The sequence below is a fragment of the Mesorhizobium sp. WSM4837 genome (assembly GCF_055811435.1).
Genome location: NZ_JBVVQE010000030.1, coordinates 1 through 53,478, shown reverse-complemented (window position 1 = coordinate 53,478; position 53,478 = coordinate 1). Strand labels below are relative to the sequence as shown.

General features: G+C 62.7%; 60 protein-coding genes and 1 pseudogene (1 of these 61 only partly in view). 33 read left to right on the top strand and 28 right to left on the bottom strand.

What is annotated here, in order from left to right:
- Both AC0L3D_RS18860 and AC0L3D_RS18855 read left to right on the top strand, forming a co-directional pair.
- Positions 1–490: the 3' portion of a L,D-transpeptidase gene (locus AC0L3D_RS18860; RefSeq protein ID WP_077380658.1), read on the top strand. It extends 170 nt beyond the left edge of the window; 490 of the gene's 660 nt are visible here — the last part of the coding sequence; its start codon lies beyond the left edge, outside the window; the stop codon is at positions 488–490.
- 10 nt (positions 491–500) lie between these two features.
- Complete coding sequence (locus tag AC0L3D_RS18855) at positions 501–1,013, top strand: OmpA family protein (protein WP_027155108.1); 513 nt, start codon at positions 501–503, stop codon at positions 1,011–1,013.
- A gap of 192 nt (positions 1,014–1,205) precedes the next feature.
- Here the strand turns inward: AC0L3D_RS18855 and AC0L3D_RS18850 are convergent, their stop codons facing one another.
- The 6 genes from AC0L3D_RS18850 to AC0L3D_RS18825 all read right to left on the bottom strand — a co-directional run bounded on the left by AC0L3D_RS18850 (position 1,206) and on the right by AC0L3D_RS18825 (position 5,841).
- On the bottom strand, positions 1,206–1,862 hold the full coding sequence (locus AC0L3D_RS18850) for a DUF1579 family protein (protein ID WP_473645401.1): 657 nt from the start codon (positions 1,860–1,862) through the stop codon (positions 1,206–1,208).
- 121 nt (positions 1,863–1,983) lie between these two features.
- Entirely contained in the window at positions 1,984–2,727 is a 744-nt protein-coding gene (locus AC0L3D_RS18845; RefSeq protein WP_473645400.1) for an SDR family oxidoreductase, read from the bottom strand.
- Positions 2,724–3,089: a putative quinol monooxygenase gene (locus AC0L3D_RS18840; RefSeq protein WP_473645398.1), complete on the bottom strand. Its 366-nt coding sequence runs from the start codon at positions 3,087–3,089 to the stop codon at positions 2,724–2,726. Before AC0L3D_RS18840 ends, AC0L3D_RS18845 begins: the two co-directional genes overlap by 4 nt.
- Before the next feature lie 288 nt (positions 3,090–3,377).
- Entirely contained in the window at positions 3,378–3,602 is a 225-nt protein-coding gene (locus tag AC0L3D_RS18835) for a helix-turn-helix domain-containing protein (RefSeq protein WP_473645397.1), read from the bottom strand.
- Complete coding sequence (locus AC0L3D_RS18830) at positions 3,599–4,369, bottom strand: cupin domain-containing protein (RefSeq protein ID WP_473645395.1); 771 nt, start codon at positions 4,367–4,369, stop codon at positions 3,599–3,601. Before AC0L3D_RS18830 ends, AC0L3D_RS18835 begins: the two co-directional genes overlap by 4 nt.
- Positions 4,370–4,938: 569 nt before the next feature.
- The gene (locus AC0L3D_RS18825) at positions 4,939–5,841 is read right to left on the bottom strand and encodes a LysR family transcriptional regulator (RefSeq protein ID WP_473628489.1); all 903 of its coding nucleotides are present in this window, start codon (positions 5,839–5,841) and stop codon (positions 4,939–4,941) included.
- 131 nt (positions 5,842–5,972) lie between these two features.
- On the opposite strand from AC0L3D_RS18825, the gene AC0L3D_RS18820 reads away from it, so the two are divergent.
- The 4 genes from AC0L3D_RS18820 to AC0L3D_RS18805 all read left to right on the top strand — a co-directional run bounded on the left by AC0L3D_RS18820 (position 5,973) and on the right by AC0L3D_RS18805 (position 8,313).
- The gene (locus tag AC0L3D_RS18820) at positions 5,973–6,395 is read left to right on the top strand and encodes a RidA family protein (protein WP_128176280.1); all 423 of its coding nucleotides are present in this window, start codon (positions 5,973–5,975) and stop codon (positions 6,393–6,395) included.
- Between the two features lie 194 nt (positions 6,396–6,589).
- The gene (locus AC0L3D_RS18815; protein WP_473587291.1) at positions 6,590–7,405 is read left to right on the top strand and encodes an oxidoreductase; all 816 of its coding nucleotides are present in this window, start codon (positions 6,590–6,592) and stop codon (positions 7,403–7,405) included.
- Between the two features lie 125 nt (positions 7,406–7,530).
- Positions 7,531–7,677 carry a hypothetical protein gene (locus AC0L3D_RS18810; protein ID WP_473628487.1) on the top strand — a complete coding sequence of 49 codons (147 nt, stop codon included), beginning with the start codon at positions 7,531–7,533 and terminating at the stop codon, positions 7,675–7,677.
- A gap of 258 nt (positions 7,678–7,935) precedes the next feature.
- Complete coding sequence (locus tag AC0L3D_RS18805; protein ID WP_473508358.1) at positions 7,936–8,313, top strand: VOC family protein; 378 nt, start codon at positions 7,936–7,938, stop codon at positions 8,311–8,313.
- A 117-nt stretch (positions 8,314–8,430) separates the two neighbouring features.
- On the opposite strand, the gene AC0L3D_RS18800 is transcribed toward AC0L3D_RS18805, so the two are convergent.
- The gene (locus AC0L3D_RS18800; protein ID WP_473645422.1) at positions 8,431–9,363 is read right to left on the bottom strand and encodes a LysR family transcriptional regulator; all 933 of its coding nucleotides are present in this window, start codon (positions 9,361–9,363) and stop codon (positions 8,431–8,433) included.
- Positions 9,364–9,446: 83 nt separating this feature from the next.
- Between AC0L3D_RS18800 and AC0L3D_RS18795 the strand changes: the two genes are divergently transcribed.
- The 3 genes from AC0L3D_RS18795 (at position 9,447) to AC0L3D_RS18785 (ending at position 12,255) form a co-directional block, all read left to right on the top strand.
- A complete protein-coding gene (locus tag AC0L3D_RS18795) occupies positions 9,447–10,319 on the top strand; it encodes an NmrA family NAD(P)-binding protein (protein WP_473628485.1) in 873 nt (290 codons plus the stop codon).
- A 140-nt stretch (positions 10,320–10,459) separates the two neighbouring features.
- Entirely contained in the window at positions 10,460–11,368 is a 909-nt protein-coding gene (locus AC0L3D_RS18790) for an alpha/beta fold hydrolase (protein ID WP_473645393.1), read from the top strand.
- Positions 11,365–12,255, top strand: coding sequence for an alpha/beta fold hydrolase (locus AC0L3D_RS18785; protein ID WP_473628482.1), 891 nt, complete (start codon positions 11,365–11,367; stop codon positions 12,253–12,255). The genes AC0L3D_RS18790 and AC0L3D_RS18785 overlap by 4 nt, the downstream gene beginning before the upstream one ends.
- Here AC0L3D_RS18785 and AC0L3D_RS18780 read toward each other — a convergent pair.
- The 6 genes from AC0L3D_RS18780 to AC0L3D_RS18755 form a co-directional block, all read right to left on the bottom strand.
- Positions 12,245–13,180, bottom strand: coding sequence for a methyltransferase (locus tag AC0L3D_RS18780; RefSeq protein ID WP_473628480.1), 936 nt, complete (start codon positions 13,178–13,180; stop codon positions 12,245–12,247). The two genes, AC0L3D_RS18785 and AC0L3D_RS18780, sit on opposite strands and share 11 nt — an antisense overlap.
- A gap of 98 nt (positions 13,181–13,278) precedes the next feature.
- Positions 13,279–14,589 carry a hemolysin family protein gene (locus tag AC0L3D_RS18775; RefSeq protein WP_473495489.1) on the bottom strand — a complete coding sequence of 437 codons (1,311 nt, stop codon included), beginning with the start codon at positions 14,587–14,589 and terminating at the stop codon, positions 13,279–13,281.
- A 155-nt stretch (positions 14,590–14,744) separates the two neighbouring features.
- On the bottom strand, positions 14,745–15,452 hold the full coding sequence (locus AC0L3D_RS18770; protein ID WP_128169589.1) for an LssY C-terminal domain-containing protein: 708 nt from the start codon (positions 15,450–15,452) through the stop codon (positions 14,745–14,747).
- A gap of 89 nt (positions 15,453–15,541) precedes the next feature.
- A complete protein-coding gene (locus AC0L3D_RS18765) occupies positions 15,542–16,357 on the bottom strand; it encodes an extensin-like domain-containing protein (protein ID WP_473628479.1) in 816 nt (271 codons plus the stop codon).
- Between the two features lie 192 nt (positions 16,358–16,549).
- On the bottom strand, positions 16,550–17,533 hold the full coding sequence (locus tag AC0L3D_RS18760) for an extensin-like domain-containing protein (protein WP_473628477.1): 984 nt from the start codon (positions 17,531–17,533) through the stop codon (positions 16,550–16,552).
- 75 nt (positions 17,534–17,608) lie between these two features.
- Complete coding sequence (locus AC0L3D_RS18755) at positions 17,609–18,034, bottom strand: DUF3775 domain-containing protein (protein ID WP_473628476.1); 426 nt, start codon at positions 18,032–18,034, stop codon at positions 17,609–17,611.
- A gap of 197 nt (positions 18,035–18,231) precedes the next feature.
- Between AC0L3D_RS18755 and AC0L3D_RS18750 the strand changes: the two genes are divergently transcribed.
- Both AC0L3D_RS18750 and greA read left to right on the top strand, forming a co-directional pair.
- Complete coding sequence (locus AC0L3D_RS18750) at positions 18,232–18,771, top strand: tetratricopeptide repeat protein (RefSeq protein WP_091594986.1); 540 nt, start codon at positions 18,232–18,234, stop codon at positions 18,769–18,771.
- Between the two features lie 284 nt (positions 18,772–19,055).
- The gene (gene greA / locus AC0L3D_RS18745; RefSeq protein ID WP_023799806.1) at positions 19,056–19,529 is read left to right on the top strand and encodes a transcription elongation factor GreA; all 474 of its coding nucleotides are present in this window, start codon (positions 19,056–19,058) and stop codon (positions 19,527–19,529) included.
- A gap of 208 nt (positions 19,530–19,737) precedes the next feature.
- Here the strand turns inward: greA and waaC are convergent, their stop codons facing one another.
- From waaC to rfaD, 3 genes are read right to left on the bottom strand one after another with little or no spacing between them, the layout of a single operon-like run.
- Positions 19,738–20,727: a lipopolysaccharide heptosyltransferase I gene (gene waaC, locus AC0L3D_RS18740; RefSeq protein ID WP_473628474.1), complete on the bottom strand. Its 990-nt coding sequence runs from the start codon at positions 20,725–20,727 to the stop codon at positions 19,738–19,740.
- The gene (waaF, locus tag AC0L3D_RS18735; RefSeq protein WP_473645391.1) at positions 20,724–21,731 is read right to left on the bottom strand and encodes a lipopolysaccharide heptosyltransferase II; all 1,008 of its coding nucleotides are present in this window, start codon (positions 21,729–21,731) and stop codon (positions 20,724–20,726) included. Before waaF ends, waaC begins: the two co-directional genes overlap by 4 nt.
- Positions 21,704–22,654 (bottom strand): ADP-glyceromanno-heptose 6-epimerase, encoded by a 951-nt coding sequence (gene rfaD / locus AC0L3D_RS18730; RefSeq protein WP_473628471.1) that lies wholly within the window; start codon positions 22,652–22,654, stop codon positions 21,704–21,706. Before rfaD ends, waaF begins: the two co-directional genes overlap by 28 nt.
- 96 nt (positions 22,655–22,750) lie before the next feature.
- Here rfaD and AC0L3D_RS18725 point away from each other — a divergent pair.
- The 4 genes and pseudogenes from AC0L3D_RS18725 to AC0L3D_RS18710 form a co-directional block, all read left to right on the top strand.
- Positions 22,751–22,837 (top strand): annotated as a pseudogene (locus AC0L3D_RS18725) (LysE family translocator); the annotation flags it as partial.
- Between the two features lie 151 nt (positions 22,838–22,988).
- The gene (rfaE1, locus tag AC0L3D_RS18720) at positions 22,989–24,479 is read left to right on the top strand and encodes a D-glycero-beta-D-manno-heptose-7-phosphate kinase (protein WP_473628470.1); all 1,491 of its coding nucleotides are present in this window, start codon (positions 22,989–22,991) and stop codon (positions 24,477–24,479) included.
- A 7-nt stretch (positions 24,480–24,486) separates the two neighbouring features.
- Positions 24,487–25,059 carry a D-sedoheptulose-7-phosphate isomerase gene (locus AC0L3D_RS18715; RefSeq protein WP_473628469.1) on the top strand — a complete coding sequence of 191 codons (573 nt, stop codon included), beginning with the start codon at positions 24,487–24,489 and terminating at the stop codon, positions 25,057–25,059.
- Positions 25,052–25,717 (top strand): D-glycero-alpha-D-manno-heptose-1,7-bisphosphate 7-phosphatase, encoded by a 666-nt coding sequence (locus AC0L3D_RS18710; RefSeq protein ID WP_473645390.1) that lies wholly within the window; start codon positions 25,052–25,054, stop codon positions 25,715–25,717. The genes AC0L3D_RS18715 and AC0L3D_RS18710 overlap by 8 nt, the downstream gene beginning before the upstream one ends.
- Here the strand turns inward: AC0L3D_RS18710 and AC0L3D_RS18705 are convergent.
- A complete protein-coding gene (locus AC0L3D_RS18705) occupies positions 25,714–26,199 on the bottom strand; it encodes an Lrp/AsnC family transcriptional regulator (protein ID WP_077379873.1) in 486 nt (161 codons plus the stop codon). The two genes, AC0L3D_RS18710 and AC0L3D_RS18705, sit on opposite strands and share 4 nt — an antisense overlap.
- Before the next feature lie 257 nt (positions 26,200–26,456).
- Between AC0L3D_RS18705 and trxB the strand changes: the two genes are divergently transcribed.
- A complete protein-coding gene (gene trxB / locus AC0L3D_RS18700; protein WP_473628465.1) occupies positions 26,457–27,431 on the top strand; it encodes a thioredoxin-disulfide reductase in 975 nt (324 codons plus the stop codon).
- Positions 27,432–27,503: 72 nt separating this feature from the next.
- Positions 27,504–28,400: a LysR family transcriptional regulator gene (locus AC0L3D_RS18695; RefSeq protein ID WP_023799796.1), complete on the top strand. Its 897-nt coding sequence runs from the start codon at positions 27,504–27,506 to the stop codon at positions 28,398–28,400.
- Between the two features lie 24 nt (positions 28,401–28,424).
- On the opposite strand, the gene AC0L3D_RS18690 is transcribed toward AC0L3D_RS18695, so the two are convergent.
- A complete protein-coding gene (locus AC0L3D_RS18690) occupies positions 28,425–28,943 on the bottom strand; it encodes a methyltransferase family protein (protein WP_473628463.1) in 519 nt (172 codons plus the stop codon).
- Between the two features lie 742 nt (positions 28,944–29,685).
- On the bottom strand, positions 29,686–31,737 hold the full coding sequence (locus tag AC0L3D_RS18685) for an elongation factor G (RefSeq protein WP_473628461.1): 2,052 nt from the start codon (positions 31,735–31,737) through the stop codon (positions 29,686–29,688).
- Between the two features lie 343 nt (positions 31,738–32,080).
- Here AC0L3D_RS18685 and AC0L3D_RS18680 point away from each other — a divergent pair, with 343 nt between their 5' ends.
- Together AC0L3D_RS18680 and AC0L3D_RS18675 are read left to right on the top strand one after the other, a co-directional pair.
- Positions 32,081–32,488: a (R)-mandelonitrile lyase gene (locus AC0L3D_RS18680; RefSeq protein WP_027151128.1), complete on the top strand. Its 408-nt coding sequence runs from the start codon at positions 32,081–32,083 to the stop codon at positions 32,486–32,488.
- Between the two features lie 70 nt (positions 32,489–32,558).
- A complete protein-coding gene (locus AC0L3D_RS18675; RefSeq protein WP_473628460.1) occupies positions 32,559–34,082 on the top strand; it encodes an MFS transporter in 1,524 nt (507 codons plus the stop codon).
- Between the two features lie 62 nt (positions 34,083–34,144).
- Here the strand turns inward: AC0L3D_RS18675 and AC0L3D_RS18670 are convergent, their stop codons facing one another.
- The gene (locus tag AC0L3D_RS18670; protein WP_023799790.1) at positions 34,145–35,347 is read right to left on the bottom strand and encodes a pyridoxal phosphate-dependent aminotransferase; all 1,203 of its coding nucleotides are present in this window, start codon (positions 35,345–35,347) and stop codon (positions 34,145–34,147) included.
- Positions 35,348–35,552: 205 nt separating this feature from the next.
- Between AC0L3D_RS18670 and AC0L3D_RS18665 the strand changes: the two genes are divergently transcribed.
- The 3 genes from AC0L3D_RS18665 to AC0L3D_RS18655 all read left to right on the top strand — a co-directional run bounded on the left by AC0L3D_RS18665 (position 35,553) and on the right by AC0L3D_RS18655 (position 38,044).
- Positions 35,553–36,467 (top strand): EAL domain-containing protein, encoded by a 915-nt coding sequence (locus AC0L3D_RS18665; protein WP_473511241.1) that lies wholly within the window; start codon positions 35,553–35,555, stop codon positions 36,465–36,467.
- Positions 36,464–37,318 carry an EAL domain-containing protein gene (locus tag AC0L3D_RS18660; RefSeq protein ID WP_023799788.1) on the top strand — a complete coding sequence of 285 codons (855 nt, stop codon included), beginning with the start codon at positions 36,464–36,466 and terminating at the stop codon, positions 37,316–37,318. Before AC0L3D_RS18665 ends, AC0L3D_RS18660 begins: the two co-directional genes overlap by 4 nt.
- A 114-nt stretch (positions 37,319–37,432) precedes the next feature.
- The gene (locus AC0L3D_RS18655) at positions 37,433–38,044 is read left to right on the top strand and encodes a glutathione S-transferase family protein (RefSeq protein WP_473628458.1); all 612 of its coding nucleotides are present in this window, start codon (positions 37,433–37,435) and stop codon (positions 38,042–38,044) included.
- Between the two features lie 14 nt (positions 38,045–38,058).
- Here the strand turns inward: AC0L3D_RS18655 and AC0L3D_RS18650 are convergent, their stop codons facing one another.
- The 3 genes from AC0L3D_RS18650 to AC0L3D_RS18640 all read right to left on the bottom strand — a co-directional run bounded on the left by AC0L3D_RS18650 (position 38,059) and on the right by AC0L3D_RS18640 (position 38,983).
- Entirely contained in the window at positions 38,059–38,313 is a 255-nt protein-coding gene (locus AC0L3D_RS18650; protein ID WP_023799786.1) for a type II toxin-antitoxin system RelE family toxin, read from the bottom strand.
- Positions 38,310–38,510 carry a hypothetical protein gene (locus tag AC0L3D_RS18645; protein ID WP_023799785.1) on the bottom strand — a complete coding sequence of 67 codons (201 nt, stop codon included), beginning with the start codon at positions 38,508–38,510 and terminating at the stop codon, positions 38,310–38,312. The genes AC0L3D_RS18650 and AC0L3D_RS18645 overlap by 4 nt, the downstream gene beginning before the upstream one ends.
- Positions 38,511–38,770: 260 nt before the next feature.
- Positions 38,771–38,983, bottom strand: a complete 213-nt coding sequence (locus tag AC0L3D_RS18640) for a cold-shock protein (protein WP_023678332.1) — start codon at positions 38,981–38,983, stop codon at positions 38,771–38,773.
- Positions 38,984–39,313: 330 nt separating this feature from the next.
- Between AC0L3D_RS18640 and AC0L3D_RS18635 the strand changes: the two genes are divergently transcribed.
- Entirely contained in the window at positions 39,314–39,640 is a 327-nt protein-coding gene (locus AC0L3D_RS18635; RefSeq protein ID WP_473628456.1) for a hypothetical protein, read from the top strand.
- Positions 39,641–39,651: 11 nt separating this feature from the next.
- On the opposite strand, the gene AC0L3D_RS18630 is transcribed toward AC0L3D_RS18635, so the two are convergent.
- A complete protein-coding gene (locus AC0L3D_RS18630) occupies positions 39,652–40,221 on the bottom strand; it encodes a methylated-DNA--[protein]-cysteine S-methyltransferase (protein WP_473628455.1) in 570 nt (189 codons plus the stop codon).
- 179 nt (positions 40,222–40,400) lie between these two features.
- Here AC0L3D_RS18630 and AC0L3D_RS18625 point away from each other — a divergent pair, with 179 nt between their 5' ends.
- From AC0L3D_RS18625 to AC0L3D_RS18605, 5 genes are all read left to right on the top strand, one after another.
- Entirely contained in the window at positions 40,401–41,264 is an 864-nt protein-coding gene (locus tag AC0L3D_RS18625) for a transglycosylase SLT domain-containing protein (protein WP_473628454.1), read from the top strand.
- A 5-nt stretch (positions 41,265–41,269) separates the two neighbouring features.
- Positions 41,270–41,758 (top strand): GNAT family N-acetyltransferase, encoded by a 489-nt coding sequence (locus tag AC0L3D_RS18620; protein ID WP_287185738.1) that lies wholly within the window; start codon positions 41,270–41,272, stop codon positions 41,756–41,758.
- A gap of 159 nt (positions 41,759–41,917) precedes the next feature.
- Complete coding sequence (locus AC0L3D_RS18615) at positions 41,918–42,349, top strand: lysozyme inhibitor LprI family protein (RefSeq protein WP_473628452.1); 432 nt, start codon at positions 41,918–41,920, stop codon at positions 42,347–42,349.
- A 154-nt stretch (positions 42,350–42,503) separates the two neighbouring features.
- Complete coding sequence (locus AC0L3D_RS18610) at positions 42,504–43,247, top strand: DUF899 family protein (protein WP_473628451.1); 744 nt, start codon at positions 42,504–42,506, stop codon at positions 43,245–43,247.
- 271 nt (positions 43,248–43,518) lie between these two features.
- Positions 43,519–44,070 (top strand): DUF4142 domain-containing protein, encoded by a 552-nt coding sequence (locus tag AC0L3D_RS18605; RefSeq protein ID WP_473628449.1) that lies wholly within the window; start codon positions 43,519–43,521, stop codon positions 44,068–44,070.
- Between the two features lie 126 nt (positions 44,071–44,196).
- On the opposite strand, the gene AC0L3D_RS18600 is transcribed toward AC0L3D_RS18605, so the two are convergent.
- Positions 44,197–44,517 carry a DUF1476 domain-containing protein gene (locus AC0L3D_RS18600; RefSeq protein ID WP_128176348.1) on the bottom strand — a complete coding sequence of 107 codons (321 nt, stop codon included), beginning with the start codon at positions 44,515–44,517 and terminating at the stop codon, positions 44,197–44,199.
- 372 nt (positions 44,518–44,889) lie between these two features.
- Between AC0L3D_RS18600 and AC0L3D_RS18595 the strand changes: the two genes are divergently transcribed.
- From AC0L3D_RS18595 to AC0L3D_RS18575, 5 genes are all read left to right on the top strand, one after another.
- Positions 44,890–45,279: a DUF6152 family protein gene (locus tag AC0L3D_RS18595; RefSeq protein ID WP_023799775.1), complete on the top strand. Its 390-nt coding sequence runs from the start codon at positions 44,890–44,892 to the stop codon at positions 45,277–45,279.
- Positions 45,280–45,744: a DUF6644 family protein gene (locus tag AC0L3D_RS18590; RefSeq protein ID WP_473628448.1), complete on the top strand. Its 465-nt coding sequence runs from the start codon at positions 45,280–45,282 to the stop codon at positions 45,742–45,744. It abuts the gene before it with no gap.
- A 35-nt stretch (positions 45,745–45,779) separates the two neighbouring features.
- Positions 45,780–46,004, top strand: a complete 225-nt coding sequence (locus tag AC0L3D_RS18585) for a hypothetical protein (RefSeq protein ID WP_473645388.1) — start codon at positions 45,780–45,782, stop codon at positions 46,002–46,004.
- 408 nt (positions 46,005–46,412) lie between these two features.
- Positions 46,413–46,832: a hypothetical protein gene (locus tag AC0L3D_RS18580; RefSeq protein WP_473645386.1), complete on the top strand. Its 420-nt coding sequence runs from the start codon at positions 46,413–46,415 to the stop codon at positions 46,830–46,832.
- Positions 46,833–46,873: 41 nt separating this feature from the next.
- Positions 46,874–47,374, top strand: a complete 501-nt coding sequence (locus AC0L3D_RS18575; RefSeq protein ID WP_473645384.1) for a hypothetical protein — start codon at positions 46,874–46,876, stop codon at positions 47,372–47,374.
- Positions 47,375–47,456: 82 nt separating this feature from the next.
- Here AC0L3D_RS18575 and carB read toward each other — a convergent pair whose 3' ends face one another.
- The 3 genes from carB to AC0L3D_RS18560 all read right to left on the bottom strand — a co-directional run bounded on the left by carB (position 47,457) and on the right by AC0L3D_RS18560 (position 53,168).
- Positions 47,457–50,954 carry a carbamoyl-phosphate synthase large subunit gene (carB, locus tag AC0L3D_RS18570; RefSeq protein ID WP_023799773.1) on the bottom strand — a complete coding sequence of 1,166 codons (3,498 nt, stop codon included), beginning with the start codon at positions 50,952–50,954 and terminating at the stop codon, positions 47,457–47,459.
- Between the two features lie 259 nt (positions 50,955–51,213).
- Positions 51,214–52,170 (bottom strand): SH3 domain-containing protein, encoded by a 957-nt coding sequence (locus tag AC0L3D_RS18565; RefSeq protein ID WP_473645382.1) that lies wholly within the window; start codon positions 52,168–52,170, stop codon positions 51,214–51,216.
- A gap of 239 nt (positions 52,171–52,409) precedes the next feature.
- Positions 52,410–53,168 (bottom strand): metallophosphoesterase family protein, encoded by a 759-nt coding sequence (locus AC0L3D_RS18560; protein ID WP_473628443.1) that lies wholly within the window; start codon positions 53,166–53,168, stop codon positions 52,410–52,412.
- Between the last annotated feature and the right edge of the window lie 310 nt (positions 53,169–53,478).

Sequence of the window (53,478 nt, the reverse complement as noted above, 5' to 3'; positions counted from 1 at the left end):
GCATCGCCAGATCGTCAAGTATTTCAGCAGCGAGCCGGTCGGCACCGTCGTGGTCGATACCCGCCACCACTTCCTCTACGTCATCATGGAAAACAAGACCGCCATCCGCTACGGCGTCGGCGTCGGCAAGGACGGCTTCAAATGGTACGGCCGCGCGACGATCGACCGCCGCGCGCTGTGGCCGCAATGGGTCCCGCCCCCCGAAATGCGTAAGCGCAAGCCGGACCTACCGCACATGGTCGCAGGCGGCGCGTCCAACAATCCGCTCGGGCCGCGCGCGCTCTATCTGCACCGCAACGGCGCCGACACCGGCTACCGCCTGCATGGCACGCTGGAGCCATGGAGCATCGGCACCGACGCTTCCAGCGGCTGCATCCGCATGTTCCCGGAAGACATCATCGACCTCTACCAGCGCTGCCCGATCGGCACCGCGGTGCAGGTCCTGCCGCACATCGCCGACCAGGCGCCCGCTTCCACCACTGTCGAATGATTGGCGCCTCATGAACCGCATGATTGAGAACACGCGCCGGCTGCTCGCCGCCGGCCTGCTGGTGCTGGCCGCATCCTGCTCGACCAGCAACACGCTGGCCCCTTCCACGCCCGACATCACCAACACCGAGGTTGCCGGCTTCCAGAACGTGCAGCCGGGCAGCGAGGAGGATTTTATCCTCAATGTCGGCCGCCGCACCTATTTCACGCAAGGTTCGGCCGCGCTCGATTCTGTCGCCAAGGCCACCCTCGACACCCAGATCGCCTGGTTAGCAAAGCATCCGCGCTGGCTGCTCAAGCTGCAGGGTTTCGCCGACGATCCCGGCGCAAGTGAAACGGCGCTGTCGCAGCAGCGCGCCGATGCGGTGATGGACTACCTCGCCGCCGGCGGCATAGACCGCAACCGCATGTGGGCCAAGGGCTACGGCAAGGACAGGCTCGTCCGCGACTGCCCCGACACCGCCTGCAGGTCGCAGAACCGCCGCGTTGTGTCTAATTTGCGCGATGAGAGGGACGAGCCGTAGGGGGCTGCTGTTCTGCTTGTGACCCGAAGCAGAGTCTCACACGCGACGGCGGCATGGTTGCTTTTGCCTCATGTCGGCCGTAAAGATCAGCTTTGCGGCTTTCTGAAAGTAGACAGCGCTGGAGGTCGCGGTTGCGCCATTGCCAAGCACCGAGCGAGCTAATGAGACGCCGGGCCGTCCTCGAACGGACGCTCACTCTTTCAGCCGTGTATAGAGGCCGCGTGTGGCCAACGTCTCTTGCTGTCCGGGACGCGTGAAATAGAGCTCAAAGACATGGCGATCGTTGTTCTCGATTTTGATTACTGTGCGCATGCCGATCGACTTGCCGACCGCGTCTTCGCCAGCCACACCCTGGTCGGTGAAGGCCCCGGACATGCTGATGGGCCTTTGATTTCCGGATCCAGGGGTGCCTTCGTAGTACATCATGGTTGTGTTGACAGGATCGATCGTAATCCACTCGTATCGGTCGTCCATGATACTGTAGCCGAGCCAGCCTTTGCGCCAGATTGGCGCTCCATCCAGCGTCCCCTCCATCGTGTCTTCGATGTAACGGCCGCCTGCCAACCACTGCCGACGGCTAATGAGGTAGTCCGTCACGAGCGGCGGCTGATCGGGGCTGCGGCCGAGCGTGCCGTAGAAGCTCAACTGGACCCGCCAGGTGCCAACTAATGGCGCCAGAACCTCATGCGCCTGACCCGGCAATCCGCGACTAAGCCATTTGGGTAACTCGGACTGCGTCGGGGGCGCGGCCGCGGCCGAGCCATCTTGAGCCAATGCGCCGGAAGGAACGGGGAGGGCGAACGCAACGACAATTAGGGCAACGTGTAGTGTCTCAATGGTTCTTTTCATCTGCGGTCCATTGTTTATTGGAAATTGCTGTAACGCGTTTGGTTGAGGCTCACCGTTGTGAACTTTCCGCGTGAACCGGATGGATACTGATCTCTTAACCCTTGAGGCTCTATCTGTTAGATCATTCGATGCTGACCAGCGTTTCACCTCCTGAAACTTCTAGAATAGCGCCGGTCACGAAATCATTAGTCATCAGGAAAAGTGCGGCCTTGCCGATATCGTCGACTTTTCCAACGCGACCTGCTGGGAAGCTCTCGCGCACCAGCGCGAAAAACGCCTCCCGCTTGGTTTGCGGCATGCCGGCCCACATTTCGCTGTCTATGACGCCTGGACGGATTGTGTTGACGCGGATCGGACCGAGTTCGAGCGCAAGGGCTCGTGTCAGCGCCTCCAGACCAGCGAACGCGACCATCATCATCGAAGCGCCCATGCGAGGCTTGGTCACCAAGCCACCAGTAGTGAATGTGATCGAACCGCCTTTCCGCATCTTGGGCGCCGCGTGCCGCGCGCAAGACCAACTGCCCAGGAGCTTGCCATACAGAACGGTCTGCGCGTCGGCCAGCGTTTGGGAGAGGAAGGTTCCTCCAGGACTTGGTGGAGTTGCGGTGATGACAAGATGGTCGAGCGCCCCCAGCGTTTCGAATACTTGCTCGACCGCCGCATCGTCGGTCATATCCAGCGACTGGAAGGTGATTGAACCGTGGGCGCTTTGTTCTGCAGCCAATTTCGCCGGTGGCCGCCGCCCGAGCGCGATGACCTCGGCGCCTGCGCGCGAGGCCGCAAGAGCCGCCCCCACGCCCATGCCGCTTGTCCCGCCAACGATCACGACTCGCTGATTCAGAAGAGACTGCTCGTCACCAGTCATCGCGGATCTCTGCCGCTGGCATATGGGCTCAGCATCTCAAGCCACTGCGTCTCCATGTCGCCCGGTTCGAGCTCACCACCATCTACGACGAACCTCTGGACATAGGCTTCGCTGAAGTGGCTCTTGACTGCATCGACACTGCGCCAGACTTCGTAGATGACGATGAGATCGGGGTCGGATCGATCACGATGGATGTGGAATTGTAGACAGCCCGTTTCTGATCTCGTCGCTTCGAGATCCTCAAGCATCCGGGTAACGAGCGCTTCGCCTCGACCAGGAGCGGCGCGATGCTTGGCGATCATGCAATAGGGCGTGTGTTCGCCAGTGGCTGGTGGGGGAAGATCAGGCAACACCAACGCCATATGAGTCTCCTTCTGGTAGCAGCCTAGGAGGTATTCTGCATTCACACGTCATGCGTTCATGGCGCATGCGAAATCCCGGCTATTGCTCCTTCGATAATCCGCCGCGATGCAGTAGCTGCTTTGGCTCGCGAATCGGTCGAAGTGGTTACGGCATTTGAGAATTTGCAGATCCTGGCGCGGCGCCGCTATGGCAGAAACGCTTGAATGTCTGACCGTTTGTCGCACTGATTACATTAGCCGTGGATCGCATCAGGCGATATGCAGGACCGATCCCGTCTCTGTTTATGCTCACCCGCGCCCGGAATCTCGGACCGCGCCTGGCGAGACGCCTATGAAGCGTTTGAATGCCCTGCTGAAGGATGCATCGGACTCATATCCCAACTCAGACGCGACCTGTGACAGCGACATATATCCGTTCCGCAACCAGGATTCGGCCAGCCTAAGCCTCCATTGCAGGAGATAGCGGGCGGGAGATACCGACAACAGACCCTTGAATCGCTGCGAAAACCTCATCGCGACAGCCCAGACAATGCCGCCAGGCGATCGACTGGCCAGTCTTCGCCGGGGGAGCGATGGATTCTTGCAAGCGCAGACCCGATTTGCGGATCCCGCACGGCCGCCAGCCAACCAGTCAGATTGTCGGAACACGTCTCGACCCAGGATCTGATTACTTGCGTCATGACAATATCAGCAAGGCGCGCCATTACCGTTGCCGATCCGATTCTTTGCCCATCAGCCTCCCGCGCCATCATAGAAAGGAGGTTTGGCAGGACAGTATCGCTGTGCTCTGCATAGCGGATATGCATCACCGGAGGCAGCAGTTCCAGGAGCGGATTTGCCGTCGGCCCCTCAAAGCCGATCGTACAGCATGCGATCAGCGATCGCGGACCGCCGCCGCCAGACTTCAATTCGTAGGTTCCATTCCCGATCAACGCCGGTTTGATATCGTCCAGTGGCAAGGCTCTCCCTTTGGGCCGGTCGGACATGGTGTGCTCTGTTCCGTGGGGAAGAAGAAGCACATCGCCACATTCCAGCAGCAGCGGTGGCAAGCTCTTGGCTTGTATCCAGCACTGACCCTCGAGCATCGCATGAAATCGTACGCCCTCCCTAAACGGCACGGCGATGCCCCAGGGCGCCGTTAATTCGCTGCGGCCATATCTCGCATGGGCAAGGCGCAGGTCGCGCAGCACCTCGCTCAACAAATCATTCTCGGCCGGCTGGTAGCCCATCGTTGCACGTCCAAGACCGGGCCGATTCATGGATCTAAGCGGATCGTCCATAATGCATTCCTTTGCCTCGAACCTTTGCATACTCTTTATCCATCCCGTTATCTCTTGGTGGGCAGAATATGCTACGGATCGATCCTCTAGGTGCTAAATCTAATAGGTCTGCATGATGGCGGCTGCGCGACTACCGAATTTTCTCGGCTCGCGCGTTCCCATACCGAGGCGAAGGCGCAATGTCGGTGTTTGGCAGACTACGTCGTGTGGCTGATCTGCTCGACGATAGAGTTCCAATCAAGTCCGGCTCTTTCGTGCGATATGGGAAGTCCGCAACGGAACATCAGCGCAGGTTGTCGCGAATGTCGGCTATCTGATAGCAAAAGATGGGGGATTCCTGCGCCGAGCTGTATGTCTGCTCACCTACATATCAAACTACAAGCTGCCGGTCCGCCCTCGGCCCCACTTGCGTCATCGCCTGCTTCAGCCCGACCGATCGAACTGGTCATCGGCCCAATGCAGGATTCGTCCGCACTGAGGCAGAACACTGGTGCGTTGGGGCAATAGGATCGAACTGAGCACTCCGAATCCTCCGGCCCAACGACCGGTCATGGCGCGGCTGCTCGTCGCTAAGGTTCTTTGTTCCGCAGGTCTTTGACGACATCGAGAAAGGCCCGCAGTGCGGGCGGTACGGCTCGATGTCCGGGGTAGTAAACCGCAACTTCTTCCGCAGCGGGCATCCACGCGGTCAGGACCTTGCGCAGCCGGCCGTCGGACAAGGCCGCTTCGGCGGCCCAATCGGCCACGTAGGCGACTCCCAGATCCTCAATTGCGGCTTCGACCATCAGTTCTTCGTCGTCGAGGACGACGGGGCCGTTTGCCTCGATCACGAGTTCCTGGCCGGCGCGTTCGAACTCCCATCGGTAAAGCTTGCCGCTGGGCATGCGGTGGCCGATGCAATGGTGGCGTTGCAATTCCTCGGGGGTTCCCGGGTCGCCGAAGCGATCGAGGTAGGCGGGCGACGCGACACAGATGAACCTCAACCGGCGTGCAAGCGGCACGGCGATCATGTCCTTGGGGACCGATCCGAGGAGGCGCACGCCGGCGTCGAAGCCGCTGGACACGATGTCGATCAGCCGCCCCTCGACGACGATGTCCACGATCACGTCCGGATGGCGCTCCGCCATCCGCGGAAGAACCCCGCGAACGAGAAGCCCGGCCACCAGTCGCGGTGCGTTGATGCGGACGGTGCCCGCGACATTGCCCCTGAACCCGGCGACGCTGTCGAGCGCCTCGTCCAGCGACGCGAGCGCCGGCTGAAGGCGATCGAGCAACTGGAAACCGGCTTCCGTCGGCGAGACGCTGCGTGTGGTGCGGTTGAGAAGGCGCACGCCCATGCGCTCCTCGAGCGCGCGCATGGTGTGGCTCAATGTGGAAGGTGCCGTGCCGATCTCGTCCGCTGCGCGGCGGAAGCTGCGGTGCGTGGCAACGGCCAAGAAGGCGGTGAGATCGTTGAGGGACGGGCGGGGCATTGATGGTAATTTTGCATCACCTCATGCCGATTTCAACGGCTTATGCGCGTAATGCGATTGCCCTATCTCCTGCCTGTATCAACTCGGCGCCTCCGGCGCGCTGCCGTTTTCAAGACAGAAAGGAACACGAAATGCCTGCACGTGACGCCATCTATCCGGCCAAACGCCACGCGTTATACGATATTCATCGATATTCCGCGGCCATTCGCTCCGGCGATCTTCTCTTCGTCTCGGGGCAGGTCGGCAGCCGTGAGGACGGTTCGCCCGAGCCCGCATTTGAGGATCAGGTTCGGCGGGCATTTGCCAATCTGCGCGCGGTCCTGGCGGCCGCCGGGTGCAGCTTCGACGACGTTGTGGACGTCACCACCTTCCACACCAACCCGGACCAACAGATCGAAACGGTGCTGGCCGTCCGGGCGGAGGAGATCGGCGGACCTCCCTATCCGAACTGGACGGCAGTGGGCGTCAATTGGCTTGCCGGCTTCGATTTCGAGATCAAGGTCATCGCCCGCATCCCTTCGACGACCAGCGGCCAGCCGGCGGACAAGCGTTGATCGTTTGCCCTCACATCGTCCTGACGCAGGATGGGTCAGCAACTCCCATGATCCGGCCGTGACGCGTTCTTTCAGCCCTTTTCGTAGCACGTGACTGCCTTTCCCTTCTGGTATTGCATTATGATCGTAATATGTTATTATGATCATAATTCAACCGGCGAGAGAAGTCTGGCCCTGACGATTTGGAGCACGAAATGAATGCGAATTCCGAAAAAACCGCTGTTGTGACCGGAGCCTCCTCGGGCATCGGCCACGCCAGCGCCGAGGCGCTTGCGCGGGCAGGATTCACCGTCTTCGGGACAAGTCGCCGCCCTGTCGGCAACGGCCCGGAGGGAGTGACCATGCTGGTTTGCGACGTGACCGATGACGCTTCTGTCGGCGCCCTCGTTTCGACCGTGCTGGCGCAGACCGGGCGGATCGACCTCCTGGTCAACAATGCCGGCGTCGGTCTGCTTGGCGGTGCCGAGGAATCCTCGGTCGCACAGGTGCAGGCCCTGTTCGACGTCAATCTGTTCGGCGTCATCCGCATGATCAATGCGGTGTTGCCGTCAATGCGGCAGCGCGGCGCAGGGCACATCATCAATATCGGCTCGATTCTGGGATTGGTGCCGGCGCCATACTCAGCCCATTACTCTGCGGTCAAGCACGCGCTTGAGGGCTATTCGGAATCGCTCGATCACGAGGTTCGTGCTTTTGGTATTCGCGTCTCGGTCATCGAGCCGGCATTCGTGCGTACCGTCTTCGACCAGAACGGGATCGAGCCGGATTCGGTGTTGCAGGAATATGATCGGGCGCGCGCCGGGCTCAAGGCGCTGCTGGGCGATGTGATGCCCAAGGCCGATCCGCCGGAAGTGGTGGCGGCTGTCGTGGTCAAGGCGGCGACCGATGCCCGCCCGCGGCGTCGCTATACCGCCGGCAAGGCAGCGCGCCAGGTCAGCATTCTGCGCCGCTTTGCCCCCGCAGAGATGTTCGACAAGAGCTTGCGCAAACAGTTCCGCCTGCCGGTCTGAACCCGGTTAGCAGTGCTCCACCGCCAACGGCTCCGCATCGAAGCGAACGGCGCCTGTGTTCAGCAAGAACAGTCGAGCGCGTTGTCTCGCAAGCTGGCAGATTGCTCTCACCACAGGAGAGCAAGATGACGATGCGGCAAGATCCCTACCACACGCGTATGAAACGGGTGTTGAGGCCCTTCGGGATTTTCCCCTCTACTGTCAGCGGGAGTTTTGTTCCGATGGTTGCCGAGCACGAAGCCATCACCGACATCTTCCTGCCATTGGTGTGATTGCTGACCTTCCAACGGCGGTCATCTCCGCTACAGTCGAACGTGGGTCAAATCACCACTGGAGACAGCTAAATTCCGCGCCGAGCTGATGTCTGCCTGGTCCGCACCGCGACCTCCAGAACAGTTCGCCAACAAACACGAGCTGTTGCACAGTGCAGCGGCATTGTCAGGTTTTTAACCAAGAAGCCATGTAGCGCCTGGCACTACGCGTATGGATTGGGGTGGTCATCACCGCGATCGCGTCAGTAAGGAGATAAAATGGAAAAGGTGCTCGGCATCGGTGGCTTCTTCTTCCGAGCGAAGGAGCCCGATGCGCTCGCTCGATGGTATGCCGGCCATCTCGGCGTTGCGCTGCCGCCAGAAAGCTATGATGACCGCTCGTGGGAGCAGCAGCAGGGCGCCACCGTCTTTGCTCCCTTTGCCGCGACTAGTGATTACTTCGGTCGGGTCGATCAGCAGTGGATGATCAATTTCCGGGTGCGCGACCTCCAGGCCATGGTCGCACAGCTCACGGCAGCCGGAATTGCGGTCGAGGTCGACACCGAACATTACCCTAATGGCTGGTTCGCCCGGCTTGCCGATCCGGAGGGCAACCCGATCCAGCTCTGGCAGGCGGAGGGGGCCGACCGTGATTGAAGGCGCAGGCGGAAACGCAAGCGCCGAACCTGGGCTTCGGTTGAGACCGTTCTAGAGCATCTTTCCTGAACGCGGGTCGGCTCGAGGCGTTGTGCTCCAGGGAGCCGCTTTGCGGCCTCAGTTTCCAACGTCGATCGCCGATGACATATCCGCCGCCGCCGTGACAATGGCACGTCTCAACCATATGTGCCTGGGCGCGTCCTGCTGGCGCGCGTGCCAGACGAGGCTCATCGTGAAGCTGCCAAGATCGAGGGGCGGCGGCAACGACACGAAGCGCTTCATGTTGGCGGCCGCTCGCGCCAGGCTCGAAGGCAGGGTCATGATCAGGTCGGAGCGAGCGGCGATCTCGACCGCCGCGAAGAAGTTCGGCACGCGCAGCTTCACCCGCCGCGTTCGCCCGATGCGGGCAAGCACCTCGTCGACAGGCGCAGGCCCGACGCCGGTGACGCTCACCACGATATGCTCAAGCGCCAGGAAACGTTCGAGCGTCAGCTTTCGGGCGAGCGCCGGGTGCTCCGCCCGCATCAGCGTCACGAGCTTCTCGTCATAGAGACCGCGCCGGCGGATGCCGGCCGGGGCTTCGTCGACCAGCGCCACCATCGCATCGGCGATACCCTGCTCCAGCGCTTCGACCGCGTCCGTGCCCGGCGCGACGATATCGAGATCAAGGGACGGCGCCTCGCGTCCAAGGCGGGCGAGCAGGTGCGGCGCCAGCACGGCGGCCTGGAGATCGGGCATCAGCAGCCGGATCCGGCCGGTGGCGGTGGCGGGATCGAACGCGTTGGCCTCGACCATCTCTCGCACACCCGCCAAGATGCCGCGCAGCACCGGGCGCACTTCTTCCGCACGGGCGCTAAGGACGTAGCCGCCCGGTCCATCGACCAGCAGCGCATCCGAAAACAGCGCGCGCAATCGGCCGAGCGCTCGGCTCGCGGCGGGCTGGCTCATGCCGAGCCGGCTTGCGGCACGGGTGACGTTCTTCTCGTCCAGCAGCGCTTCGAGCGCCACCAGCAGGTTCAGATCGATCCGGCGTAAATCCACTTCGTGCATGGCGACTATATACACCATGCATTGGACGCATTGGAAGCCTGCGCCTATCGTTCCCCCGTCAATCGAGATGAGGAGAAGAAGTGATGCATGTCGTGCTTGGAGCAAACGGACGGGCCGGCGGCGAAGTCGCGCGCGCCCTGATCGCAGGCGGCGAAGCCGTGCGCGTCGTCGTGCGTCGCAAGGATCAGGGCGAAAAATGGACAGCCCTCGGTGCGGAGGTAGCCGTCGCAAGCATGGAGGACGTCGGCGCCATGGCCGCTGCCCTGACCGGCGCGCGGGCCGCGTTCCTGCTCAACCCGCCGCCGGTGAGCGGTGATCCCTATCAGCGCACGGAAGAAATCGGCGCCGCGCTTGCCGATGCGGCACGGCGTGCGGGTCTGCCAAAGGCCGTCGTCCTGTCGTCCATCGGCGCGCAGCATGCCTCCGGCACCGGCGTCATCGCCACCCTCAACCGCTTCGAGGCGCTGCTCGACGGCGTGGCGCCGGCCACCGCCTTCCTGCGGTCGGGGTATTTTGTCGAAACCTGGAACGAGGTGGCGCAAGCGGTCCTGTCGCAAAGCATACTGCCGACCTTTATCGAGCCGCCGCAGAAAATCCCGATGGTGAGCACGATCGATGTCGGGCGCGCGGCAGCGACCGTGCTGTGCGAGGAGTGGACCGGAAAGCGGGTCGTGGAGCTGGGCGGACCGGAAGACTGGAGCGCCGGCGACGTGGCATCGGCCTTCGCGGACGTTCTCGGCCGGCCGGTGACGCCTGTGCTTGTTGCGCCGGAGGAGCGTGCCGCGCTGCTTGCCGAGGAAGGCGTGCCGGGCGAGGTGGCAGATGCATTGCTCGGTATGTATGAGGGAATCGCCAACGGCCTGTTCATGCGCCAGGACAGCAGCGAGCACCGGCGCGGCACGACCTTCCTGGCGACGGCGATAGAGCGCGTTGTCGCAACACCAGCCGGCCGCTGATCCTCGGCCGAGTAGTGAATCCGAAACAGGAGCCGCACTACCCCCGCGTCTCGCCGGCCAACGCTGTCGGCGACATGCGGAACTCGCGCCACTGGTTTGGACTTAACTCCATTTCCGGACGGCAAAAAAGGAATCCTGATATGAGACTGCCTGCCCCACGCCAAATGCATCTCTCCGGCGGAACCGAGCTTGCCTACGTCACTGCGGGCGATCCATCCAACCCGGCTTTGCTCCTCCTGCATGGGTTTCCCAGCTCCGCAAATGCATTCCGCGATGTGATTCCCGGATTGGCGGGCGCAGCCTATGTGATCGCGCCCGACCTCCCGGGCCATGGCCAGTCCGATGTCCCGCCGACACCCTCCTACGACGCGATCAGCAAGGCGATTTCCGAATTGCTGACCCACCTCGCGATCGGGCGCCGCTTCATCCACATTCATGACTGGGGCGCCGCCGTGGGTCTGCAGATTGCAATGCAAGCGCCCGAGCTGGTTTCGGGTCTCATCATCCAGAACGCAAACGCGCATCGAACCGGCTTCGGTCCCGTCTGGGACGCCGTGTTGAAATTCTGGTCAGAACCGACAAAAGAGAACGAAGCGGCCGCGACCCCCGACCTGACCTTCGAATTCACGCGCGAGCAATATTTGGGCGGCCTGCCAGAGGATGTCGCCGCCACGATCAGGGGCGACCCTTGGGTCGAGGACTGGAGGGTGATGAATCTTCCCGGCCGCATGCAGACCCACCGCGCGCTTATCGGCGACTACAAAAGCCATGCCGGGCGTTTCGATACGATCGCCGCCTATTTGAAGAGATGGCAACCGCCGGCGCTCATGCTTTGGGGCCGTCACGACCCATATTTCGATATCGCCGAAACGCTGTCCTGGATGCAGGATCTGCCGCGTATGGAAGCGCATGTTTTCGACGGCGGGCACTTCCTGCTTGAGACGCACGCCGAGCCAGCACTCTCCCTGATGATCGAGTTCATCAAGCGAACACAGGAGATGCACCCTGATCGAGCCCATCCCGGAGCAGTGCGAGGAGTGCAGGCATGACATCCCCCACGCAACAGCGGCTGCACCTGTCCGGCGGGACCGAGCTTTCCTTCATCACCGCGGGAGATGCGTCCAATCCCGCGCTGCTGCTCCTGCACGGATTCCCGAGTTCGTCGCGCACCTTCCAGGGCATCATTCCCGGCCTTTCGCGGGTCGCCTTCGTCATCGCCCCCGACTTGCCTGGCTACGGCCAATCGGCGCCGTTGCCCGCGCCGTCGTTCGAAACGTTCAGCGGCGCAATCCAGGAGCTCTTAACTCATCTCGCGATCGATCGGCGCTTCATCTACCTGCACGATTGGGGCGCGCCTGTGAGTCTCCAGGTCGCCATGCAATCCCCCGACCTCGTCTCAGGCCTCATCATTCAGAGCGCCAACGCACACCGCACAGGGTTCGGACCGCAATGGCAAGCCACGTTCGAATTCTGGTCAAACCCGACGGAAGAGAACGAAAGGGAGGCTACCGCGTTTTTGACCTTAGAAGGCACCCGCGAGCAATATTTGGGCGGCTTGCCGGAGGATGTCGCTGCCCAGATCAAAGGCGAACCCTGGATCGAGGACTGGAGGGTGATGAATCAGCCTGGCGGCATGGAAACACAACGCGCGCTCCTCGTCGACTACGCCAACCATGTCGCGCGGTTCAGTCTCATCGCCGACTATATCGAAACGTGGCAACCGCCGGCGCTCATGCTGTGGGGCCGCCACGACCCGTTCTTCGACATCGCCGAAACACTGTCGTGGATGCAAGACCTTCCACGTATGGAAGCGCACATCTTCGACGGCGGCCACTTCCTGCTCGAAACCCACGCCGAGGCGGCAGCCGCGTTGATGATCGGCTTTATTGAGCGAACGCAGATTGCGCTTGGCCATTCAGCCACGATCAGCCCGTGAGGCGCGCACGAAACAAGGTGGAGCCGTCCGTCAGGCGCGACCTGGAGATATCCCGGAATCCAGCCTCGGTCATCCACGCGCGATACTGACCTTCAGTGTACGATTCGCCGTGGCGATAGAGGTTCAGGAAGGTGAGATTCAGAAACACACCCTCAGGCGGGCCGAGGCGGTCGTCATCGACGACACCCCACCCCGCAATTGCGATCTCGCCGCCGGGTGTGAGGCAACGCGCCGCGTTCAGGATCGAACTGCGCGCCTGGTCGGGCGGCAGGACCTGGACGACGGCCTTCAGGATCGCCAGATCGTGCCGACCGATCGACGGCGCGACAGTTATGTCACCCTCTTCGACAACCACGTCGTCGGCACCGTATTCTGACAGGATATCTTTCGCGACCGCTGCGACCGTTGGGAGTTCCATCAGCGTCGCCGCAATCTGCGGCCGCCGCTCGCGAAGTCCGACGAGAATGGTCCCGGGGCCGCCGCCGATGTCGATGACCGAGCCGATCGCCGAGAGGTCCATCTCCCGGGCCAGATGGCGGCCGAAAATTACCCCGCCCGGTGCGAGCATGCGGCTGAAGGCCGCCGCTGCCTCGGGCCCGGCTTCGGAAAAGTCGTGCAGCGCAGCCGGCCGGTTCTGTCGCAGCGACTCTGCGGTCAGCAGGTCGGCTCCCCAGAGCTCGCGCAGGAGCGCATGATCGCCGCCGCGATAGGTCGGCTTGGACGCGTCGAGGAAGGCCGCCGCTTCGGCGCCGTTGCGAAATCGACCATCCTTGACTTCGAGGAGACCGATGCTGGCGAGCGCGTAGAGGAGCCGCGACAGACGATCGGGCTCGACTTTGAGCTCGGCTCCAAGGCTGTCGGCAGTCACCGCGCTGCTACCGAGCCGGGTGAAGATGCCAAGGTCCAGCCCGGCGCGAAGCGCCAAGGCGGGCGGCACCGCTGCGATCAGCTTGTCGATCCGATCAGAATCCACCATGTCCTTCCGCGATCCAGGACCGGCTTGCCTACCCATCGCGTTGACTGCTACCGCACGATTTCGCGATGGCCGCCGGGCAGGCGGGTGGCGATGAGCTTGTCGATGCGGCGGCCGTCGAGGTCGACGACCTCGAAGCGCCAGCCCTGCGCATCGACGCATTCGCCGGTCGTCGGCAGATGGTGCAGATGCGCCAGCACGTAACCGGCGACAGTCTCGTAGTCGCGGTTCTCGGGCAGGTCGATGCCGAGAACGTCGGCCATCTCGTCGGCCTGCATGTAGCCGGCGAGCAACCATGAGCCGTCGTCACGTTTGACGGCGTTTTCTTCGTCGCCGGCGTCGAGGTCCGCCCGGAAGACGCCGGTGATGGCTTCCAGTATGTCGGCCGGGGTGACGATGCCTTCGAAATGGCCGTATTCGTCATGGACCAGCGCCATCGGCACGTTGGATTCCTTGAGTGTCGAAAGGACATCCAGCGCGTCGGCCTGGTCATGGACGATGGGAGCGGTGCGCACATGCCGGCGCGGGTCGAGCGCGCGACCTCCGAGCATCGCGGCCAGCACGTCGCGGGTCTGGACGACGCCGATCATGGCGTCGACGCTGCCATCGCCGGCCGGCAGGCGCGAATGCTGGGTCTCCATCAGGAGCTTCCGGATTGCCGCGTCATCGGACTGCAGGTTGATCCAGTCGACCTCGGTGCGCGGCGTCATCACCGCGCGGACGGCGCGGTCGCCGAGCCGCATGACGCCGGCGATCATGCGCCGCTCGTCGGATTCGATGGTGCCGTGATGCTCGGCCTCGGCGACCAGCATCTTGATCTCCTCGTCGGTGACCTTCTCCTCGCTTTCACCGCGCTGGCCAAGCAGCCACAGCATGGCGCGGCCGGAAATGTCGAGCAGAAAAACCAGCGGCGCCGAGACGGTGGCGAGGATGGTCATCGCCGGAGCAACCCTGGCGGCGACGCGTTCGGGATCGCGCAGCGCGATCTGCTTGGGCACCAGTTCGCCGATGATCAGCGAGAAATAGGTGATGAGGGCGACGACGATGCCGACGCCGATCGGGTCGGCAAGGCTTTCGCGGAGGCCGGTCGATGCCAGGAACACGGACAGCCGCTCGCCGAGCGTGGCGCCGGAAAAAGCGCCGGACAGAACGCCGACCAGGGTGATGCCGATCTGCACCGACGACAGGAATTTGCCTGGATTGGCGCCGAGCGCCAAGGCGCGGCCGGCGCCCTTGACGCCGCGGTCGATCATCGCCTTGAGACGGGCCGGCCGTGACGAGACAATGGCAAGTTCGGACATTGCCAGAAGGCCGTTCACGCAGATGAGGACGACCACGATGGCGATTTCAGCATAGAGCATGCGAGGTCAATAGCATTGCGGCGCGGTCTTCGAAAATAGACGGGCGTCATTTTTCATGCCGGCGGGCGCAACCATCTCATGCGGCATCCCATGGCGGCGACGAAAATGCTCGATCAGGGCGTCGATGAGCCGGCCGCCGGCCGTTGGTCCTGCGCCTACGGCAGCTGCCTCAGCACGCCCACTACCGCCTTGCCGTCGGTGAAATAGGGATCGCCGCCGCCATTGCGCCCGGTCCTTGTCGCACCGATGCCTGATATCTCGCTGGTTGAGATCAGCATGCCTGCGGCAGACAGGTCGCGGATCAGGAGGTCGCGCTCGGCGTCGATGTCGGGACCGATATGGTGGGTGACCTGGCCGGTTTCGTGGCTGAGGCCGACGCCGCGATCGAAGCTTGCCGCACCCAGCCAGAGCGGCCGGCCATCGTCTCCGGTCGCATCGGTCTGCCAGAAGCGGACGTGATGACGCCGGTCGGCACTGTCGCCGACCGGCTTCTCGAAGGCCAGATCCTGTGCACGGCCTTCGAACAGCAGCCGGCTGACCGGCGCGTCTGGATAGGGCCGATCGAACAGCACGCTTTCGCCGATCTCGATCGCCGTCTCCAGCGTGAGAGCGTCGGCCGTGTCCCATCCGGCGACGGCGAAGGCGTGGACCAGCTCTTTTTTGGTGCCGACGAGGCCGACATTGATCGGATCGCCGGCGATGCCTTGCGGCGTGTGCGTCACCATCTCGAAGCGCTGTGTGCGGAAGTTGCGGTCGCGCAGGGTCCAGAATTCCGGCGCGGCGAAATAGGCGAGCACGAGGTAGCCGGCACAGAACGCCACCAGCCAGATCGTTGCGCGTCGTCGAAGGCTTCGTCGGCTCATGCGACACCACCGTGGTGATATGACCTCACCTTATGTGACGTCATTCTACGCGGCGGCGCACACCTTGGGCAGTGGGCACGCGATCGGGCTCAGCGGCAGGCGCGGTAGCCGTTCTTGCGGTTCTTGATGTCGAAATGGAAATGGTTGCGGTGGTCGTAATTGTAGCCGGGGCCGAGCACGGTGGTGAAATACTGGCAGCCGTCGGCGCGCACAGTGTTGAGGAAGCCGCGGGTGCGGAAGGCGAACAGGCCGGGCTTGCGCACGTCGATCTCCTTGCCATTGCTAAGCTCGATGCTCATGACGTCGAGCGCGTTGCCCTTGCCATGCTCCGACAGCGTGCCTTCGCCGGCGATCCTGCGGCAGGAATAGCTCGAGCCCTGGCGAATGGTCCTGACGCCGGAGAAATAACGCCAGCGGGCGGACGGGACCAGTTCATTCCTGGCCCAGCCGGCGAAGGTGGCGGCCATGTCGCAGGTCAGCGTCGCGGCCGGCTTCATCGCGATGCGGCCGATGGCCGAGATCTTGACCGGATAGTCGATGCCGCACTGGCCTTCGCGGATCGGCGCAAGGTCGGTGTAGACGACGCCCAGGCGCTTCAAATCCTTGCGGCACTCGACCTCGCTGGCCGGCATCTGTTCGGTCGGCGCCATCGGCTCGTCCATGCGCGGATAGGCGGCGGTCATGTAAGGGTTGGATGGGACGAGGCGCTGCATTCCAGCGTATTTCTGGCCAGCGTATTCTGGGACAGCTGATGTCTGGCTGCCGACATCAACGGCCGGTTTCAGCGAGAGCACGCTGCCGGTGGTGCAGGCCGAGATCGCTGCGATGGCAAGCCCGCCGGCAATCATGCGCGCGCGTCTCACTTGCCGGACGGCGACAGACGCGGCGCGAAATATCCCGGCCATTGGCAGGTTCCCGGTCTCCGAGCCGATCAGGCTCCATGTCATCGTTTGATCATGATCTTTCTCCGAAAACCGGATCCCACTTTTCGGGGTCATGATCAGATGAAACGGAGCTTACCCGCCAACAGTAAAGGAAAAATCAGCGGCTGCGTTTACGGCTGCGGCCAAATTGCGGCGCGTCGGTCCGCAACCATATCACTGGCAGAAGGTGCCGCCGTTGCGGCGCGGTGCAAGATCGAGATGGAGATGCAGCGAATGATCGGCATCGCTGCCCGGGCCAAGCACGGTCTTGAACGGTCCGCAGGCTGCCTTGCGTATTGCGTTCAGGAATTTCGCGTCCTTTTCCGGCGGCGCCGGGCGGATGTCGATCCTCCTGCCGTCCGAAAGCGTGAAGCTGGCGATGTCGAGCGCGTTGCCGAAGGCGTGCTCCGACAATTTCCCGCCGCCATTGCGGTGGCGGCAGACGAAGGCGGATGCCTGGCCGACCGACTTGAGTTCGGCGCCGAGCTCGGCCTTGGCCGCCGGCTGGACGATATCGGCGGCGAAGCGCGCGGCGGCCTCGGCCATCTGGCAATTCAACTCGGATTCGGGGTTGATATCCAATGACTTGCCAAGCGTCTTCAGTGCGATCGGATAGGGGATAGAGCAGCCGACCGCCGCATCGTGCTCGGCTTTGCGTTCCTCGAAGTCGACGCCCATCGACTTCAGCCGCCGGCGGCAGGCCAGTTCCTCGTCCGGCATTTTCTCCTGCGGCACAGCGGCCGAGCGCGGGTCGGGAGGGATTTTTTTCTCCGGCGCCTGCGCCGGTATCTCCGGTGGTTTTGGCGCGGCGGCTGGTGGTTCTGCCTCGGCGGGCTTTTCGGTCGGCGTCGGAGCGACTGCCGGCGGCTGCGGCCGGGCTTGCTGATGCTGGTCCGACTTCTGCTGGTCCATTTTGTCGGTCGCGGGTTGATCAGGCTCTGGCGCATCCGCAGGGCGTGGCTCGGGGATCGGCACGTCGGCAGGTGCAGCTTCTTGCGCTGATTGCGATTGATTGAGCTCCGGGACGGGTACGTTATCGGGCAGTTCCGGAGCTTGGGCCAGGGCCGCTCCTGCGGACAGCATCGCCGCCGCCAAAGGCAGCGCCAATCTGATCAATCCGGCCAATCTGATCGATGTGGGAGGGGTCAGCGCCGCCATTCGCCCTTAACGGCGGGCGGATACGGAAGTTGCCTGAACGACAGTTTTGGCCGATCACAAACGGTGACCGCGTTGTTACGCACCGATCGCTTCCAGCCCTTCCTCCAGCCAGTCGGCCAACAGCGGCATGCCGAGCAGATATTTCGCCGTGCGCTTGTTGGCGCGCTCGCGCGCGGCCGTCAGCGCGTCCGCCCATTCCGAGGCGTCATAGTCGCCGCGTCCAACCCAGGCGAGGGCGACGAGTTCGGCCGCCTCATCGACATTGAGGTCGTTGATCAGTTCGCGCAGCTCTTCTTCGGTGAGGTCCTCGGAACGTTCCTCGACGAGACCGTCATGATGATGGTTGTCATGCGTCTCGCTATCGAGTTCTACCTCGTGCTCGGCACCATCGGCATAGTCTTCGTTGACGGCGGCGCTCAACGCCTTCGCCTTGAGGATGAACAGGCGCACCGTGTCGGGACCGATCGAAAGCTCCCATTCTTTTTCAAGGCGCCGCTGCACTGGCCGTCTCCGCATACTCCGTTGGCGTTTGCTGGATGATAGCGGATTTGCAGCGCTCGTCACGTTTTGTTCGGCGCTTCCATTTTCCGACTGGCGCGGGCCGTTGAAAAGGCTTTCACTGACCGTGGCTTTTTTCCGGGATGAAACCGCTTTTGCCCGGCGTTAGTCTTGCATTGTCATGCTTCAAGGAGAGTTCGATGCGCAGACGATTGCTGATCCAGGTTCTGGCGGTTGCCGCCCTGCCGCTGTTTGCTGTTCCGGCGTTTTCGGCCGGTGAAGGTGGAGGCGGTGGCGATGGCAGCCAGACGACACAGTGCAAGAAAGGCAAGGTCTGGGACAAGAAACTGAAGAAGTGCGTCGCGCCCAAGCACGGCATGCTGGACGACGACAACATCTATGAAGCCGGCCACGCGCTGGCGATGGCAGGACGTTATGACGAGGCGATCGCCGTGCTCAGCCTGGCTGCGGACAAGAAAGACCCTCGCATCCTCAACTACCTCGGCTACTCGCACCGCCATTCCGGACGCGTCACCGTCGGTCTCGGCTATTATGAGGAAGCGCTGCGCATCGATCCCGATTACACGCTGGTACGCGAATATCTCGGCGAGGCGCATCTGCAGATCGGCGATCTCGCCGGCGCCCGGGAACAGCTCCGCGAGATCGAGAAACGCATCGGCAAGGGATCTCGTGAATACGGCATGCTGTCCGAGCAGATAGACCGTTTCATGAAGAGCTGAATAGAAGCCGAACTTTTCCTCACCACCGGCTGTGAGCAATCGCAGCCGGTTTTTATTGCCGCTCGCCCGGCCAGCCGGGCTGCCATGACGGCATTTCCACAAATGGCGGGCGAATTTTTCAAAACCGATTTTTTGGCGTGAAAAACCCGCGAAGATTGCTATATTGGAGGAAATTGCGGTGACACGGTTCCGTTAGCCCGAGGCTGCCGGACCGTTTTCTTTTTGTACCCATCGACAAGGTCGCTCCCGGAATGCGGGGGCGGCGGCAGGAAAGGTCAGGCATTATGAACAAGGTCCCGATGACAGGCGAGGGGTTCGCGTCATTGAAGGAAGAACTGCGCTGGCGCCAGCAGGAAGAGCGGCCGCGCATCATCGAAGCAATCTCCGAAGCGCGCTCGCACGGCGATCTCTCTGAAAACGCGGAATACCATGCGGCGAAAGAGGCGCAGAGTCTCAATGAGGGCCGCGTCAACGAGCTCGAGGATTTTATCGCCCGCGCCGAAGTGATCGACATCACCAAGCTCAGCGGCGAAAAGGTCAAGTTCGGCGCGACCGTGGTGCTGGTCGACGAGGACACGGAAGAGAAGAAGACCTACCAGATCGTCGGCGACCAGGAAGCGGACGTGAAGTCCGGCCGCATTTCGATCTCCTCGCCGATCGCGCGGGCGCTGATCGGCAAGGAAGTCGGCGATGCCATCGAGGTCAACGCGCCAGGCGGCGCGCGGGGCTACGAGATCGTCCAGGTGCAGTTCATTTAAGAATTGGCGCTGCTCTGCCTTCTCCCCTTGTGGGAGAAGGTGGCCTCGCGAAGCGAGGTCGGATGAGGGGTGTTCCAGCTTGGCACCAACAGCACTCCGGCCAGCACCCCTCAACCGTCTTGGCGCTGCGCGCCAATCCACCTTCTCCCACAAGGGGAGAAGGGAAGAGGGCGGCGCCGACCTTTCCGATTGAATTGATTTGCACAAATCAATTCTTGCCGGCGCCGGCCCGACCAAGCGCTTGACGCTCCAGCAACTTCTCTGCCTCAGCCAACACCTCCTCAGGCGCGACACGAGCGCCGGGCGCGGCCAGCAGCGTTGACGAGAATGGCCCGCGCGGGCCGGTCAAGCCGGGTTCTGTCGCCACAAACACCGCCACCGTCGGCAGGCCGAAGGCACTGGCGAGGTGGGTAAGGCCGGTATCGGCGCCGATGACCAGCACCGACCGGCCGATGATCGCGGCGATCTCGGCAAGCGGTGATTTCGGCACCAGCACTGTCTGTGGAACAGCCTGGGCAATCGCCTCGGCAACCGCCTTTTCCCTGTCGTTCGACCAGGTGGTGACCGGCGTCATTCCTCTTTCCACGAGAAGCCGGGCCGTCTCGATCCAGTTGCCGACCGGCCATTTCTTGTCCTCGCGGCTGGTGCCGTGCAGCAGGAAGGCGGTGTTTCCGCCGACAAAAGTCGCCTCGACGGCTGGCGGCACGATGCCGGACTCGAGCCCGGAAAAATCCGGTTCATAGCCGAGCGCCAGCCCGAACAGCCGCCTTGTGCGTTCGATGGCGTGCAGATCGCGCGGCACAGCATAGCGGCGGTCGTAGAACACGGTCGCCGAAGGCTCGCGAGCGCTCGACCGGTCGAAGCCGGCGATCGGCGCTGCGGCCTGTTTCGCCACCACGGCCGACTTCAGCAATCCTTGCCCATCGATGACGAGATCGTAGCGGCAATCCCGCAAGGCGCGGCGCAACCCCGCTGCCTCGCGCCATGTGCCGCGGCCGAGCGGGCTTGTGCGCCAGCGCCGGATTGCCACGGTGTGGATGGTTGCGATCGCCGGATGCAACGCCACGATGCCGGCAAAAGCCTCTTCCACACACCAGTCGAACGACACGCCCGGCCGCTTGCGGCGCGCATCCTCGACGGCCGGAAAGCTGTGGATGACGTCACCCATCGAAGATGTCTTGACGATCAGCACCCTCATGCGGCGGCCGGCATTTCCAATAGCCGTTCCACCGCTGCCGCGACCTGTGCCACCTCAAGCGTGTTCAGGCAGTTGAGGTGGCCGAGCGGGCAGATTTTCCGGTGGCAGGGCGAACAGGACAGGCCGAGCCAGACCAGTTCGCGCTGCTCGGCGAGCGGCGGCGTATTGTGCGGCGAGGTCGATCCGTAGACGGCTACGATCGGCGTGCCGACCGCGGCGGCGACATGCATCAGTCCACTGTCGTTCGACACCGCAATCCTGGCCGCGGCGATCAGGTCGATGGCGTCCTCGAGCCGCGTCTGGCCGGCGAGGTCGACAGCGCCTGGGGCAAGCGTGGCGATTTCCGCCGTTACGTCGGCGTCGTTCTTCGACCCGAACAGCGCGACCGCAAAACCTTTTTCCATCATGTCGCGGGCAAGGCCGGCATAGCGGTCGCTCGGCCAGCGTTTGGCCGGCCCGAACTCGGCGCCGGGCATCAGCGCGACGAATTTATTCGCCTCCAGCCCGAAGCGGCCCAGCAATGTCGCCTGGTTTTTCGTGTCGACGGCGAGCTTGGGGGCATGGAACGTACCGCCTTGCGCGAGGCCGAAATAGGCCTGCGCCGTGCGCCGTTTCACATCGTCGGACAAGGCTACGATATCGGTCAGCAGCCCGTAGCGCATTTCCTTGAGGTAGCCGACACGGCGCGGAATGCGGGCAAAGAACGGGACCAGCGCCGACTTCCAGCTTCCAGGCATGACATAGGCGATGTCGTAGTGGCCGCGCAGCAGGCGGCCGATGCGCCTTCGCATGCGGAATTCCAGGGCTCCGGATTTCAGCGGCAGATGGACCTGCCGGCGTATTTCGGGCATCCGCTTGACCAGTGGCGCCGCCCATGCCGGCGCCAGCACGTCGATCGCGGCGTTCGGGTGAAGCTCTCCCAGCGCCGAGAACAGGCACTGCGCCATCACCATGTCGCCCACCCAGCGTGGGCCGATCACGAGGATCGTTGGGCTTTCAGCCATTCGACATAGTCTCTGACGCCGGTTTCCACTGTGCGAAACTGACCATTGTAACCGGCGGCGCGCAACCGGGACATGTCAGCTTGCGTAAAACTCTGGTAGCTGCCCTTGAGGTGATCGGGGAAGTCGATGAACTCGATCTCGCCTTTGCCTAGCGCGCCGATCACAGTTTCGGCAATGGCGCGGAACGGCTGGGCACGGCCGGTGCCGCAGTTGAAGATGCCGCTCGATCCGCGTTTCCACAACCACAGATTGATATCGGCAACGTCGCCGACATGGATGAAGTCGCGGCTCTGCTCGCCAGGTCCGAAACCGTCATAGGCGCCGAACAGCTTTGGGTTGTGGCCTTGCTCGACCTGGTTGAACAGGTGGTAGGCGACCGAGGCCATGGCGCCCTTGTGCGCCTCGCGTGGGCCATAGACGTTGAAGTAGCGCAGGCCTGCCACCGGCGAATGGTCGGTTTCGAAGACGGTGCGGCGGACATAGTCGTCGAACAGCTTCTTTGAATAGGCATAGACATTGAGCGGGCGTTCGCATTCCGGCTCCTCGCGAAACTCGGCGCCGCCGCCATAGACCGAAGCCGAGGAGGCATAGAGGAAAGGCAGCCGCAGCGCCAGGCAGGCATGCAGCAGCCGCTTCGAATAGGCGTAGTTCACCTCCATCATGAACTTGCCGTTCCACTCGGTGGTGGTCGAGCAGGCGCCCTGGTGGAAGACGGCCTCGATGCGGCCGAGGTCCCCGGCCTCCATCCGCGGCAGGAAATCGTCCTTGTCGAGATAATCGGCGATCTGCAGGTCGGCGAGATTGGCGATTCTGTGGCCGTCGGTCAGGTCGTCAACGACGAGAATGTCGCTGATCCCTTCGGCATTGAGCGCGGCGACGATGTTTGAGCCGATCATGCCGGCGCCGCCCGTGACGATGATCATGAAAGCCTCTGGTATCTTGTGCCGATTCCGGCCCTTATAGGGGAGGCTTGCCGGGCTGTCGATAAAGCAGGTCGCAAACCGGCGGTTGGGTGGGCGTCAAACGGCGGGCAATGCCTGATGCGGCGTGCGGGCGGCGCGGTGCTGGTCGGATTGGGTGTTCATGTCGCTTTGCAGAAAAGTTGATCGGCCAACCGGCGTTGGCTGTGGTCGGTTCGGAGCCTGCCGTTGCGCTGAGCCGAATTGCGGTATATCGGCTTCGCCATGAACGACCAGCCCTGCCAGTCCAGCGTTTTCACAGCATCGGGACCGGCTCTCATTGCACGTCGAAGATGACATGAGCGAGCAATACCTGCCTTCTCCTGAACCGCTTCACCGCGCCATCTCGCGGTTCGGCAACGTCACCGTGCTGGTGGTCGGCGACTTCATCCTCGACCGTTTCCTCAACGGCGTCATCGAGCGGATTTCGCCTGAAGCGCCTATTCCGGTGCTGCGCGGGCGTGGCGAAACCTCGGCGATGGGTGGCGCCGGGAATGTCGTCGCCAACATCGTCTCGCTCGGCGCTGCCGCGATACCGGTTTCGGTGATCGGCGCCGATCCGGCCGGCGACAATCTCATGCGCATGCTTACCGAGCTTGGCGTCGACACCGGCGGTCTCGCACAGGACGCCAACCGGATGACCTCGTCGAAAAGCCGTTTCAGCGCGCTCAACCAGCAGGTGCTGCGCTTCGACGAAGAGGAAATCAAGCCGCTACGCGACGCCGAGCGGGCGACGCTGATCCGGTTTTTCCGCGCCGGGCTCGCGCAAGCCGACATCGTCATCCTGTCCGACTACGGCAAGGGCATGTTGCTCGACGGCGTCGCCGGCGAGCTGATCTCGATCTGCCGCGAGGCGGGAAAGCCGGTGCTGGTCGATCCCAAGGGCCGCGACTATGCTTACTACTCCGGGGCGTCGGCGATCACCCCCAATCGCAAGGAACTTGGCGAGGCGGTCGGACGCGCGGTGTTTGCCGATGACGAGATCGTCGCCGCGGCGCGTGAGCTGATCTCGGCACATGGCTTCGATTTCGTCGTCGCGACGCGCAGCGAAAAAGGCATGAGCGTCGTCGATGCCGACGATGCCCGCCACATTTCCACGCAGGCGCGGGAGGTGTTCGACGTTTCCGGCGCCGGCGACACTGTCATCGCTACGTTTGCGTTGGCCCTGGCTGCGGGCGCCGACCGCGTCATTGCCGCGGCCATCGCCAACGCGGCGGCTGGCGTGGTGGTGGGAAAACGCGGCACCGCACGGCTGACGGTCGAGGAACTCACCGGGGCGCTGTTTCGCTCGCATGGACCGGTTGCCCACAAGGATGCAATTCTCGATGCCACCGCCGCCGCACGGCTGGTGGCGACGTGGAAGGACGAAGGCCTGAGCGTCGGCTTCACCAATGGCTGCTTCGATATCCTTCATGCCGGCCATGTCAGCCTTTTGCATGCGGCGCGCAGCCAGTGCGACCGGCTGGTTCTCGGCCTCAACAGCGATGCCTCGGTGCGCCGGCTGAAAGGGCCGGGGCGCCCGGTCAACGACGAGCATGACCGCGCCTGCGTGCTGGCGGCGCTTGCCTCGGTCGATGCCGTCGTCGTCTTCGAGGAAGACACGCCGCTCGCGCTGATTGAGGCGCTGAAGCCGGACATACTGGTCAAGGGCGCCGATTATACGATCGATCAGGTGGTCGGCGCCGAAATCGTGCAAAAGGCGGGCGGCCGCGTCGTGCTGGTCGATCTCGTCGCCGGCAAGAGCACCACCGGCACCATCGGCAAGTTGCGCGCCGGAAGCACAAACTGAGGTTTTCATGTCCGAACTGAACGACTATCTGGTCCGCTCGGCGGCCGCGATCACCGCGATGGTCGAGCGCGACCTCACCGGCGAGATGGAGCGGGCGGTTACCGCCGTCGTCGCCGCGCTTTCGCAGGGCAAGGCGCTGCTGATCTGCGGCAATGGCGGCTCGGCCAGCGACGCCATTCACATCGCCGGCGAACTGGTCGGCCGCTTCCTGAGGGAGCGCAAGGCCTACAACGTCATCGCGCTGCCGGCCAATGCGGCGGTGCTGACCGCCTGGGGCAATGATTACGGCTTCGACACGGTGTTTTCACGCCAGGTCGAGGCGCATGGCGCCGCGGGCGCCGCGCTGCTCGCCATCTCGACCAGCGGCAACTCGCCCAGCATCCTCGCCGCCGCCGAGCAGGCGCGCATGATGGACATGACAGTGATCAGCCTGACCGGCGACAGCGGCGGCAAGCTCAAGCCGCTCTCCGATATCCTGCTCAACGTGCCCTCGACCTCGACGCCGATAATCCAGCAGGGGCATCTGTGCCTCTATCATCATCTGTGCGAAATGGTCGAAGCGCGCCTCTGTGATGGCTGACATCGGCCCGATCGTGAGATCCGATCATTACCCGCTCGAAGCGCCGGGCCTGTGGGTCGAGCGGATCGGTACGTCGGCTTATCCAGCTGGCATGCCGGCGTTGTTCCTCGACCGCGACGGCACCATCAATGTCGATAGCGGCTACCCCAGCGATCCGGCTGACATCGTGCTTCGGCCGCAGATGCTGCCGGTGATCCGAACGGCCAACATCGCCGGCCTTCCGGCAATGGTGGTCTCCAATCAATCAGGCATAGCCCGCGGCTATTTCGGCTGGCCGGAGTTCGCCGCGGTCAGTGCCCGGTTGCTGGCGCTTCTCGAAGCGCAGAATTGCCGGATCGATCTGGTGCTCGCCTGCGCCTACCATTCGAGCGGGACGGGCGAGCTGGCAGCAGGTGATCATCCGATGCGCAAGCCCAATCCGGGCATGCTTCTGCGCGCCCGCGATCTGCTGGGCGTGGATATCAGCCGATCGATCATCGTCGGCGACAAGGCCGATGACATGGAAGCCGGGCGGCGAGCCGGGCTCTGCGAGGGTTGGCTGGTGAACGGCCGATCCGATCGGACTTCCGGCCAAGGCATGTTCAGGACGCGCAACCTGACGACCGATAACGATCACAGCAAACTCTGCGACGCCATCGCCGAGCTCGGCCGGGATTAAGGTCTCGCTTCGCTGAAAGCCACCAGGCCCTCGTCCTTGACGCGACGGATGGTCAGTGCCGTCCGCACCGTGTCGACATTCGGCGCCGAGGCCAGTTCCTCGATGACGAAGGTCTGAAAGGCGCCGAGGTCGCTCGCCACGCAATGCAGCAAAAAGTCGGATTCGCCCGACACCATCCAGGCGTCGCGAACGATCGGCCAGCCGCGGGTGCGTTCGGCGAAGGTTTTCAGCTCCGCGTCGGCCTGGTGATGCAGGCCGATGAGGCAAAAGGCGACGACATCCAGGCCGAGCGCCGGCGCATTGAGCAAGGCGCGATAGCCGCGGATGATGCCGGTCTCTTCCAGCCGCCTGACGCGACGCAGGCATGGCGGCGCAGAAATGCCGACGCGGCCGGACAATTCGACATTGGTCATGCGCCCATCGTGCTGAAGCTCGCGCAGGATCTTCCAGTCGATGGCATCGAGATCGGCTTTGAGCGGCATGGATACCTTGGCGCTTCACGCAAGAATCTTTCGTGATCTTGTAATTAAACGACTTTGGTGTCCATTCCATCCCTTCAGTCACTGATTTTCGAACAGTCGCCGCCAGGATGTTCATGGATCGTCTGTTTGTGCGGAAGCTTTCCGGGGACGAAGGCCGGGTCGTCTTGCTGGCGTCGCCTGCAACACCTAGATTAGGGCCGAAATCGATCCCTGTGCCGGACGCTTCATTCGCGTCCGGTTGTTGTGAAAGCCCTGATATGACGTCCAAGCACGCACCCGTTCTCATCATCGGTTCCGGTCCCGCCGGCTATACGGCGGCAATCTACGCCGCCCGCGCCATGCTGAAGCCGATGCTGGTCGCCGGCCTGCAACAGGGCGGCCAGTTGATGATCACCACCGATGTCGAAAACTATCCGGGCTTCGCCGATCCGATTCAGGGTCCGTGGCTGATGGAGCAAATGCTGAAACAGGCCGAGCATGTCGGCACCGACGTCATCAACGACATCATCACCGAGGTCGACCTCAACGTGCGGCCGTTTCGTGCCAAGGGCGATTCCGGCGCCACCTATACCGCCGACGCGCTGATTATCGCCACCGGTGCGCAGGCGAAATGGCTGGGCATCCCGAGCGAACAGACCTTCATGGGCTTCGGCGTATCGGCCTGCGCCACCTGCGACGGCTTCTTCTATCGCGGCAAGGATGTCGCGGTGATCGGCGGCGGCAATTCGGCGGTGGAGGAGGCGCTTTACCTTTCCAACCTGGCCAAGAGCGTGACGGTCATCCACCGGCGCAGCGACTTCCGCGCCGAGCGCATCCTCAGCGAGCGGCTGTTCAAGAAGGACAATGTCCGCGTCATCTGGGACACCGTCGTCGACGAGATCACCGGCCAGTCCGGCAAGATGCCGCTGCCGCCGTCGGTGGAAGGACTGAAGCTGCGCAATCTGGTGACCGGCCAGGAGATGCATCTGACGGTCGACGGCGTGTTCGTGGCGATCGGCCATGCGCCGGCGGTCGAGCTGTTCGCCGGCAAGCTGAAGCAGAAGCCGAACGGCTATCTGTGGACGGCGCCGGATTCGACCTGCACCGACGTGCCGGGCGTGTTCGCCGCCGGCGACGTGACCGACGACATCTACCGCCAGGCGGTGACGGCGGCGGGGCTCGGCTGCATGGCCGCGCTCGAGGCGGAAAAGTACCTCGCCGGGATCGAAGTTCGCCGCGAAGCGGCGGAGTAAACAAGCGGCCGAGAAAAGCCGCGCAAAAGCCTGATTTTTCATTCAGACGCCAGAAAACAGAATGGGGGCATCATGGCGTTGGACTGGGACAAGCTACGCGTGTTTCACGCTGCTGCGGAAGCTGGGTCGTTCACCCACGCCGCCGAGACACTGCATCTGTCGCAATCGGCGATCTCGCGGCAGGTCAGCGCGCTCGAACATGATGTCGGCGTGCCGCTGTTCAATCGCCATGCTCGCGGCCTGGTGCTGACCGAGCAGGGTGAGATGCTGTTCCGCACGGCGCATGACGTGCTTATGAAGCTGGAGACGATCAAGTCGCGGCTGACCGAGGCCAAGGATCGGCCTTCCGGCGTGCTCAGGGTGACGACCACGGTGGGGCTCGGCGCCGGCTGGCTGACCGAGCGCGTGCAGGAATTCATCGAGCTCTATCCCGAGATCAGCCTGCAGCTGATCCTGGCGAACGAGGAACTCGACCTGACCATGCGGCGGGCGGACTGCGCGATCCGGCTGCGCCAGCCGCAGCAGCCCGATCTCATCCAGCGCCGTCTGTTCACCGTGCATTTCCATCTCTACGCCGCCCCTTCCTACGTCAACAAGTACGGCAAGCCGGCGTCGATCGCAGAGCTGAAGAGCCATCGCATCGTCACCTTCGGCGTGCCGGTGCCGGCGCATCTGTCGGAATTGAACTGGCTGGAAACGGTCGGCGATTTCGAAGGCGGGCAGAGGGTGCCGACGCTGCAGATCAACGACATATTGTCGATAAAACGCGCGGTCCAGGGTGGCGCCGGCATCGCCATGCTGCCCGACTATGTGGTCAGCAAGGATTCAGGGCTGGTGCAGTTGCTGCCGGAGACCGAAGTGCCGTCCTTCGACACCTATTTCGCCTATCCCGATGCGATGAAGAACCAGGCGAAGCTGCACGTCTTCCGCGATTTCATCATCGCCAAGGCCCGAAGCTGGTCGTTCTAAACCTTCTGCAAATCGAGTGCGCTATCATCGCGGACGATCATCCCTTATTGGCCGACATGGCGTCAGGCGGGGGAGCCAGCCTGGAACGGCATGGCGGTAGGCCTCGTACTCGGCGCCATAGCGGCGGGCAAGCGTCGGTTCCTCATGGAACTTCACGAACGAGACCATGGCGACGGCGGCGATAGCGGCATAGGCGACGAGAGCCGCGCTCGAAAACAGCAGCGCCTGGCCAAGGATGATCGCCAGCACGGCCACATACATCGGGTTGCGGACATGGCGGTAGATGCCGCCGACAACCAGTCGATCGGTTGGCGCGCCCGGAGCGGGCGTGCCGAGGCCCTCGAGAGCAAAACGGGCAAAGGCATGAAGCAGCAAGGCGGTTGCGACGCCAATCAGGACCCAGCCGACCGGGACCAAGCCGGGCAGGGTCGACCACGGCAGATGATAGCGATCGGTCAACAGCCAAGGCAGCAATCCCGCGACCACACCGGGCGCTGCGATGAAGAACAGCGCGCTGCCGGCGATCGCCTGACGGGTCTTCATGGGGGCTCCTTCGGCGCGATTTTCGGGCCGATGCATGGCTGCCGCGAAAATAAACGCGCACTGCCTGATTCGCCATCATTCGTTGTTTTCGGCGTTCTGGACCGAAAATCGGCGCTGTTTCGCCATTTCGCAATGATACTTGACTGGCTGCGCACCACATTTCGCGATTCTTCTGGTCCTACGAGGCCAAGCAACGGCTTAGACCACAGCCTGTGTCATTTTGCATGCGAGTGTTGCAAAATAGATGCTTGTTTCTTGGGCATGATGAGCACATATATGGATCATCTCCTGGGCGCGTTCTCCTCCCATTAGCGCCCTCGAGTGTTCCCCTCTGGAGGTTAGCCTTAACAGGCACTTCCAATCAAACTCAGCCGGATCTTCGTTGATCCGGCTTTTTTGTATCCCGATCCCTGCCGGCGCTGACGCAAAGCCGACCGAAATGTCATGTAACAGTGACATGTAACCTCAGGTAACATGTCGCAGGCGCGCAGCATCGACTAAGCAGATCATAGGACGCGGTGTGGTTCGTGCGGGAGATGGGGGCATCACTCGGACGATCCGGGCTCAGGCGGCTACCGCGTCCGAACTATTCTTCCGCTGAGGCTGTCAAGCGTTGGCGGCATGTGCGGCGGACCTGCCATTTCGCCTCCCACGAAGACGGTCCGCATGAGAACGGCGTCCGGATCATGTCCGGACGCCGTTTCCTTGTGTTCTGCAGCCTGACTGTCGCCAAGTTCCAGTGTCAGGCGGCCTTGCCATTGGCGTTCAACGCCTCGTCGGCCAGGCGGCCGGTGAGTTCGGCCATATGGTCGAAGCTGGCACGATAGCTGGCCACGCCCGCGGTGGCCGAACGCAGCTCGATGATCAGATCGCCGATCTCGGCCTGCGGCATGGTCGCCTCGACGACATCCCATCCCGGCCAGCCGGGCCGCGCATCATAGCCGAGGATTTGGCCGCGCCGCTGCGGGATCAGGGCGATGATTCTCGATGTTGCGTCGGACGGCGTGACGATTTCCACCTTCATGATCGGTTCAAGCAGCACCGGCGAGCAGGCGGCCATGCCTTCCTTCATCGCCAGCTTTGCCGCCATCTGGAAGGCCATGTCCGACGAATCGACGGAATGATAGGAGCCGTCGGACAGGTTGACGGCGACGTCGACCACAGGAAAGCCGAGCGGGCCCGATTTCAGATAATCGCGTACGCCGGCCTCGACCGACTGGATATAGGTTTTCGGCACGGCGCCGCCGGTGATGGTGTCGGTGAACTGGAAACCGGAGCCGCGAGGCAGCGGCTTGATCTCGATCACCACGTCGCCGAACTGGCCATGGCCGCCCGACTGCTTCTTGTGACGGCCACGCTGCTGCGCCGCTTTGCGGATCGTCTCGCGGTAAGGCACAGCCGGCGGATGGCCTTCGACCGGAATCTGGTTCTTGCCCTCCAGCCGCTCGCGCACGACACGCAGATGCATTTCGCCATGGCCCGACAGCACGGTTTCAGCCGAATCCTGATTGTGGCGCACGCTGAGCGAGGGATCTTCTTCGGCAAGGCGCTGGATGGCGGCCGACATCTTGACCTCGTCCTTGCGTTCCTTCGGTCGCAACGCAAAGGCAAAGACCGGTTGCGGCGGCGTCAGCGTGACCAAGGGCTTGATGCCGCCCTTGGCCGAGCTCAAGGTCTGACCGGTCGTGACCTCGTCCATCTTGCCGAGCGCGACCGTGTCGCCGGCCGGGGCCGAGGTGAGCTTGGTCTGGTCCTTGCCGAGCATTCTGTAGATGCCGGAGACCTTTGCCGTCGCGCCGTTCGAAAGGAAGAGCTCGGAGGCGTCGGCAAGCTGGCCGGACAGGATGCGCGAGATCGACAGCTTGCCGCCATGCGCGGTGTGGATGGTCTTCATCACCTGGACCACGGTCGCATTGCCGTCAGGTGCGTCGAGGCGCTTGCGTGTTGCTTCACCATCAGGCGCGTCGTGGCGGATCGTTTTTAGCAGCCGCAGCACACCATTGCCCTTCTCGGCGGAGCCGATCAGCACCGGCGTCACGGCACCATCGCGCAAGTCGGCGGCCAGGTCGTCGAAGATGGCGTCCTTGGGCGGCTCGATTTCGTCGAGCAGCTGCTCCATCAGTTGATCATCATGGTCGGCGAGCGTCTCCAGCATGGAAAAGCGCGCTTCAAGCTCGCGCGCCTTGTCGTCGCTGGGAATCTGGGCGACTTCGCTTTCGGCATATTCGCGATAGATGTAGGCGCGCTCCAGCGCCAGATCGATCGAGCCGATCACCACGCCGTCCTTGCGCAGGGGAATCTGGCGCAGCAGCAAAGGCACCGAGCTCGCCGGCTGCAACATCTTCAGCGTGTCTCGCACGCCTGATATCGCCTTGTCGACCTTATTGAGGAACATGATGCGCGGCACGCCGAGATCGTCGAGCTTGCGCATGATCAGTTGCAGGGCAGGGATCTTCTTCTCGTCGGCTTCGGCGACGACCACGGCGAGGTCGCAGGCGGCCAGAACCGGTTCGGCTTCGAAGGAGAATTCTATGGAGCCGGGACAATCGACGAAGGTGAGTTGCTCCCCCATGAAGTCGGTGGTGGCAAACGTCGCCTCAACGCTCATGGCGTGGGCGCGTGCCTCGGGCGAATGATCGGAAACTGTGTTTCCCGAGGAGACCGGATTCTGGCGGGGGATGGCGCCCGTGCGGGCCAATATGGCTTCGAGAAGTGTCGTCTTACCGCTTGCAAAGGGACCGACTATGGCAATGCATTTCGGTCCCGTGCGTCGTCCTCCGGCGCGAGTTCCCATGACTGACCTCCACTCAGGCGTTTCCCTGGGAGCGGCGGCCGGCCTGTCGACCGTCGCGGGCGGGGCTTTTTCAGTTTGCCGCCTACCCAAAGGCATCGTCCCACGGGTTAGGCGGGAGGGCAAGTGATTTGAGATCGGAGGATCGCCTGATGTTGAGCCATGATCGGCGAAGCCGTCGAATGCGGGCCTGGGCTTTCCGTCAATGCCGTGACAGGGTCCGTCGCCGAACAGCCGCAAAAGCGGTTGCGCCATGATGGTTATCGGATGAAAGTGCCGCTTTCTGCGACAAAAAGGAGCGGATCGTCGCCGACCGATCCGCCATCAGCTTGAGGACTTTGCGACGATGAAGATCATTGCTTGCGGCAGCGTACCGACCGTCATTGCGCCGGAAAAGTACTTCACCGGCCGCGTGTGGCAGACGCCGATCATCGAGAAGGAAGCGCCGGCGCGGCTACGCGCCGTCATGGTCGGTTTCGAGCCCGGCGCGCGTACCCACTGGCATACGCATCCGCTGGGCCAGACGCTCTATGTCGTGTCAGGCGCCGGCCTGGCGCAAAGCTGGGGCGAGCCGATACAGGCAATCAGGGCCGGCGACGTCATCTCGTTTGCGCCTGACGAAAAGCATTGGCATGGCGCCGGTCCAAAATCGGCGATGGCCCATATCGCCATGCAGGAGGCGCTCGACGGCGTCCATGCCGACTGGCTGGAGACGGTGACCGACGAGCAGTATGGCGGCGTTGATCGGACCTAAAAGCCGTCGCGTCTGATCATTGGTCGCGTCTGATCATTGTAGGTGATTTCCACGCTCAGGTTTGGGTTTCATGTCGAACCGTCGCTTGCCTCTTGTTGCCGCCGTCTATCTCGGCACATTCGTCGCACTGCTCGACATCAGCATCGTCAACGTCGCCCTGCCGACGATCCAGATTGCGCTCGGCATCGATTTCGCCGGGTTGCAATGGGTGATCGACGCCTACACGCTTTGCCTGTCGGCCTTCATGCTGTCGGCAGGCCTGATCGGCGACCGCTACGGGCGCAAGCGCTCCTGGCTGGCAGGCATCGGCATCTTCGTGGCTGGTTCTGCCATATGTGCAATCGCGCGTAACCTGCCGGTGCTGCTGGTGGGCCGGGTGGTGCAAGGGATAGCCGGATCGCTGATCATTCCGGGTGCGCTGTCGATTCTGACGCAGGCATTTCCCGACGGTCGCGAGCGTGCCGGCGTTATCGGAGGCTGGGCGTCGTTCGCAGCTGTCTCGCTGCTCACCGGCCTGGTCGTCGGCGGCATCCTGGTCGAAACCGCCGGATGGCAGAGCATTTTCCTGATCAACCTGCCGCTCGGCTTGGCCACGATCGCGCTCGGTGCGGCTTCGATCGTAGAGACTTCACACCCCGAGCATGCCCATCTCGACCTTGTCGGCCTGGCGCTCAGCATTCTGTGGCTGGGCGCCTTGACCTTCGGCCTGATATCGGCAGGCGAAAAAGGTTGGGGCGATCGAGAGGCTGTTATCGCCCTTGTCGTCGGCTTCGCCGGCCTAGTGGCATTCCTTGTCTTCGAGGCACGCACGCCGCGGCCGATGCTGCCGCTTGGCCTGTTCCGCGACGTTTGCTTCGCCGTCGCCAATGTCGCCTCGTTCGCGCTCGGCCTCACCTCCTACACCAGCGTCTTCCTCTATTCGATGTTCCTGCAGCAGGCACAGGGCTGGTGGCCGACACAGACCGGCCTGCGCATGGCACCGCTGTTCCTTGTCCAAATGGTCGTGTCGCCGGCGATCGGCAGGCTCAGTCAGCGCTACGGACACTCGGCGCTGATGACATCGGGTTATCTTGCGAGCGGTCTTTCCATGCTGGGCATGTGCTGGGTTGGACCCTCGGCACCCTATGTGACGATCGGCCTGCTGTTTGCCGTCGGCGGCCTCGGCAATGCGCTGTCCATCCCGACCGGCAGCGCTGCCGCGATGTCGTTTGCGCCGCGCGAGCGTTCGGGCATGGTGTCGGCGGTGATCAACGCAACCCGCCAGAGCGGCACCGCCATCGGCATCGCCCTGCTCGGCGCCTTGATGAGGATGCGGGCAACAGCCCTGCTGACGGCGCATCTTGAAAACGCCGGTGTCGCCAATGCCGGAGCGGTGGCCCGCGCCGCGGTTTCAAGGCACGATTTCGCAGCCGATGCGGCGATGGGCAAGGACGGCCTGCGCGATCTGTTCGCAGCCGCTTATGCCGGGGGCTTCCATGCGGCGATGCTGACGGCCGCCATCGTTTCGTTCGTCACGGCCGGGCTTCTGGCCGCCATTCTGGCGCCGGCCGAGGCTCGTTCGGCGCGCGAAACGAATCACAGTCGCCAGGGATGAGGCTGGCGCCGACCGCCAAAACCCGATTGCGAGCCGGGTTTTGGTGTTCGAGATGCGCTTGATCAGGTCAGCGAGGCGGTGAAGCGCTGGATGCGGGCGCAGGCCTCTTCGAGCAACGCCTCCGACGTGGCATAGGAGATGCGGAAGTTCGGGCCGAGGCCGAATGCCGAACCGAACACGACCGCCACGCCCTCGGCCTCGAGCAGTTCCGAGCAGAAGGCTTCGTCGCTGTCGATCAGCTTGCCGGCTTTGGTCTTCTTGCCGATCAACTGGGAACAGGACGGATAGACGTAGAAAGCCCCTTCGGGAGACGGACATGTGATGCCGCGCGCCTGATTGAGCATCGACACGACGAGATCGCGCCGAGCCTGGAAAATCGCCTTGTTTTTCGCAATGAAATCCTGCGGACCGTTCAGCGCCTCGACCGATGCCCACTGGGCAATGGTGCAGGCGCCGGAGGTCTGCTGGCCCTGGATCATGTCCATCGCCTTGATCAGCGCCACCGGCCCGGCCGCATAGCCGATGCGCCAGCCAGTCATCGCATAGGCCTTCGACACGCCGTTCATGGTCAGGGTGCGCTCATAAAGCTTCGGCTCGACCTCGGCGATGGTCGTGAAGACGAAATCGCCGTAGATCAGATGCTCGTACATGTCGTCGGTCAGCACCCAGACATTGGGGTGTTCGAGCAGCACGTCGGCCAGAGCGCGCAACTCAGCCTCGCTGTAGGCGGCGCCCGACGGGTTCGACGGTGAGTTCATCAACAACCATTTGGTGCGCGGCGTGATCGCCTTTTGCAACGCCGCCGCCGTCAGCTTGAAGCCGTTGTCGATGGAGGTGTCGGCAAATGCCGGGGTGCCGCCGCAGATCGCTACCATCTCGGGATAGCTGACCCAGTACGGCCTCGGAATGATGACCTCGTCGCCGGGGTTCAGCGTCGCCATGAAGGCATTGAACAGGATCTGCTTGCCGCCGGTGCCGACGATGGTCTGCTCCGGCCGGTAATCGAGATTGTTCTCTCGCTTGAATTTTTGGGCGATTGCCTCGCGCAGCGGCACGATGCCGGAAACTGGAGGATATTTCGTTTCGCCGCGGCGGATGGCCTCGATCGCAGCGTTCTTGATATTGTCCGGCGTGTCGAAGTCCGGTTCGCCGGCACCCAGCCCGATCACGTCACGGCCGGCGTTTTTCAGCTCGCGCGCTTTCTGCGTCACTGCGATGGTCGCGGAAGGCTTTACGCGGGAAAGGGCGTCGGCAAGAAAGGCCATGACGGCGTTGTCTCCTGTAGGGCCAGGCGGTCCATCCGACCGCGGCGTCTCTCATGTCGCATCATCCCGCCAAGCGCAAGCATTGTCGGATGAGCCAGACCTCAAATCCCCGGCAAATCCGGCAACAATAAATTCACTTACACGCGGTAAAACTCCGGTTGGCTGGATCACGACCCATTCCACCAGTCTCGCAACGGGAGGAACCGTGTCGCGCAGCATCGGGCTTGCCCATATCGTCCGCCACGATGACGGCACCGCCAGCGGTGTCTGGGGCAATTATACGCTGCAAAGCGCCTTCCAGCCGATTTTTGCCTTCAGCAACGGCAAATTGTCCATCACCGGATTCGAGGGCCTGATCCGGCCGTTCCGCGACGCCGAGCCGCAGACGCCGGTGAGTTTTTTCAACGCCTGTCCGACGGTCGACCGCCTGCATATCGAGGCGCTGACAAGGACGCTGCACCTTTTGAACGCCGGCGCCTGCCTGCCGCAGGAGGCATTCATTTTCATCAACTTCGATCCGTCGGTGTTCACCGATCGCAGCATCGCCGACAGTGCGCTGCGCGACATGCGGCTGGTGCTGCATGAGGCCGGGATCGATGCGAACCGCGTCGTCTGCGAGGTGACCGAGCAAAAGTCGGCGTCGCAGGAAACGCTCTACAATTTCGTCGAGGCGCTCAGGGCCAACGGGTTTCGCATCGCGGTCGACGACTACGGCGCCGAAGAGTCCGACATCAACCGGATCAAGGAGCTCAGGCCTGACATCGTCAAATTCGACGCCAACTGGATCATGCAACTGATGGAGTCCGGCGCCGGCTTCGCGCTGCTGACCGCCATGGTGGCAAGTTTCGAACAGCAAGGCATCCGCACCGTGTTCGAGGGCATCGAGGAGGGCTGGCAGCTTGAACTGGCCGAGAAATCGGGAGCCTCGATGGTGCAGGGATTTGCGCTGGCGCGCCCGGAGCTTGCACCGACCAGCTTTCACGTCTTCGGCAACGAAAGCCAAGTCTTCGGCAAGGAAAGGCAGATGCCGGTGACGGCGCCTGACGCCGGCGCGGCGCCTGCGACCGTCTCGCCTTCGCCGCGGCCGAAACGGGCTTTCGGGCGCAAGGTGGTGCCATGACCAGGCGGCCCGACAGGCGGCGCAATGTCGGCGAGGCAATCTTTGCCGACGAAGTCGGGATCGAATATGGCGTCTATGGCGCGTTCCGGCTGAGGAGCGCCTACCAGCCGATCTTTGCGCCGCGCGGCAGGTTTTTGAAGGCCGTCGCCGTCGAAGGCCTGATCGAGCCGCACCGCGCCGGCAGGCCGGTCGCGCCGCGCGTATTCTTCGAGGGCATCCCCGTGGCGGATCGCCTGTTCGTCGAGACGATGTGCCGGGTACTGCATCTGCGGAATTTCCGCAACATCGGGGTCGGCGGGCTCGACCTGTTCTTCAACTACAATCCGCTGATCAACGATGACCCCGGGCGAGCGCTGGCAGAAATCAGGCTGATGACCAGGCGTCTCGCCGAGTTCGACCTGCACCCCGGCATGCTGGTCTGCGAGATCACCGAGCAGGCGGCTGAAGACAAGGTGCTCGTCAGCCTGGCGCGCGAGATGCGGCGTGACGGCATCCGCATCGCCATCGACGATTTCGGCACCGGGCATTCGACGGAAGAACGGGTCGCTCTTGTCCAGCCCGACATCGTCAAGATCGACGGCACCTGGTTCGCGGAATTCTGCCGCCATGCCGCCGCCGAACGGTTTTTCCGGCCGCTGGTCTCCGCGCTGCATGACCGCGGCGCCAAAGTGCTGGTCGAAGGCATCGAGCAAGCCACGCATCTGCGCGTCGCGCTGGACGGCGGCGTTGACCTGATGCAAGGATTTTACCTTGCCCGGCCGGCGCTGGCCGGCACGGTCTTCGACGAGGAGCCGCTGCCCATCGACAGGCTGCTTGGCATGGCCAACAACGTCGTGCCGTTGTTTGGGTGATCTATCACCGGCGCTGATGGTTGCGCCAAAACAAATCACTGGATGAAGCCGTCGCTGCCAGGATAATTGCCGGTAAAGGCGGCTCCGCCGAGGGGAGCGGCGATGGGAGCAAGAATGACCATACTCTATGGAATGATCGACAGCGGCAATTGCTACAAGCCGCGCCTGTTGATGGCCAAGCTCGGCATCGCTTTCACCAATGTCGAGGTCAGCTCGCACACCGGCGACACGCGCAAGCCAGACTATGTCGCCAAGAACCCGAACGCCATGGTGCCGCTGCTCGAGCTCGACGACGGCCGGCGGCTTGCCGAATCCAACGCCATTCTGCTCTATCTCGCCGAAGGCACGCGGTTGCTGCCGGCCGACAGATACGAGCGGGCATTGGCCTACCAATGGCTGTTCTTCGAGCAATACAGCCACGAACCCTATATCGCGGTGCGCAAGGCGCTGCTGGCCTTTCCCGAACGGGCCAAGGACGCGACACCGGAACGGCTGGCGCTGACGCTGGAGCGCGGCAACAAGGCGCTCGGCGTGATGAACAAGCATCTGGCGGGCAGTGCGTTCTTTGCCGGCGAGGCCTTGAGCGTCGCCGACATCGCGCTCTACGCCTATACGCATACGGCCGAGATGGGCGGTTTTCAGCTCGACGCCTACCCGGCGGTGGCGGCCTGGCTGAAACGGGTCGAGACTGATCCTGGGCATGTGCCGATGGAGTGGCTGGGGTAGTTCTGTCCTTACGGCTACTTCAGGAGGCGGTCATATTCGGAGTGGGTGCCGATCCAAAACCAGACAACGTCATCGTGGTCACGGACAGCTACGGCGCGGTAGTTGAGATCAACCCGCGCCGACCAATAGCGTCCGACCTGTTTGAAATGCAGCGACGGGTGAAACGGATCAGAACGCAGCTTGGCGAAACGTTTGTCCGCCTTTGCTCTGATCGACGAGGGCAGTTTTGCATAAGCCTCCCAGAATAAGGGAGTGGCGACATGATTCACAAAGACCGGGTCCGGCCGGCGCGATGGTCGGCCAAGGCCTGCTCGGCAAGTTTATCCAGCCTGCCAGCCTTGGCGTCGGCTTCGATCTGCCGATCCCACATCTCCGCTTTCAGTGCCTCGAACCAGGCGGCAAATGCCTTCAGTTCCTCAGGGCTCAGTTCGGCGACGGATTTCTCAATCTGTTCAAGCTTGCTCATCGGCTAAAAATACCATGATTGGCACAATAAGGCCAAGGTAGCTGTTTCATCCGGAAATCCGGACAGCAAAAAGGCGGGACAAAATCCCGCCTTCCCATGCATGGTAGCCTGATCGGGAGCGCTTTGGCCGGGCCGGCAGCAATCTGCTGCTTCGGCTTGTCGGGTTCTTTCCGCTCCGGCGCGCTTCTCGCGCGACCGTCAGTACATCCGTGACTTGCCGCGCGCCCCGAGCTATCGCCCGGCGCGCGCCATTCGCAAAATCAGGCTGCCTTGCTCAGAGATCCAGCGGACGACTTGCCAGTGCGGCGGTCCTGCTCGATCTCGAAGTTGATCTTCTGGCCTTCGACCAGGGTCGACAGCCCAGCGCGCTCGACGGCGGAGATGTGGACGAAAACGTCCGCGCCGCCGCTGTCAGGCTGGATGAAGCCGAAACCCTTGGTGGAATTAAACCACTTGACCGTACCTGTTGCCATTTCGATAGTCCTTATACGTTTGCTTTAGCTTGACTGAACCGAAGTCCAGCCGGTTTGTATCGAGATTTTGGAGATAGACGTCAGCAAACGCGAATATCGCGAGGCCCGGATCGATCGGCCGAAATATCAATGGACCTCATATAGTCCGCTTCTCCGCAAAAAACAAGACTGCACGAAAAAAGGCGCTGATGCGGCGCTGCCCAATGGCCGCCCCAATCGCGTGAAAGCGTTGAACGTCGGGCGTTGCGCCGGGTCCAATGGCCTATCGCGCACGCTGCGGGGAAGGATCGTGCCGCCTCCGGGCGTCCGGTTCTGTTTGGGGAGAGGACCATGAAAACTGTCCTGTTTGCCGCCTGCCTGACGCTGGTCGCCGCCCAGGCGCAGGCGATCTCGCGCTATGACCCGGGCCGCATGACCTGCGGCACGGTGCGCGCGACAATCGCACGGGAAGGCGCCGTCATCCTGCGTTATCAGTCGACGCGCACGCCGGGGCTGCCGCTCTACGACCGTTATGTGCGGAGCCAGAGTTTCTGCAACATGGGCGAGGTCAGGGCACGCGCTTCGGTGCCGAGCGCCGATACCAACTCCTGCATCGTCTACAAGTGCAAGCGCGTGGAAACAGACCGGCATTTCCGCCGGCGCATCTTTCCGGACTAGCAATGCCGGCCTCAAAATCCAAAAGAGACCTGCGCCGGCGGCGGCGGACCGACGCGCACGCCTTCCATCGCCAGCATCTTCTCCTTGGTGGTCGAGCCGCCCGGCGCTGAAAAACCGCCGATCTTGCCGCCGGCGGCAAGAATGCGGTGGCAAGGGATGACCAGCGGCACCGGGTTGGCGCCGAGCGCGGCGCCCGTCTCTCGCGCCAGCCCGGCATGGCCGGCGCGCCTGGCCAGTTCGCCATAGGTGGTGGTCTCGCCATAGGCGAGCTTGCGCGCCGCGTCGTAGATGGCGAGGCGGAAATCGTCGACACCGGTGAGATCGACCGGCACACCGGAGAAATCCACATCTTCGCCGGCGGCATAGGCCTTTATCGACGCGATCAGTTCGGCAACCCATTGCGGTCGGGCGCTCGAAGCGGCGTTGCCGGCATGGCGCAGCAACCGCCGTTCCACCGCGTCGCGGCTGCGCTGGGGCAGGCAAAGCCTCGTCAGCCCGGCCTCGCTCCAGGCGATGCCGATGAAGCCGATCATGGTTTCGAAGACGGCGTGGTTGGCGAAGGCTTGAGAGGTGTCTTCCATGATGTGCTCCTTTCCGAACGAACGAACGGCAATCCAGTACATATCGAGAACGAGGTATCGCATTCCAAGGGGTCTGTTGCCACCCGAAAACCATTGGAAATCCCAACTGGCTGCGGATTGCCGGGGGAAAGCCGCTGGTGTAAGGACTTCTTAACAGACGAACCGGACCCGAGCGCGGCTTGCCAGCAAAAATCATCTTTCCCGCGATCGGCGTGATGCTCGCTGCGGCCGGTCTTAGCGGCTGCACTTCGACCGCGCAGACCAAGGCCGTGCCTTCCCTGACTGAAACCGCCGCAGCTGGTAGCGAAGCCGGCTATGCGCTGGCGCTGCCCGACACGGTTTCGGTGCTGCCGGAATCGTCCGGCGTCACGCCTGTCCAGACCGCGGCGCTGGCCGTCGACCCCGCCGCGACCCCCGCCCAGCCAGCGGCCTTTGCCGGCCCGACCCCGTTGGCCGCAACTGCACCTTCAGTCATGACGGCCGATGCCGCGCCAGCCGGCACAGCGCCTGTCTATGCGACCGCCGCCGTTGCGATGCCGGTCACCGGCGAGACAGGCAAGACGATGCCAGGCGTCCAGCAGGTCGCCTACACCCTGCCTGAGAATCCGTCCGCCCTGCTTTCGACCAGCCCTGCCAAACAGTATTCCGCGGGACCGCGCGGCGAGATCGAGCGGCTGATCGAGAAATATGCCGTCCTCTATCAGGTTCCGGCCGATCTGGTGCGCCGCGTCGTCAAGCGCGAGAGCACCTTCAATCCCAAGGCCTACAATCGCGGCCATTGGGGGCTGATGCAAATCAAGCATGCGACGGCGCGCGGTATGGGCTATGACGGGCCGGCGAGCGGGTTGTTCGACGCCGAGACCAATCTGAAATATGCGGTGAAATATCTGCGTGGCGCCTGGCTGGTGGCCGGCGGCAACGCCAAGCGCGCCGATCGGCTCTACCAGAGCGGCTATTATTACGACGCCAAGCGCAAGGGCATGCTGGAACAAACCGGCCTGGGCCGCGACCGCAGTCGGCGTCGCCTGCAGCCCGACGCCTGAACGCCATGCCTGAGCCGCGTCCGCCGGCGCCGAACGACATAAGGCTGCGCAAGATCCTCGACGACACGCTCGCCCCGCCGCGCTGGCCGGAAGGTTTCGTCATGCGCGGTTTTGAGGCCGCCGACGCGCTGGCTTTGCATACGCTGCTGACCACCGTCTTCGACGATGGCGCCGACGGGCCGTTCGACGAATGGTGGCCGCGTATTTCAAGCGACGCGGAATTCGACCCTGCCTTGTGTTTCCTGGTCATCGACAGCAAGGGTCGGCTGGCAGGCGCGGCATTGTGCTGGACGAGGGCGTTCGTCAAAGACCTTGCCGTCCACCCCGAGGCGCGTGGCCGAGGCATCGCCGAAGCGCTGATGTGGCACGTCTTCACCGCCTTTCACGCACGCGGCGCTGCGCATGTCGATCTCAAAACCAACACGGTTGAGAATGCTGCCGCGGTCAGGCTCTACGAGCGGCTGGGGATGTTCGAAGTCGACTGGGCGGGGTGAGGAGCGGTTGGCGAAGCCGATCAGCGAGCATCGTGCGGAAACGAAGTGTCCACCAAGGCGGCAGGCGGCATCTTGCCGGCAACCGTTCGGAAGTTAAGCTGCGATCCTGCGGCTTCCGTGCCGCGGGGCGGGGTCTCGACCGAAACCGGAGAAAACACGATGCGGCTTTTACTTTCCAAAACCGGTCTGGCCAAAACCGGTCTGGTGATCCTCGCTCTTCCGCTTCTTGCGAGCGTCGCGCGTGCCGACGAATGCGCCAACGCACAGGACCAGGCGGCCATGAACGAATGCGCCGGCAAGTCGTTCACTGAAGCCGACAAGAAGCTCAACCACGCCTACAGGCAGATCGAGGGTCGGCTGAAGGACGACGCTGCGACGAAGAAGCTGCTGGTCGGCGCGCAGCGCGCCTGGGTCGCCTTTCGCGATGCCGAATGCGCTTTCCAGGGCGGCCCGCCCGATATGGCAGGCAGCATTTATCCGATGGTTATCGCCGGCTGCAAGGAGAGCCTCACCAACATCAGGCTGAAGGATTTTCAGGGCTATCTCAACTGCCAGGAGGGCGACACGAACTGCCCGGTGCCGCCGCAGTAGCCTCTGTCGCTGGCGAAGGCGGAGCCGTTAAGGCCTTATCGCCGGGTTGGGCGTGCAAAATGTCGGAACCCTGCTTCGCGATGCGTCCTTGGGAGGCAAGGTGCGCTGCCGCTTAAGGCGTGCGCCGCCAAAAGCACGGCAGATGGAGATGACGATGATCACCTTTCCCAACGAATCCGCTGAATACCGCGCCGCCCGCGAAACGCTGCTGCAAAAGGAAATCGAGCTGCGCCGCGCCATGGAGGATGTGGCCGTCGCCCGCCGTGCACTGCCGCCGGGTGGGCTGGTGCCACAGGATTATGTGTTCGACGGACTTGGCGCCGACGGCAAGCCGGCCCGCATAAAACTGTCGGAGCTGTTTTCGCCTGGTAAGGACACGCTGATCGTCTACTCGATGATGTTTCCGCGCCATCCGCAGGAGACGCGCGACGTGGCGACAAGCGGCGGCACGGCCAAGCTCGCGCGGGCCGACCAGCCATGCCCGTCCTGCACGGCGCTGCTCGACCAGTTCGACGGCGCCATCGGCCATCTCGAGGCCGCCGGCTTCAATTTCGCGGTTGTGGGCAAGACCGCGCTTGAAAACCTGATCACGCTTGGCCGCGATCGCGGCTGGACGAACATGCGGCTGCTCTCCTCGCCCGGCAACAGCTTCAAGCGCGACTATCACGCCGAGGCCGACGACGGCGCGCAACTTCCGATGCTGTCGGTGTTCCATCGCGACGCCGATGGCATCCGGCATTTCTGGAGCTCGGAGCTTGGCTTCGCGCCGTCCGAACCCGGTCAGGACCCGCGTGCCATCGGCACTTGCGAGCCCTTGTGGAACCTGATGGATTTCACACCGGAGGGCCGGCCGGACTGGAATGAACAGCTGCAATATGCCGGCGCCTGCTGCCACTGAGTGGGCCGTCCCTTCTCCCCTTGTGGGAGAAGGTGGATCGGCGCATAGCGCCGAGACGGATGAGGGGTGCTGGAAGAAATGAGGCGTTGGCAAATGTGCACGGTCTCTGCGCTGATGGGCGGCTCGACCTAGCGCACCGCCAAGCTGGAACACCCCTCATCCGACCGAGCTTCGCTCGGCCACCTTCTCCCACAAGGGGAGAAGGAAGAGCGCAACTTCGCCGCTGGTGTCGCGTTGGACTCTCCGAGGATCACAAACCCGGAGATTTCCTGTGAAAACAAATCTCACGCTTGCCATGGTCGCCTTGCTTGCCGGCGCGCCGGCGGCCTTCGCCCAATCCGCCACGCCGGCCGATATACCTGCTGTCGGCCAAACCAAGATCGACACCGAGACCTTCTCCAGAACCGTCCCCAGCGCCAACCGGTTCGAGATTGAAAGCAGCAAGCTGGCCGAACAAAAGAATGTCGCCGCCGATGTGAAGGATTTCGCCTCGCTGATGGTCAGGGATCACACCAAGGCTGGCGAGGATTTCAAGGCAGCTCTCGAACAGAGCCAGATCACGGCCTCGGTGACAGCGAGCGGCCCGGCTTTGCTGCCGAAACACCAGGCGATGCTGGACCAGCTCAAGAACCTCGATGGCGATGAATTCCAGGCGAAATACATCCTCCTGCAGAGCGAGGCGCACAAGCAGGCGCTGGCGCTGTTTTCAACCTATGCGCAGTCGGGTGAAGATCCGGCGCTGAAGGAATTCGCCAAGAAGACGCTACCGACGCTGCGGGCGCACGAAGAGCGCCTTAAGGATCTGGTGGCCGCTCACAGCTAAGGCATGTCACCCAAACGCATGCCCTCGGGCCTGACTCTGGGCCTGACCCGAGATGCGCAGCGGTTTTGGGAAACGCATAAAAGAGAGCTTAAAGCGCGTCGCGTCGCGCTTTAAGTCGGCGCTCTCTCAGGTGTTTTTGATCTGCTCGACCGCCGTCGCCAGCAGGTCGTTCATGACGCCGCGAATCTGAACATCCGACTGGGCGATGCCCGCCGCGTCGAAATCGGCGCGTATTTTGCGCAACACGTCGTCGTCCCCGGCCTCTTCGAAGTCTGCGCGCACCACCTCTTTCGCATAGGCGTCGGCGTCCTCACCTGACTTGCCGAGCTTTTCGGCGGCCCATAGGCCGAGCAGCTTGTTGCGGCGCGCCATGGCCCTGAACTTCGTGTCCTCGTCCATCGCAAACTTCTTTTCGAAGCCTTCCTGACGGTCTCTCATACTGCTCATAATTTGCCTCGTTCAGGTGTGAGTCTCCGACCTTCATCCGATGGAGAAGAAGAGCGGCGGTAGGGCCCGAACATGGCGTGCATGGATGTCATAAGCAAGACCGGACCGTTCATTCCGCAGGGCAATCGCTTCTGGTTGGCGCTGCCCCTCACCCTCACCCTCTCCCCGTGAAGGATGGGAGAGGGGGTGCCAGCGTTGTGGCTAGGTCCCTTCTCCCCGTTCTTGCCGGGGAGAAGATGCCGGCAGGCAGATGAGGGGCGGCGCCGATATCGACACCCGATAGCTTCGCCCAGAGCCTTCGCACCGATGTGATTTGACGTTGCCGCGCCGTGACCTACTCTCGATTGGCGGGATGAGCCGAGGAGGCGAGCGATGCAGTCACCTTTCAACGGGATTCGGAGCGTCACGTTGGCAGCGGCAGTGATCCTTGCCGCTGGCACCGCAGCTTACGCCCATCACGGCTGGTCGTGGACCCAGGATGGGTTTTTTGAGCTCCGGGGCAAGATCACAGCCATCTATATCGGCAATCCGCACGCCACGCTGGATGTCGACGCCGACGGAGAGGCTTGGCGGGTGGATTTGGCGCCGCCGTCCCGCACGATGGCCGCCGGCTTCACCGAGGAGGTCGCCAAAGTCGGCGACGAGGTGACCGCTATCGGCCACCGCTCGCGCGACGAGACCGAGAAGTGGATGAAAGCAGCCCGCGTCATCGTCAACGGCAAGGCTTATGACGTCTATCCCGACCGCGTCCCGCCGGCGTGAATGGACTGGTACCTCGCCGGCATCGAGCAACTCGCCATCGTAAGGGGGCTGAAGGCCTCCTTCGTCGCCTACCCCATAGTCAATGCGCTGCACATCATGTCGATCGGCGCGCTGCTGACCAGCGTCTGGCTCATCGACCTCCGGATCTTGGGCGCCTTCCGCTCGCTGCCGTACGCGGCGTTCATCGCGCTGCTGCGCCGCACCGCATCTACCGCGTTCGCCGGCGCGCTTGTCACCGGGTCGCTGCTCTTTTCAATCAGGGCGAGGGAATATGCGGCGATGCCGATTTTCCTCACCAAGATGACGCTCATACTCCTCGCCGGCACCAATTTTCTCATTTTCATGCGCCACGCAAAAGGCGGCGACGAGCCGGCCGGCGGGACCGTCACCATCCTGGCTGTGCTTTCGCTGGTGCTGTGGACGTCCGTGCTTTTCGCCGGACGGTTTATCGGGTTTCTGAACTGAGGCGAGATGGGGCACTGGCGTTCCGGAAGCGCGAGATGGTGCGCATCTACGCCGTCAATTCCGGCTTACACAATGCCATCAAGTGGGTAGATGCGAAGCACTTAAGCGTTGACCTGCCGACGCACAGCTTCGTGCCGGTGGCCTCATGGCGATGGAGTTTGACATCGAGATCGAGTGTTCGCGGGGGCGTGAAACGGTATCGGGAATGGAATATCCCTTTTGGCTTTTCCATCAATTGGCCTCGCGAACGGCTGGGCTAAGGTAATGAAGATACTTTCCCACCCTCAAGACCAGCGGACCATCGGCGCCCGCCGGATCATCTGGAACTTGGTGGGTTTCGTCCCCTATGCCGTCGGATTGGCTCGAACAGCTATCTCAGAGAACTGTGGTTTGATTAAAATATCTAACCTGAATCATATCCTTCTAATTGACACCGCGGTACAATAGGCAAGATTAAACCGGAATTTCGGAAACCCGGAAGAGCGAGAAAATCGGTGAAAGCCTTTATTAGTTACGCACGAGAACGCGAGAAGAATGCGAAAGAGATTTTCTTCATTTGTCAGAGGTTGGAGTTGACGTTTTTTTGATAAGGTGTCACTTTCACCCGGAGACGACTGGAAGAAAATATTAAAAGAAGGCATTGAAAAATCTGATTTAACCATACTCTTGTGTCTAAAGAAACTTCTAGTAAGACTGGAGAATTGCAAAGAGAGATAAGAATAATTCTTGATGAATCGACCAGAAGGCCTCCTGGGCAAACTTATCTAGTGCCTATTCGTGTTGGAAAACCGTCACTGCCAAGCGACTTGTCTCATCTTCAATATTTTGACTATGGCTCAGGTGGGTGGGCAAAAACGTTACTTAATTCTGCGAAATCTGTGGCCAAGAGACTCGGTGAAGATTATATAATAGATAATATTCACGCATATCTTGGAAAACTGGATGGAGATAATCCGACAATTATTGAGAAGATATCTGAGAAAAAGAAACGATATAATATCGATATCGAATTTGTCCAATATAGAGACTCTTCAAACTACTTTCGATTTGTAAACTCTAACATTTTGGCGATTATTACGATTTTTTGAGGGGGATGACTGGTTGGGAGGGGCGCTCTGGCAAGTCGGAGTTGAGCATTTATGTGCGTGAGCATTTTAGTAGAAATGGAATAATATCCCTCCAAAAATCATATGGTGACTATTGGTCCGGGGCTGCGCATCCTAACCATTCACTGACGACGTTCAATTTCGGTGGGGAGGATTGTGGGCTCGTACAATTCGAAGACCTGTTCGAAGTTTCTGAAGCCGAAGCAGTGAAAATCTTAAAGAGATGTGATGATATATTTCTGTTAAACTCAAAATCTATCGGAGATGATTCCGACGAGTTTGACTTTAGTCTTTCGCAGTTTGTTGACAGTGAGTACAGGACGGCCCTCTCAATGCTCAAGAATTTCAATATTGACGATAGGGGGATTACATTCAATTTTGGTACTGATACTGGTCTTCCCCATGTTCTCGGCGAACAGGACGTTTTAGTGCCGTGGTCTATTTGGAAATACGACGTCAATAGATTTCATGGGAAGACCAAGATCGCAAAATTCATTAATGCCGCTATGAATCCTTTCGGCTAAATATCATCCAGGCAACGCAATCGTTTGAGGGCGGGCCGCCCTATGGCCATCTCCCCCACAAGGAGGGAGATTGGCTAATCACCTAGGCAAAATACTCCTGCAGCGGCCGCACTTCCAAGCTCCCCGCCCTTAGCGCTGCGATCGCCTCCGCCACTGCCGCAGCCCCCGAGAGCGTCGTGTAATACGGCACCTTCTGCATCAGCGTGGCGCGGCGCAGCGATTTTGAATCCGACACCGCCTTCTGGCCGTCCGTGGTGTTGAAGACGATCTGCACCTGGCGGTTGCGGATGGCGTCCTCGATGTGCGGGCGGCCTTCCAGCACCTTGTTTATTTTCTCGGCAGCGACGCCGTTCTCGGCGAGGAAGCGGGCGGTGCCCGAGGTGGCCATTACCTTAAAACCCTGGCCGGCGAGGCGCTTGACCGCCGGCAGGATGCCCTTCTTGTCCTCGTCGCGCACCGAGACGAACAGCGTGCCGGCGCGGGGGAGATCAACACCCGCTCCCAGCTGGCTCTTGGCGAAGGCCAGCGCGAAGTCGCGGTCGAGGCCCATGACCTCGCCGGTCGACCGCATTTCCGGGCCGAGCAGGATGTCGACGCCGGGGAAACGGGCAAAGGGGAACACCGCTTCCTTGACCGCGATATGGCCGGGATTTCTGGGGTCGGGCATGGCGCCGTAATGGGCGAAGGCGTCTTCCAGGCTCTCGCCGGCCATGATGCGGGCGGCAATTTTCGCGATGGGGCGGCCGATGGTCTTGGCGACGAAGGGCACGGTGCGCGACGCGCGCGGGTTGACCTCGAGCACGTAAACGGTGCCGTCCTTGATCGCGTACTGCACGTTCATCAGGCCGCCGACATTGAGCGCGCGGGCAAGTGCGGCTGTCTGGCGCTCCAATTCGTCGACGAGCTCCGACGGCAGCGAGTGCACCGGCAGCGAGCAGGCGCTGTCGCCCGAATGGATACCGGCCTCCTCGATGTGCTCTAGGATGCCGGAGACGAAGGTCGACTTGCCGTCGCACAGGCAGTCGACATCGACCTCGATGGCGCCACTGAGATAGGTGTCGAACAGCAGCGGGTTCTTGCCCAAGAGCGTGTTGATCTGGCCTGTCTTGTCGTTGGGGTATTTCTGCTTGATGTCCTCCGGCACCAGGCCGGGCACGGTGTCGAGCAGGTAGGATTGCAGCATGCTCTCGTCGTGGATGATCTGCATGGCGCGGCCGCCGAGCACATAGGACGGGCGCACCACCAGCGGGAAGCCGAGCTCGCCGGCGACGAGGCGGGCCTGCTCGACCGAATAGGCGATGCCGTTCTTCGGCTGGCTGAGGCCGAGCTTGTGCAACAGCTTCTGGAAGCGGTCGCGGTCTTCGGCGAGATCGATCATGTCGGGCGAAGTGCCGAGGATCGGGATGCCGGCCTTCTCCAGCGCATCCGCCAGCTTCAGCGGCGTCTGGCCACCGAATTGGACGATGACGCCGACCAGTTCGCCCGACGCCTGCTCGGCGCGCAGGATCTCCAAAACGTCCTCCGGCGTCAGCGGCTCGAAATATAGCCGGTCCGAGGTGTCGTAGTCGGTCGACACGGTCTCCGGGTTGCAGTTGACCATGATCGCCTCGAAGCCGGCGTCGCGCAGCGCAAAGGCGGCGTGGCAGCAGCAATAGTCGAACTCGATGCCCTGGCCGATGCGGTTCGGGCCGCCGCCGAGGATGACGACTTTTTTCCGCGACGAGACCTGCGCCTCGTTGGCGAGCGCGCCGGCGAAGGGAACCTCATAGGTCGAGTACATGTAGGCGGTCGGCGAGGCGAACTCGGCGGCGCAAGTATCGATGCGCTTGTAAACCGGATGAACGTCGAGCTTTTCGCGTATCTTTTGAACCTCTTCGACGTCTTTCCTGACCAGGGACGCGAGGCGGGCATCGGAGAAACCCATCGCCTTCAGCATGCGCAGATTGGCGGCGTCTTCGGGAATGCCGTGCTCGCGAATGCGGGCTTCCATGTTGAGGATGCCGGCGATCTGTTCGAGGAACCACGGGTCGATCTTGCACATGGCGTGCACGTCTTCCAGCGAGGTGCCCATGCGGATCGCTTGCGCCACCATGCGCAGCCGGTCGGGCGTCGGCGTGCCGAGGGCAGCGCGAATGGCGTTGCGGTCGTCGGCGTGGCTGGCTGCGCCGTGCGCGATGCCGGGGATCTCGATCTCGTCGAGGCCGGTGAGGCCGGTTTCCAGTCCGCGCAGCGCCTTCTGCAGCGATTCCTGAAAAGTGCGGCCGATGGCCATGACCTCGCCGACCGACTTCATCGCGGTGGTCAGCACCGGCTCGGCGCCGGGGAATTTCTCGAAGGCAAAGCGCGGGATTTTTGTGACGACGTAATCGATCGACGGCTCGAACGAGGCGGGCGTTGCGCCGCCGGTGATGTCGTTCTCCAGCTCGTCCAGCGTGTAGCCGACGGCGAGCTTTGCCGCGATCTTGGCGATCGGAAAGCCGGTCGCCTTGGAGGCGAGAGCCGACGAGCGCGAGACGCGCGGGTTCATCTCGATCACCACCAGGCGGCCGTCGGCCGGGTTGACGGCGAACTGCACGTTGGAACCGCCGGTCTCGACGCCGATCTCGCGCAGCACCGCGATCGAGGCGTTGCGCATCATCTGGTACTCCTTGTCGGTCAAGGTCAGGGCAGGGGCGACGGTGATCGAGTCGCCGGTGTGCACGCCCATCGGGTCGATGTTCTCGATCGAGCAGACGATGATGCAGTTGTCGGCCTTGTCGCGGACAACCTCCATCTCGTACTCCTTCCAGCCGAGCACGCTTTCCTCGATCAGCACTTCGGTGGTCGGCGAGGCGTCGAGGCCGGACTGGACGATCTCGTAGAATTCGGCGCGGTTGTAGGCGATGCCGCCGCCGGTGCCGCCCATGGTGAAGGACGGGCGGATGATGGCGGGCAGGCCGACATGGTCGAGCGCCTGTGCGGCGATCGCCATGCCATGGCTGATGTAGCGCTGCTTGCGGTCGCCCTCGCCGAGGTTCCAGCGCGTTTCGAGCGCGTCGAGCGCGGCGTCGAGGTTTTCGGGCTTCTCGGCCTTCAGCGCGGCGCGTTCAGCCTCGTGCGTCTTGCGGTCGGCATTCTTGACGTCGGTGGCGTTGGCCAGCATCGATTTCGGCGTTTCCAGGCCGATCTTCTTCATCGCCTCGCGAAACAGCGCCCGGTCCTCGGCCTTGTCTATTGCCGTGGCGTCGGCACCGATCATCTCGACATTGTAGCGCTCGAGCACGCCCATGCGGCGCAGCGACAGGGCGGTGTTGAGCGCGGTCTGGCCGCCCATGGTCGGCAGCAGCGCGTCCGGCCGCTCCTTGGCGATGATCTTGGCCACCACTTCCGGCGTGATCGGCTCGATATAGGTGGCGTCGGCCAGTTCCGGGTCGGTCATGATGGTGGCCGGGTTGGAATTGACCAGGATGACGCGAAAACCCTCTTCCTTGAGCGCCTTGCAGGCCTGGGTGCCGGAATAGTCGAATTCGCAGGCCTGACCGATGACAATGGGGCCGGCCCCGATGATCAGGATCGACTTGATGTCGGTGCGTCTTGGCATATCGAGGGTCCGTTCGGCAGGCGGCTTGCACGAAAAACCGGACGGGAAGACCCGGCCGGTTGTGCTCGCGATTCTGGTATCAGGCTAGGAGGGCCTTATAGGGAAGAGTTTTGCCGGATGTAACCCCCTAAAATGCGGAGAGTAGGGCAGTAGGGCAGTAGGGCAGTAGGGCAGTAGGGCAGTAGGGCAGTAGGGCAGTAGGGCAGTAGGGCAGTAGGGCAGAGGCTCGAGCGCCCTTTAAACATATTGCCCTACTGCCCTACTGCCTTATTCCCCTTAGCCACCAATCCCCCAGCGCCAACTGATCCGTGATCTCGAAGCGCTCGGCAACGCCGACACGGATGATGTTCAGGCTGCCCTCGCGGGTGTAGCGGAATTCACCTGATGCATTCGAGCCGGCGGGCCGACCGGCCTGGAATCTGATGACGCGGGTGCCGCCATCGGGCCAGGTCACGGTGACCTCGGCTTTGTCGCCCGTGTGGACAACGCCTGCCTTGCAGCTGGTCATCGGCTGGCCGACATGGCGCGCGCAAGGAATTTCGTTGCGGGCACCCAGCGCCGGCGCGGGCCTGCCTGGCGGCTGCAGCCGCGCAACGGTTTGCGCGTTGGCCGGAGGCGCCGCATTGGCGGCGCGATTGCGGATGGGCTTGTCCGCTGCCGCGGGCGCCTGCGTCTCGCCGGCCGAAGGATTTTCGCTGGCAAAAAGCGCCAGGCGGTAAGCATCCTCGATAGCCACCCTGCCGATTGCCTCAACGGCAGTCATCGTGGGTTCGTGACCGGTCGCATCCAGGCGCGCCGTCAGGTCCGGCGGTGGCTGATCTGCAGTTGCCGGGTTCGAGTCGCCGGCTGCCGCGGCCGTGCTTTCGCCGGTCGCTTCGATGTCCGCATCCGTAACGGCCGCCGGATTCTCGGGGTTCAGGTAGCGCGCGGGAGCCCATCCCGCCAGTTGCGGGTTGTCGATTTCTGCAACCTTGCACCAGCGGTGGCCATTGACGTCGTTGCAGCCGAGATTGTTGACGCTCGTGCCATTCGGCAGCCGAGCCTTGATCTTGCCCATCGCCGATGCCGTGGCGCGGACGTTCAGGAGATCGCCCGGAGCGAGGTCGGTCACGATGGAGACGAACGGCGCTTCCTCGGCCCTGGCCGGCAGCAGCGCCGTCAGCAGGAGAGGGGCGGCAATCAGCAGCGTCGTCCGGAGCGTAACTGTGCGCCTCATCATTTTGGCCGTGGGCGATAGAAGCATTTCCGTAGGCGCGGCCAGGCACGGAATCACCACCGCATTCCAGGACGATTCTATAAGCGACGACATGGCGCTATGTAAGCCGGAAAATGCGGCTGGGGAATGGTGTTCGGTCCGCGGCATGAGCAAGCTCAGCGTGCGGCATGAACGCGTTGCGTTCAGCCTAGCGGCATGAACGCGTCCCGCGTTCAGCCGGACATGAACGCGTTGCGCGTTCAGCCGGACATAAATCCGGTGCGCAGCGCGTAGGCCCATTCCGGCCGTCCCGCCTGTTCGGCCTGCCGCGCTGCCGCCTCATGGTCATAGTCGACGGCGATGGCTTCGAAGCGGTCGGAGCGGCTCGGCCCACCCAATTCGACGATGCCGTAGCGTGCATGCGGAGAGCCTTGCTCGGAGACATGCGCCGGTGGCGTGTCGTCGCCATAAGCGGGGCAGCCGATGCTGCCCGGATTGAAGACCACCGGGCCGTCGGGGATACGGATCAGTTCGCTGCGGTGGCTGTGGCCACACAGCACGATGCGGCAAGCCGGATCGAGCGCGGCCAGCCGCCGCTTGATGGCGACTAGCGGCGCGCGGACCAGCCGGCCGTCGGCCATCGTATCGGTCAGGTATTTTTCGTCATGGTCGGGTCTGGCATGAAAGGCGGTCACTGTTGGGGCGACCTCCAGCGTGAGCGGCAAGGCCAACAGTGCCTCGCGCTGGACCGATGTCAGCCGTTCCTGCGCATAGCGGTCGGACGGCCACATGGCTTCATCCGCGGTATCGCGGGCGACGCGGCGGTCGTGGTTGCCGCGCACTGTCGGCAGGGCGAGCGCTTCAAGCCGCTCCATGGTTTCGCGCGGCCAGAGCGGGCCGGAGACGCAATCGCCGAGATTGACTGTAAGATCGGCACCACCGCGCTGCCGCAGATCGTCGAGCACGGCGTCCAGGGCGAGGATGTTGCCGTGGATATCGGCGAGAACGGCAATGCGCATGGGAAGCTCCGTTGGCAGGGCAGCGTTTCCTCGCCCTCGCGAAGCGGGGGAGAACTGACCGCCCCCGGGTCTTGCCTTTGGCAAGCCCGAGGACAGGCTCCGCGGCCGGAGAGGGGCTCTTCGCAGAGCCGCGTCGATAAAATGAAGCTTCTTTGAACGATTGGAGAGCGTCAAGGCCCCTCTCCGTGGGGGGGGGGGGGGGGGCCCCCCCCCCCCCCGGGGGGGGGGGGGGGGCCGCGGGCGGGGCGGGGCGGGGGGGCGGGGGGGGGGGGGGGGGGGGGGTGGGGGGGGGGGTTTTGTAAATAAAGAA

What these genes read in the sequence shown, in the direction of transcription:
- AC0L3D_RS18855 (WP_027155108.1), top strand. Translation starts at nt 501, where the DNA reads ATGAACCGCATGATTGAGAACACGCGCCGGCTGCTCGCCGCCGGCCTG.
- AC0L3D_RS18850 (WP_473645401.1), bottom strand. Translation starts at nt 1,862, where the DNA reads ATGAAAAGAACCATTGAGACACTACACGTTGCCCTAATTGTCGTTGCG.
- AC0L3D_RS18845 (WP_473645400.1), bottom strand. Translation starts at nt 2,727, where the DNA reads ATGACTGGTGACGAGCAGTCTCTTCTGAATCAGCGAGTCGTGATCGTT.
- AC0L3D_RS18840 (WP_473645398.1), bottom strand. Translation starts at nt 3,089, where the DNA reads ATGGCGTTGGTGTTGCCTGATCTTCCCCCACCAGCCACTGGCGAACAC.
- AC0L3D_RS18835 (WP_473645397.1), bottom strand. Translation starts at nt 3,602, where the DNA reads ATGAGGTTTTCGCAGCGATTCAAGGGTCTGTTGTCGGTATCTCCCGCC.
- AC0L3D_RS18830 (WP_473645395.1), bottom strand. Translation starts at nt 4,369, where the DNA reads ATGGACGATCCGCTTAGATCCATGAATCGGCCCGGTCTTGGACGTGCA.
- AC0L3D_RS18825 (WP_473628489.1), bottom strand. Translation starts at nt 5,841, where the DNA reads ATGCCCCGCCCGTCCCTCAACGATCTCACCGCCTTCTTGGCCGTTGCC.
- AC0L3D_RS18820 (WP_128176280.1), top strand. Translation starts at nt 5,973, where the DNA reads ATGCCTGCACGTGACGCCATCTATCCGGCCAAACGCCACGCGTTATAC.
- AC0L3D_RS18815 (WP_473587291.1), top strand. Translation starts at nt 6,590, where the DNA reads ATGAATGCGAATTCCGAAAAAACCGCTGTTGTGACCGGAGCCTCCTCG.
- AC0L3D_RS18810 (WP_473628487.1), top strand. Translation starts at nt 7,531, where the DNA reads ATGACGATGCGGCAAGATCCCTACCACACGCGTATGAAACGGGTGTTG.
- AC0L3D_RS18805 (WP_473508358.1), top strand. Translation starts at nt 7,936, where the DNA reads ATGGAAAAGGTGCTCGGCATCGGTGGCTTCTTCTTCCGAGCGAAGGAG.
- AC0L3D_RS18800 (WP_473645422.1), bottom strand. Translation starts at nt 9,363, where the DNA reads ATGCACGAAGTGGATTTACGCCGGATCGATCTGAACCTGCTGGTGGCG.
- AC0L3D_RS18795 (WP_473628485.1), top strand. Translation starts at nt 9,447, where the DNA reads ATGCATGTCGTGCTTGGAGCAAACGGACGGGCCGGCGGCGAAGTCGCG.
- AC0L3D_RS18790 (WP_473645393.1), top strand. Translation starts at nt 10,460, where the DNA reads ATGAGACTGCCTGCCCCACGCCAAATGCATCTCTCCGGCGGAACCGAG.
- AC0L3D_RS18785 (WP_473628482.1), top strand. Translation starts at nt 11,365, where the DNA reads ATGACATCCCCCACGCAACAGCGGCTGCACCTGTCCGGCGGGACCGAG.
- AC0L3D_RS18775 (WP_473495489.1), bottom strand. Translation starts at nt 14,589, where the DNA reads ATGCTCTATGCTGAAATCGCCATCGTGGTCGTCCTCATCTGCGTGAAC.
- AC0L3D_RS18770 (WP_128169589.1), bottom strand. Translation starts at nt 15,452, where the DNA reads ATGAGCCGACGAAGCCTTCGACGACGCGCAACGATCTGGCTGGTGGCG.
- AC0L3D_RS18765 (WP_473628479.1), bottom strand. Translation starts at nt 16,357, where the DNA reads ATGGCCGGGATATTTCGCGCCGCGTCTGTCGCCGTCCGGCAAGTGAGA.
- AC0L3D_RS18760 (WP_473628477.1), bottom strand. Translation starts at nt 17,533, where the DNA reads ATGGCGGCGCTGACCCCTCCCACATCGATCAGATTGGCCGGATTGATC.
- AC0L3D_RS18750 (WP_091594986.1), top strand. Translation starts at nt 18,232, where the DNA reads ATGCGCAGACGATTGCTGATCCAGGTTCTGGCGGTTGCCGCCCTGCCG.
- greA (WP_023799806.1), top strand. Translation starts at nt 19,056, where the DNA reads ATGAACAAGGTCCCGATGACAGGCGAGGGGTTCGCGTCATTGAAGGAA.
- waaC (WP_473628474.1), bottom strand. Translation starts at nt 20,727, where the DNA reads ATGAGGGTGCTGATCGTCAAGACATCTTCGATGGGTGACGTCATCCAC.
- waaF (WP_473645391.1), bottom strand. Translation starts at nt 21,731, where the DNA reads ATGGCTGAAAGCCCAACGATCCTCGTGATCGGCCCACGCTGGGTGGGC.
- rfaD (WP_473628471.1), bottom strand. Translation starts at nt 22,654, where the DNA reads ATGATCATCGTCACGGGCGGCGCCGGCATGATCGGCTCAAACATCGTC.
- rfaE1 (WP_473628470.1), top strand. Translation starts at nt 22,989, where the DNA reads ATGAGCGAGCAATACCTGCCTTCTCCTGAACCGCTTCACCGCGCCATC.
- AC0L3D_RS18715 (WP_473628469.1), top strand. Translation starts at nt 24,487, where the DNA reads ATGTCCGAACTGAACGACTATCTGGTCCGCTCGGCGGCCGCGATCACC.
- AC0L3D_RS18710 (WP_473645390.1), top strand. Translation starts at nt 25,052, where the DNA reads ATGGCTGACATCGGCCCGATCGTGAGATCCGATCATTACCCGCTCGAA.
- AC0L3D_RS18705 (WP_077379873.1), bottom strand. Translation starts at nt 26,199, where the DNA reads ATGCCGCTCAAAGCCGATCTCGATGCCATCGACTGGAAGATCCTGCGC.
- trxB (WP_473628465.1), top strand. Translation starts at nt 26,457, where the DNA reads ATGACGTCCAAGCACGCACCCGTTCTCATCATCGGTTCCGGTCCCGCC.
- AC0L3D_RS18695 (WP_023799796.1), top strand. Translation starts at nt 27,504, where the DNA reads ATGGCGTTGGACTGGGACAAGCTACGCGTGTTTCACGCTGCTGCGGAA.
- AC0L3D_RS18690 (WP_473628463.1), bottom strand. Translation starts at nt 28,943, where the DNA reads ATGAAGACCCGTCAGGCGATCGCCGGCAGCGCGCTGTTCTTCATCGCA.
- AC0L3D_RS18685 (WP_473628461.1), bottom strand. Translation starts at nt 31,737, where the DNA reads ATGGGAACTCGCGCCGGAGGACGACGCACGGGACCGAAATGCATTGCC.
- AC0L3D_RS18680 (WP_027151128.1), top strand. Translation starts at nt 32,081, where the DNA reads ATGAAGATCATTGCTTGCGGCAGCGTACCGACCGTCATTGCGCCGGAA.
- AC0L3D_RS18675 (WP_473628460.1), top strand. Translation starts at nt 32,559, where the DNA reads ATGTCGAACCGTCGCTTGCCTCTTGTTGCCGCCGTCTATCTCGGCACA.
- AC0L3D_RS18670 (WP_023799790.1), bottom strand. Translation starts at nt 35,347, where the DNA reads ATGGCCTTTCTTGCCGACGCCCTTTCCCGCGTAAAGCCTTCCGCGACC.
- AC0L3D_RS18660 (WP_023799788.1), top strand. Translation starts at nt 36,464, where the DNA reads ATGACCAGGCGGCCCGACAGGCGGCGCAATGTCGGCGAGGCAATCTTT.
- AC0L3D_RS18655 (WP_473628458.1), top strand. Translation starts at nt 37,433, where the DNA reads ATGACCATACTCTATGGAATGATCGACAGCGGCAATTGCTACAAGCCG.
- AC0L3D_RS18645 (WP_023799785.1), bottom strand. Translation starts at nt 38,510, where the DNA reads ATGAGCAAGCTTGAACAGATTGAGAAATCCGTCGCCGAACTGAGCCCT.
- AC0L3D_RS18640 (WP_023678332.1), bottom strand. Translation starts at nt 38,983, where the DNA reads ATGGCAACAGGTACGGTCAAGTGGTTTAATTCCACCAAGGGTTTCGGC.
- AC0L3D_RS18635 (WP_473628456.1), top strand. Translation starts at nt 39,314, where the DNA reads ATGAAAACTGTCCTGTTTGCCGCCTGCCTGACGCTGGTCGCCGCCCAG.
- AC0L3D_RS18630 (WP_473628455.1), bottom strand. Translation starts at nt 40,221, where the DNA reads ATGGAAGACACCTCTCAAGCCTTCGCCAACCACGCCGTCTTCGAAACC.
- AC0L3D_RS18620 (WP_287185738.1), top strand. Translation starts at nt 41,270, where the DNA reads ATGCCTGAGCCGCGTCCGCCGGCGCCGAACGACATAAGGCTGCGCAAG.
- AC0L3D_RS18615 (WP_473628452.1), top strand. Translation starts at nt 41,918, where the DNA reads ATGCGGCTTTTACTTTCCAAAACCGGTCTGGCCAAAACCGGTCTGGTG.
- AC0L3D_RS18610 (WP_473628451.1), top strand. Translation starts at nt 42,504, where the DNA reads ATGATCACCTTTCCCAACGAATCCGCTGAATACCGCGCCGCCCGCGAA.
- AC0L3D_RS18600 (WP_128176348.1), bottom strand. Translation starts at nt 44,517, where the DNA reads ATGAGCAGTATGAGAGACCGTCAGGAAGGCTTCGAAAAGAAGTTTGCG.
- AC0L3D_RS18595 (WP_023799775.1), top strand. Translation starts at nt 44,890, where the DNA reads ATGCAGTCACCTTTCAACGGGATTCGGAGCGTCACGTTGGCAGCGGCA.
- AC0L3D_RS18590 (WP_473628448.1), top strand. Translation starts at nt 45,280, where the DNA reads ATGGACTGGTACCTCGCCGGCATCGAGCAACTCGCCATCGTAAGGGGG.
- AC0L3D_RS18585 (WP_473645388.1), top strand. Translation starts at nt 45,780, where the DNA reads ATGGTGCGCATCTACGCCGTCAATTCCGGCTTACACAATGCCATCAAG.
- carB (WP_023799773.1), bottom strand. Translation starts at nt 50,954, where the DNA reads ATGCCAAGACGCACCGACATCAAGTCGATCCTGATCATCGGGGCCGGC.
- AC0L3D_RS18565 (WP_473645382.1), bottom strand. Translation starts at nt 52,170, where the DNA reads ATGAGGCGCACAGTTACGCTCCGGACGACGCTGCTGATTGCCGCCCCT.
- AC0L3D_RS18560 (WP_473628443.1), bottom strand. Translation starts at nt 53,168, where the DNA reads ATGCGCATTGCCGTTCTCGCCGATATCCACGGCAACATCCTCGCCCTG.